The sequence below is a fragment of the Solirubrobacter ginsenosidimutans genome (genome assembly GCF_027587205.1).
Genome location: NZ_JAPDOD010000032.1, coordinates 1 through 56741, shown reverse-complemented (window position 1 = coordinate 56741; position 56741 = coordinate 1). Strand labels below are relative to the sequence as shown.

At 70.4% G+C, this 56741-nt stretch carries 53 protein-coding genes, 1 tRNA gene and 2 pseudogenes (1 of these 56 running past the window's edge); 34 read left to right on the top strand and 22 right to left on the bottom strand.

The window, feature by feature from the left end; genetic code table 11:
• Positions 1 to 1055 carry the 5' end (the start) of an arylsulfatase gene (locus OM076_RS28585; RefSeq protein ID WP_270043531.1) on the bottom strand. 1312 nt of this gene lie to the left of the window's left edge, so only the first 1055 of its 2367 coding nucleotides appear in the window; the start codon lies at positions 1053 to 1055; its stop codon lies off the left edge, out of view.
• Between the two features lie 145 nt (positions 1056 to 1200).
• On the opposite strand from OM076_RS28585, the gene OM076_RS28580 reads away from it, so the two are divergent.
• Complete coding sequence (locus OM076_RS28580) at positions 1201 to 1539, top strand: hypothetical protein (RefSeq protein ID WP_270043530.1); 339 nt, start codon at positions 1201 to 1203, stop codon at positions 1537 to 1539.
• Here OM076_RS28580 and OM076_RS28575 read toward each other — a convergent pair.
• Positions 1529 to 1759 carry a hypothetical protein gene (locus OM076_RS28575; protein WP_270043529.1) on the bottom strand — a complete coding sequence of 77 codons (231 nt, stop codon included), beginning with the start codon at positions 1757 to 1759 and terminating at the stop codon, positions 1529 to 1531. The two genes, OM076_RS28580 and OM076_RS28575, sit on opposite strands and share 11 nt — an antisense overlap.
• On the opposite strand from OM076_RS28575, the gene OM076_RS46950 reads away from it, so the two are divergent.
• The 4 genes from OM076_RS46950 (at position 1679) to OM076_RS28560 (ending at position 3284) form a co-directional block, all read left to right on the top strand.
• Positions 1679 to 1891 (top strand): sigma factor, encoded by a 213-nt coding sequence (locus OM076_RS46950; protein WP_372518089.1) that lies wholly within the window; start codon positions 1679 to 1681, stop codon positions 1889 to 1891. The two genes, OM076_RS28575 and OM076_RS46950, sit on opposite strands and share 81 nt — an antisense overlap.
• Positions 1854 to 2117: a helix-turn-helix domain-containing protein gene (locus OM076_RS28570; RefSeq protein WP_270043528.1), complete on the top strand. Its 264-nt coding sequence runs from the start codon at positions 1854 to 1856 to the stop codon at positions 2115 to 2117. Before OM076_RS46950 ends, OM076_RS28570 begins: the two co-directional genes overlap by 38 nt.
• A 599-nt stretch (positions 2118 to 2716) precedes the next feature.
• Complete coding sequence (locus OM076_RS28565) at positions 2717 to 3028, top strand: hypothetical protein (protein ID WP_270043527.1); 312 nt, start codon at positions 2717 to 2719, stop codon at positions 3026 to 3028.
• Between the two features lie 115 nt (positions 3029 to 3143).
• Positions 3144 to 3284, top strand: a complete 141-nt coding sequence (locus OM076_RS28560) for a hypothetical protein (RefSeq protein ID WP_270043526.1) — start codon at positions 3144 to 3146, stop codon at positions 3282 to 3284.
• A 53-nt stretch (positions 3285 to 3337) separates the two neighbouring features.
• Here the strand turns inward: OM076_RS28560 and OM076_RS28555 are convergent.
• Positions 3338 to 3411, bottom strand: a tRNA-Asp gene (locus tag OM076_RS28555).
• A 127-nt stretch (positions 3412 to 3538) separates the two neighbouring features.
• On the opposite strand from OM076_RS28555, the gene OM076_RS28550 reads away from it, so the two are divergent.
• From OM076_RS28550 to OM076_RS46350, 6 genes and pseudogenes are all read left to right on the top strand, one after another.
• Complete coding sequence (locus OM076_RS28550; protein WP_270043525.1) at positions 3539 to 4273, top strand: calcium-binding protein; 735 nt, start codon at positions 3539 to 3541, stop codon at positions 4271 to 4273.
• Positions 4274 to 4487: 214 nt separating this feature from the next.
• Entirely contained in the window at positions 4488 to 6674 is a 2187-nt protein-coding gene (locus OM076_RS28545; RefSeq protein WP_270043524.1) for an MMPL family transporter, read from the top strand.
• A gap of 12 nt (positions 6675 to 6686) precedes the next feature.
• A complete protein-coding gene (locus tag OM076_RS28540; protein WP_270043523.1) occupies positions 6687 to 7715 on the top strand; it encodes a 6-phosphofructokinase in 1029 nt (342 codons plus the stop codon).
• Positions 7678 to 8859, top strand: coding sequence for an MFS transporter (locus OM076_RS28535; protein ID WP_270043585.1), 1182 nt, complete (start codon positions 7678 to 7680; stop codon positions 8857 to 8859). The genes OM076_RS28540 and OM076_RS28535 overlap by 38 nt, the downstream gene beginning before the upstream one ends.
• Positions 8754 to 9104 (top strand): annotated as a pseudogene (locus OM076_RS46945) (type IV toxin-antitoxin system AbiEi family antitoxin domain-containing protein); the annotation flags it as partial. The gene OM076_RS28535 and the pseudogene OM076_RS46945, both read left to right, overlap by 106 nt.
• A 186-nt stretch (positions 9105 to 9290) precedes the next feature.
• Positions 9291 to 9857: an endonuclease domain-containing protein gene (locus OM076_RS46350; RefSeq protein WP_270043522.1), complete on the top strand. Its 567-nt coding sequence runs from the start codon at positions 9291 to 9293 to the stop codon at positions 9855 to 9857.
• Here OM076_RS46350 and OM076_RS28525 read toward each other — a convergent pair.
• Positions 9835 to 11757 carry a hypothetical protein gene (locus OM076_RS28525; protein WP_270043521.1) on the bottom strand — a complete coding sequence of 641 codons (1923 nt, stop codon included), beginning with the start codon at positions 11755 to 11757 and terminating at the stop codon, positions 9835 to 9837. The genes OM076_RS46350 and OM076_RS28525 overlap by 23 nt on opposite strands.
• A 330-nt stretch (positions 11758 to 12087) precedes the next feature.
• Here OM076_RS28525 and OM076_RS28520 point away from each other — a divergent pair, with 330 nt between their 5' ends.
• Positions 12088 to 12669, top strand: coding sequence for an FHA domain-containing protein (locus OM076_RS28520; protein ID WP_270043520.1), 582 nt, complete (start codon positions 12088 to 12090; stop codon positions 12667 to 12669).
• On the opposite strand, the gene OM076_RS28515 is transcribed toward OM076_RS28520, so the two are convergent.
• Entirely contained in the window at positions 12670 to 14589 is a 1920-nt protein-coding gene (locus OM076_RS28515; protein WP_270043519.1) for a serine/threonine-protein kinase, read from the bottom strand.
• Between the two features lie 41 nt (positions 14590 to 14630).
• Positions 14631 to 15785: a 4-hydroxybenzoate 3-monooxygenase gene (locus OM076_RS28510; protein ID WP_270043518.1), complete on the bottom strand. Its 1155-nt coding sequence runs from the start codon at positions 15783 to 15785 to the stop codon at positions 14631 to 14633.
• A gap of 49 nt (positions 15786 to 15834) precedes the next feature.
• Here OM076_RS28510 and OM076_RS28505 point away from each other — a divergent pair, with 49 nt between their 5' ends.
• The 11 genes from OM076_RS28505 to OM076_RS28455 all read left to right on the top strand — a co-directional run bounded on the left by OM076_RS28505 (position 15835) and on the right by OM076_RS28455 (position 27074).
• Positions 15835 to 16632: a CoA transferase subunit A gene (locus OM076_RS28505; protein WP_270043517.1), complete on the top strand. Its 798-nt coding sequence runs from the start codon at positions 15835 to 15837 to the stop codon at positions 16630 to 16632.
• Between the two features lie 68 nt (positions 16633 to 16700).
• Positions 16701 to 17447 (top strand): CoA-transferase subunit beta, encoded by a 747-nt coding sequence (locus OM076_RS28500; RefSeq protein ID WP_270043516.1) that lies wholly within the window; start codon positions 16701 to 16703, stop codon positions 17445 to 17447.
• The gene (locus tag OM076_RS28495) at positions 17444 to 18622 is read left to right on the top strand and encodes a thiolase family protein (RefSeq protein ID WP_270043515.1); all 1179 of its coding nucleotides are present in this window, start codon (positions 17444 to 17446) and stop codon (positions 18620 to 18622) included. The genes OM076_RS28500 and OM076_RS28495 overlap by 4 nt, the downstream gene beginning before the upstream one ends.
• A complete protein-coding gene (pcaH, locus tag OM076_RS28490; protein WP_270043514.1) occupies positions 18619 to 19326 on the top strand; it encodes a protocatechuate 3,4-dioxygenase subunit beta in 708 nt (235 codons plus the stop codon). Before OM076_RS28495 ends, pcaH begins: the two co-directional genes overlap by 4 nt.
• Positions 19323 to 19835, top strand: a complete 513-nt coding sequence (gene pcaG, locus OM076_RS28485; RefSeq protein WP_270043513.1) for a protocatechuate 3,4-dioxygenase subunit alpha — start codon at positions 19323 to 19325, stop codon at positions 19833 to 19835. Before pcaH ends, pcaG begins: the two co-directional genes overlap by 4 nt.
• Positions 19810 to 20940: a lyase family protein gene (locus OM076_RS28480; RefSeq protein ID WP_270043512.1), complete on the top strand. Its 1131-nt coding sequence runs from the start codon at positions 19810 to 19812 to the stop codon at positions 20938 to 20940. The genes pcaG and OM076_RS28480 overlap by 26 nt, the downstream gene beginning before the upstream one ends.
• A complete protein-coding gene (gene pcaD, locus OM076_RS28475) occupies positions 20937 to 21692 on the top strand; it encodes a 3-oxoadipate enol-lactonase (protein ID WP_270043511.1) in 756 nt (251 codons plus the stop codon). Before OM076_RS28480 ends, pcaD begins: the two co-directional genes overlap by 4 nt.
• Positions 21692 to 22060: a 4-carboxymuconolactone decarboxylase gene (pcaC, locus tag OM076_RS28470; protein ID WP_270043510.1), complete on the top strand. Its 369-nt coding sequence runs from the start codon at positions 21692 to 21694 to the stop codon at positions 22058 to 22060. The genes pcaD and pcaC overlap by 1 nt, the downstream gene beginning before the upstream one ends.
• A complete protein-coding gene (locus OM076_RS28465; RefSeq protein WP_270043509.1) occupies positions 22053 to 22835 on the top strand; it encodes an IclR family transcriptional regulator in 783 nt (260 codons plus the stop codon). Before pcaC ends, OM076_RS28465 begins: the two co-directional genes overlap by 8 nt.
• Positions 22835 to 23290 carry a Fur family transcriptional regulator gene (locus OM076_RS28460; RefSeq protein ID WP_270043508.1) on the top strand — a complete coding sequence of 152 codons (456 nt, stop codon included), beginning with the start codon at positions 22835 to 22837 and terminating at the stop codon, positions 23288 to 23290. Before OM076_RS28465 ends, OM076_RS28460 begins: the two co-directional genes overlap by 1 nt.
• A 115-nt stretch (positions 23291 to 23405) precedes the next feature.
• The gene (locus OM076_RS28455; RefSeq protein WP_270043507.1) at positions 23406 to 27074 is read left to right on the top strand and encodes a M14 family zinc carboxypeptidase; all 3669 of its coding nucleotides are present in this window, start codon (positions 23406 to 23408) and stop codon (positions 27072 to 27074) included.
• 62 nt (positions 27075 to 27136) lie between these two features.
• Here OM076_RS28455 and OM076_RS28450 read toward each other — a convergent pair whose 3' ends face one another.
• Together OM076_RS28450 and OM076_RS28445 are read right to left on the bottom strand one after the other, a co-directional pair.
• Positions 27137 to 27739 (bottom strand): ArsR/SmtB family transcription factor, encoded by a 603-nt coding sequence (locus OM076_RS28450; RefSeq protein WP_270043506.1) that lies wholly within the window; start codon positions 27737 to 27739, stop codon positions 27137 to 27139.
• Positions 27740 to 28038: 299 nt separating this feature from the next.
• The gene (locus OM076_RS28445) at positions 28039 to 29427 is read right to left on the bottom strand and encodes a pyridoxal phosphate-dependent decarboxylase family protein (RefSeq protein WP_270043505.1); all 1389 of its coding nucleotides are present in this window, start codon (positions 29425 to 29427) and stop codon (positions 28039 to 28041) included.
• On the opposite strand from OM076_RS28445, the gene OM076_RS28440 reads away from it, so the two are divergent.
• Positions 29426 to 30454, top strand: coding sequence for an alcohol dehydrogenase catalytic domain-containing protein (locus OM076_RS28440; protein WP_270043504.1), 1029 nt, complete (start codon positions 29426 to 29428; stop codon positions 30452 to 30454). The genes OM076_RS28445 and OM076_RS28440 overlap by 2 nt on opposite strands.
• Here OM076_RS28440 and OM076_RS28435 read toward each other — a convergent pair.
• The 3 genes from OM076_RS28435 to OM076_RS28425 are packed head-to-tail and all read right to left on the bottom strand — an operon-like array spanning position 30441 to position 32488.
• Positions 30441 to 30845 (bottom strand): VOC family protein, encoded by a 405-nt coding sequence (locus tag OM076_RS28435; RefSeq protein WP_270043503.1) that lies wholly within the window; start codon positions 30843 to 30845, stop codon positions 30441 to 30443. The two genes, OM076_RS28440 and OM076_RS28435, sit on opposite strands and share 14 nt — an antisense overlap.
• Before the next feature lie 10 nt (positions 30846 to 30855).
• Entirely contained in the window at positions 30856 to 31251 is a 396-nt protein-coding gene (locus tag OM076_RS28430) for a helix-turn-helix transcriptional regulator (RefSeq protein ID WP_272598519.1), read from the bottom strand.
• Positions 31252 to 31306: 55 nt separating this feature from the next.
• Positions 31307 to 32488, bottom strand: coding sequence for an ArgE/DapE family deacylase (locus tag OM076_RS28425; RefSeq protein ID WP_270043501.1), 1182 nt, complete (start codon positions 32486 to 32488; stop codon positions 31307 to 31309).
• Positions 32489 to 32514: 26 nt separating this feature from the next.
• Between OM076_RS28425 and OM076_RS28420 the strand changes: the two genes are divergently transcribed.
• Positions 32515 to 33672 (top strand): acyl-CoA dehydrogenase family protein, encoded by a 1158-nt coding sequence (locus OM076_RS28420; RefSeq protein WP_270043500.1) that lies wholly within the window; start codon positions 32515 to 32517, stop codon positions 33670 to 33672.
• Here the strand turns inward: OM076_RS28420 and OM076_RS28415 are convergent.
• Complete coding sequence (locus tag OM076_RS28415; RefSeq protein ID WP_270043499.1) at positions 33665 to 34858, bottom strand: acyl-CoA dehydrogenase family protein; 1194 nt, start codon at positions 34856 to 34858, stop codon at positions 33665 to 33667. The genes OM076_RS28420 and OM076_RS28415 overlap by 8 nt on opposite strands.
• A 67-nt stretch (positions 34859 to 34925) precedes the next feature.
• On the opposite strand from OM076_RS28415, the gene OM076_RS28410 reads away from it, so the two are divergent.
• Positions 34926 to 36389, top strand: a complete 1464-nt coding sequence (locus OM076_RS28410; protein WP_270043498.1) for an MFS transporter — start codon at positions 34926 to 34928, stop codon at positions 36387 to 36389.
• On the opposite strand, the gene OM076_RS28405 is transcribed toward OM076_RS28410, so the two are convergent.
• Positions 36364 to 38811: a Xaa-Pro dipeptidyl-peptidase gene (locus OM076_RS28405; RefSeq protein WP_270043496.1), complete on the bottom strand. Its 2448-nt coding sequence runs from the start codon at positions 38809 to 38811 to the stop codon at positions 36364 to 36366. The genes OM076_RS28410 and OM076_RS28405 overlap by 26 nt on opposite strands.
• A 168-nt stretch (positions 38812 to 38979) precedes the next feature.
• Positions 38980 to 41538 (bottom strand): Xaa-Pro dipeptidyl-peptidase, encoded by a 2559-nt coding sequence (locus tag OM076_RS28400; RefSeq protein ID WP_270043495.1) that lies wholly within the window; start codon positions 41536 to 41538, stop codon positions 38980 to 38982.
• A 122-nt stretch (positions 41539 to 41660) separates the two neighbouring features.
• Here OM076_RS28400 and OM076_RS46345 point away from each other — a divergent pair, with 122 nt between their 5' ends.
• The 5 genes from OM076_RS46345 (at position 41661) to OM076_RS28375 (ending at position 45729) form a co-directional block, all read left to right on the top strand.
• Positions 41661 to 42944 carry an NAD-binding protein gene (locus OM076_RS46345; RefSeq protein ID WP_270043494.1) on the top strand — a complete coding sequence of 428 codons (1284 nt, stop codon included), beginning with the start codon at positions 41661 to 41663 and terminating at the stop codon, positions 42942 to 42944.
• Positions 42911 to 43774: an alpha/beta fold hydrolase gene (locus tag OM076_RS28390; RefSeq protein ID WP_270043493.1), complete on the top strand. Its 864-nt coding sequence runs from the start codon at positions 42911 to 42913 to the stop codon at positions 43772 to 43774. Before OM076_RS46345 ends, OM076_RS28390 begins: the two co-directional genes overlap by 34 nt.
• 9 nt (positions 43775 to 43783) lie before the next feature.
• Positions 43784 to 43957, top strand: coding sequence for a hypothetical protein (locus OM076_RS28385; RefSeq protein WP_270043492.1), 174 nt, complete (start codon positions 43784 to 43786; stop codon positions 43955 to 43957).
• A 107-nt stretch (positions 43958 to 44064) separates the two neighbouring features.
• On the top strand, positions 44065 to 44190 hold the full coding sequence (locus OM076_RS28380) for a hypothetical protein (protein ID WP_270043491.1): 126 nt from the start codon (positions 44065 to 44067) through the stop codon (positions 44188 to 44190).
• 66 nt (positions 44191 to 44256) lie between these two features.
• Complete coding sequence (locus OM076_RS28375; protein ID WP_270043490.1) at positions 44257 to 45729, top strand: PAS domain S-box protein; 1473 nt, start codon at positions 44257 to 44259, stop codon at positions 45727 to 45729.
• A 78-nt stretch (positions 45730 to 45807) separates the two neighbouring features.
• Here OM076_RS28375 and OM076_RS28370 read toward each other — a convergent pair whose 3' ends face one another.
• The 8 genes and pseudogenes from OM076_RS28370 to OM076_RS28335 form a co-directional block, all read right to left on the bottom strand.
• Positions 45808 to 46788, bottom strand: coding sequence for a site-specific integrase (locus OM076_RS28370; RefSeq protein ID WP_505017723.1), 981 nt, complete (start codon positions 46786 to 46788; stop codon positions 45808 to 45810).
• A 371-nt stretch (positions 46789 to 47159) separates the two neighbouring features.
• Positions 47160 to 47498: a helix-turn-helix domain-containing protein gene (locus tag OM076_RS28365; RefSeq protein ID WP_270043488.1), complete on the bottom strand. Its 339-nt coding sequence runs from the start codon at positions 47496 to 47498 to the stop codon at positions 47160 to 47162.
• Positions 47495 to 48013, bottom strand: coding sequence for a replication initiator (locus OM076_RS46940; RefSeq protein WP_372518088.1), 519 nt, complete (start codon positions 48011 to 48013; stop codon positions 47495 to 47497). Before OM076_RS46940 ends, OM076_RS28365 begins: the two co-directional genes overlap by 4 nt.
• Positions 48014 to 48256: 243 nt before the next feature.
• Positions 48257 to 49191: pseudogene (locus OM076_RS28355) on the bottom strand (replication initiator); the annotation flags it as partial.
• Complete coding sequence (locus OM076_RS28350) at positions 49188 to 49415, bottom strand: hypothetical protein (protein WP_270043485.1); 228 nt, start codon at positions 49413 to 49415, stop codon at positions 49188 to 49190. The pseudogene OM076_RS28355 and the gene OM076_RS28350, both read right to left, overlap by 4 nt.
• The gene (locus tag OM076_RS28345) at positions 49412 to 49762 is read right to left on the bottom strand and encodes a helix-turn-helix domain-containing protein (protein ID WP_270043484.1); all 351 of its coding nucleotides are present in this window, start codon (positions 49760 to 49762) and stop codon (positions 49412 to 49414) included. Before OM076_RS28345 ends, OM076_RS28350 begins: the two co-directional genes overlap by 4 nt.
• Positions 49763 to 49783: 21 nt before the next feature.
• A complete protein-coding gene (locus OM076_RS28340; RefSeq protein ID WP_270043483.1) occupies positions 49784 to 50971 on the bottom strand; it encodes an FtsK/SpoIIIE domain-containing protein in 1188 nt (395 codons plus the stop codon).
• Between the two features lie 122 nt (positions 50972 to 51093).
• A complete protein-coding gene (locus OM076_RS28335; protein WP_270043482.1) occupies positions 51094 to 51432 on the bottom strand; it encodes a hypothetical protein in 339 nt (112 codons plus the stop codon).
• A 102-nt stretch (positions 51433 to 51534) separates the two neighbouring features.
• On the opposite strand from OM076_RS28335, the gene OM076_RS28330 reads away from it, so the two are divergent.
• The 3 genes from OM076_RS28330 (at position 51535) to OM076_RS28320 (ending at position 56168) form a co-directional block, all read left to right on the top strand.
• Positions 51535 to 52170, top strand: coding sequence for a helix-turn-helix domain-containing protein (locus OM076_RS28330; RefSeq protein ID WP_270043481.1), 636 nt, complete (start codon positions 51535 to 51537; stop codon positions 52168 to 52170).
• Positions 52167 to 52508, top strand: coding sequence for a divalent-cation tolerance protein CutA (cutA, locus tag OM076_RS28325; protein WP_270043480.1), 342 nt, complete (start codon positions 52167 to 52169; stop codon positions 52506 to 52508). The genes OM076_RS28330 and cutA overlap by 4 nt, the downstream gene beginning before the upstream one ends.
• A gap of 870 nt (positions 52509 to 53378) precedes the next feature.
• Positions 53379 to 56168: a helix-turn-helix transcriptional regulator gene (locus tag OM076_RS28320; RefSeq protein WP_308214356.1), complete on the top strand. Its 2790-nt coding sequence runs from the start codon at positions 53379 to 53381 to the stop codon at positions 56166 to 56168.
• Positions 56169 to 56741 lie beyond the last annotated feature (573 nt).

Sequence of the window (56741 nt, the reverse complement as noted above, 5' to 3'; positions counted from 1 at the left end):
CCGATGATGTAGTAGACGATCGTGTTGTCGAGCACGCCGAGGTCCTCGATGGCATCGATCACCCGGCCGACGTGATGGTCGGTGTGCTCCAGGAACCCGGCGTAGACCTCCATCTCCCGAGCCAGCACCGGCTTGAGCTCGTCGGGCATGTCTTCCCAGGCCGGGATCTCGTCGTGGCGCACCGTCAGATCGGCGTCGTCCGGGATCACACCGAGTTCCTTCTGGCGGGCGAAGGTCCGCTCGCGCTGCGCGTCCCAGCCATCATCGAACCCGCCCTTGTACTTGTCAGCCCATTCCTGGGGAACGTGGTGCGGGGCATGCGTCGCACCGGGCGCGAAGTACACGAAGAAGGGCTTCTCCGGCATCAACGCCTTCTGCTGGCGCACCCAGCTGACAGCGTGGTCGGCCAGGTCCTCGGTCAGGTGATAGCCCTCCTCCGGCGTGGCCGGAGGCTCGACCGGCGTCGTGCCCTCATACAGCGCCGGATCCCACTGGTTGTTCTCGCCCCCGATGAACCCATAGAAGTACTCGAACCCGCCACCCGCCGACGGCCACGCGTCGAACGGACCCATCGGCGACGACTGCCACACCGGCACCTCGTGGCACTTGCCGAACTGCGCCGTCGAGTACCCGTTCAACTTCAACGTCATCGCCAACGGCGCCTTCGTGTTCGGACGCAGCGAACTGTTGCCCGGCGCCGACGTCGCCGTCTCCGTGATCGAGCCCATACCCACCGAGTGATGGTTGCGGCCCGACAGCAACGCGGCCCTGGTCGGGGCGCACAGCGCCGTGGTATGGAAGCGATTGAACCGCAGCCCGCCCGCAGCCAGCCGCTCGGCGGTCGGCGTCGCGCACGGTCCGCCAAACACGCTCGAAGCGCCAAAGCCCACGTCGTCGAGCAACACCACGAGGACGTTCGGCGCGCCCGCCGGCGGCAACAACGGCTCAATCGGCGGATAAGCGGTCTCCGGGTCCTTCGCGTCATAGGTCGTCAGGCCCGGCGCCGGCCGGTCCGGGATGGGCAACATCGTGCGGGCGTGCCGGTCGGCGCTCATACGCGACTCCAAGCTCTCGACTACAGAAGGGAACCCAGTGTCGAGCCGGTTCCGCGAGGCCGCCTCATCCGAGACGGACGATTTGCTCAGGCCTCCCACCCGCCGGACACGCAGTGAGCCAACTCCGGCGACATCGCGCAGACGGATGCGCCGTGAAACGGAATGCGTCGACGCCGCCCGCGCACCCCGGCTCAACCATCGCCAAGGTCAAGCCATCGGACGGCTGATCCCGATCGCCACCGCGGCGCTGGCCGCTGGGGAGGGCGAGCGGGTCGGTGAGAACGTCGGCCGGCTGCTCGGTGGCTGGGCCAGGAGCCTGTATGTCGGCGTCCCCGCGCTGGTGGCGCTGATGTTCCTGCTCAACCGCTGCTTCGCCGACCTGGCCGTCTTCCTGCTGGCGGCGACGCTGGTGGGCGGGTTCGTGCTCGCGTCTGCTGAGGTGGCCGGCGCGATCCGTGGGATCTGGCAGACGATCACGGGATGACGGCACCGTGCTGCTTGGGTCTCTCAGCGATGCCGTGCTCGTGGCGCGTGTGGTTGATGGCGACGGTGTCGCGTTCGCCGAGCTCGCCCGCCGCTACCGCTCGATGATCCATGGTGCGTTCGCGTGGGCTCAGCATGGGCTGACGCGCGAGGACCTGCGTCAGGAGGCGTTGATCGGGCTGCTGGAGGCCTGCCGCGACTTCGACAGTGGCCGCGGGCACGCGTTCGACAAGTTCGCCTCCACGTGCGTCTACTACGCCGTGCACCGGCGCGTCGGAGCGCGATGCGACGCAAGCACCGGCTGCTCAGCAGGCGGTGCTGGCCGAGCAGGTCGCCGCCTCGATCGAATCTGACCCGGCGCCCATCGTCGAGCTGCGCGAGGAACTCCGCGAACGCGTCGCCGAACAGCGCTGGCGTGTGCGACAGGCCCGCCGGCCGCGCCGCCGCGAGCTCTACAGCGAACAGCAGATCGCGCACGCCCTGGCGCTCGTGGACTCGGGCAAGAGCCTGCACGAGGCGGCCGCGGCGATCGGCACGACCCACACGACGGTGATGCGGTGGCGCCGGCGAGCCGCCTGACGCACGGTGGCAACGCACCGGCCGTGTGCCCTTGGCGTTCGGCCGGTGCGGCGTGGTCGCTACCAGGCGCCGGCGGCCGCGAACTGGGCGGCCCGCGGGGCGAGCTCGCGCACGACCGGGACCCTGAACGCGTGCGAGGCGGGGCGGCGGCGAGCGGGGGTGGCGATCAGGGTCATGGTCAGGCTCTCTACTTGGCGGCGGACTTGCGGAGACGGCGGCGGGCGGTGCGCTCTGCCTGCTGTGCGTTGGCGTGGTGCAGCTGGATCAGCGAGGGGTTCATGACACTGGTAATTCTCCCGTCGCGCGGCCCTTGTGTTGAGGCGGGTGGCTGGCGTCTGCGCGGTGTCGATCCCGCCTGTGCGGGTACGGGTCACGCCTACGTGTTGGGTGCTGCCCGCACCCCCGCGCAGCTCCGCGGCTTGGGCGTTGTTGTGGTGGTCTCGGGGTTCTCGAGGCACTTCCGGCGCAGCCGGCTTACCTGGCTCATCTGCGGAGCTACGCCGTTGCGTCGTGGGCGGTATGGGTCCGGGTTGACGAGGTTGCTTGCGACGCGGATACTCGGATGACCGCCGTACGCGCGATTGAAGGAGGTTGGATCGATGCACGCGCGCGTCGCGTTTTACATGCTGCGGTCCGGCACGTTCGGGCAGGTCGTCCGGATGGTCGAGGCTCCCGGGGGTTTGCTGGAGATCTTCCGCGGGCGTCCTGGGTTTCGGTCCTACGAGCTGATCGAGGCTCCGAGGGGGCTTGTCTCGGTGTCGCATTGGGAGTCCTCGGCGCAGGCCGACGAGGCGACGGATGCGGCCGCCGTGTGGGTCGCCGAGAATGTCGACGATCGCATCAGGCTGTTGCAGAGCGATATTGGCGAGGTCGTGTTGTCGTCGTCGCTGACGGCCGCCGCAGCGCATTGACGGTGGAGGGTCGGCGCGTGCGCGGCGCGTCGGCCTTCATCGCGCACTCTCAGGCAGGAGCTGCATGAGTCGCTCGCCGCGATCGGCACGACACACACCCCGCATAGGCACCTCCGTGAAGATGATCGACCGCACGTATGGCCACCTGGTCGCCGGCGCGGACGCGTATGAACGCGAACTCCTGGACGCGCACGACAACAACCCGCGAGCGCTTGGAAGCTATGTGGACGCGGAGGGCGTCCGAGATGCCGCGTAGCCAGCTGTCCCTTAACGACAAAAGCCCCGCATTTGCGAGGCTTCTGCGTCCTACGGGAGCGACGGGACTCGAACCCGCGACCTCCGGCGTGACAGGCCGGCGCTCTAACCAACTGAGCTACGCCCCCCGGGCGCGTGAGAAGAATAGCGCCCTACCACCGGGCCCGAGCCGCGGGGCCAGGCTCAAGACCGCAACTTGGCGGTTCGAGCCGGTTTCACGGAGGCGTCAACCGATTTGAGCCCGGAGGTAGGGCAATGTCAAATGTAACCGCAAAGCGCACCGTTCTTCCGCTCGCGCTCGCGCTGGCCATTGGGCTGACAGCGACGGCGCAGGCGAAGCAGATCGACGGCACGCCGGGGAACGACCGGATCCGCGGTTCGAGACAGGCCGACACGATCAATGGCCTGGCCGGGAATGACCAGATCGGGGCGGGCCGTGGTGCAGACATCGTCAACGGGAACGAGGGCAACGACCGCATCTGGGGCGGGCGTGGGCCGGACGAGCTGCACGGCGGGATCGGCGACGACCGGATCTGGGGCCACGACGGCAACGACACGTCGTATGGCGAGGACGGCAACGACCTGATGGGCGGCGGGCCCGGCGGCGATAAGCAATACGGCGGACCGGGCAACGACACGATCTACGCGGGGCGTGGGCGTGACGAGAGCTGGGGCGAGGCCGGGGACGACACGCTGTGGGCGCTCGCGCGCAAGGACGTGCACGGGCGCAACGACACGCTGGCCGACGTGCTGCACGGCGGCGAGGGCAATGACACGTTCAAGACCCGCGACGGCGAGGCGGACGTGATCGACTGCGGGCCGGGCGTGGACACCGCGCTGTTGGACTTCAAGGACGTCATCGCGGACGCGACGGCGCAGAACCCGAACGGCAGCTGCGAGGTCGTCAACCGGCAGCCGCGGGCCAAGAAGGGCGAGAACGGCACCGAGGACTCGACGCCGAGCACGCCGTCGGACGTCAGCGGGACTTGACGTTGACTAGTCCCTGATAGCCGGGGGTATGGCCGTTGCCATGTACATCGGTGTAGGGACGCTGCTTCTGATCATCATCATCCTGCTCCTGATCTTCGTGCTCTGAGCAGGCCGCCTATGGCTAGCCCCACCGACGTCTCGGTGGGGCGCCTCAGGCCCATCGACCGGTGAGCGCGAGTGACGCGCGACCGGCCACGCGAGAGCCTTCGGCACTATGCCGCCGAAGAAGAGAAACCTCGCCGCCCGCGCCGGCTACTGGAGCGCGACGCACCGCAAGATCGCCATCGGAGGCTGGTTGGCCTTCGTCGTCATCGCGTTCGTCCTCGGTGGGGCGATCGGCACCAACACGCTGTCCGACGACGACTCCGGCAACGGCTCCTCGCGCGTCGCCGACAAGGCGATCACCGCCGCCGACTTCCCGGACAAGGCCGATGAGCAGGTCCTCGTTCAAGGCCGCGACGGCCAGCTCACCGCGAAGGATCCGAAGTTCCAGATCGCGGTCAAGGACGTCGTAGCCAAGCTGAAGGACTCGCGCGACGTCATCGACGTCGCCTCGCCGTACGCGAAGGGCAACGAAGGCCAGATCTCCAAGGACGGTCGCTCTGCGCTGGTGACGTTTTCGATTCCCGGCGACAAGCAGCTCGACGACAAAGTCGTCCCCTCGCTGAACGCGACCGCCGCGGTCCAGAAGGCGCATCCCGACCTGCGGATCGAGCAGTTCGGTGACGCGTCCGCCGACAAGGCGCTCGGCGCCTCCTTGGACGATGACTTCAAGCGCGCGGAGTTCCTCAGCCTCCCGATCACGCTGATCATCCTGATCGTCGCGTTCGGGGCACTGGTCGCCGCCGGTGTGCCGCTCCTGCTGGCGATCACGGCCGTCGTCGGCACGCTCGGCCTGGTCGGTCCGATCAGCCAGATCTTCCCGATGGAGGAATCCGCGAACAGCGTGATCCTGCTCGTCGGCCTCGCGGTCGGCGTCGACTACTCGATGTTCTACTTGCGGCGCAAAATGGAGGAGAGAGACGCGGGACGGTCCTCGGAAGCGGCACTCGAGTTCGCCGCCGCCACCTCAGGGCAAGCGGTGCTCGTCTCCGGCGTCACCGTCATGATCGCCATGGCCGGCATGTTCCTCGCGGGCAACGCGGTCTTCACGAGCTTCGCGGTCGGCACGATGCTCGTCGTCGCGGTCGCGATCATCGGCTCCGTCACCGTCCTCCCTGCGGTGCTGTCCAAGCTCGGCGACAAGGTCGAGAAGGGCCGCGTGCCGTACTTCGGCCGCCTGCGTCATCGCAATCACGGCGAGTCGCGCGTGTGGGGCTGGGTCATCGACCGCGCGCTCGCGAAGCCCGTCGTCTCGGTGATCGCCGCCGGCGGCATCCTGGTCGTGCTCGCGCTCCCCGCGCTGAACATGAAGACGATCAACCCCGGCACCGCGGGCCTCCCGCACGACCTGCCGATCATGCAGACCTACGAGCGCATCCAGTCCGCGTTCCCGGGCGGCCCGCTGCCCGCGCTCGCCGTGGTTCAGGCGAAGGACGTGACGAGCCCGGACGTGACGAAGGGGATCGAGCAGCTCAAGGCCACCGCCTCTGGCCCGACGAGCGTGCTGATCAGCCCGAACAAGCAGGTGGCGATCGTCTCGATCCCGCTGCCCGGCAACGGCACCGACGACCGCTCCGACGCGGCGCTGGTGAAGCTGCGCGACACCACGATCCCGGCCACCATCGGCCGCGTCTCCGGCACCGAGACCAACGTGACCGGCATGACCGCCGGCTCGAAGGACTTCAACGACAAGATGAACAGCCGCCTGCCGATCGTCTTCGCGTTCGTGCTCGGGCTCGCGTTCCTGCTGCTGCTCGTCACCTTCCGCAGCATCGTCGTGCCGCTGAAGGCGATCGTGCTCAATCTGCTTTCAGTGGGCGCCGCCTACGGCATCCTCACCTACGTCTTCCAGTACGGCCACTTCGAGGGGCTGCTGAACTTCCGCTCGGTGGGCGGGATCACGTCCTGGCTGCCGCTCTTCCTGTTCGTGATCCTGTTCGGTCTGAGCATGGACTACCACGTGTTCATCATCAGCCGCATCCGCGAGGCGGTCGACGGCGGGATGAGCACCGACAAGGCCGTCGCGCACGGCATCAAGGCCACGGCGGGCGTCGTCACCAGCGCGGCCGTCGTGATGGTCGCGGTGTTCGCGATCTTCGCGTCGCTCTCGATGATCGAGTTCAAGCAGATGGGCGTCGGCCTTGCCGTGGCCATCCTGCTGGACGCCACGTTGGTGCGCGCGGTCCTGCTTCCGGCGGCCATGAAGCTGCTCGGCGAGCGCAATTGGTACCTCCCGCGCTCGCTGCACTGGTTGCCGAAATGGGAACACGACAAGGCGCCCGAGCCCGTCCATGCCTAACCTCATGCGCCTATGCGAATTGGCGTGCTCACCGGGGGCGGAGACTGCCCCGGGCTCAATGCGGTCATCCGGGCCATCGTGCGCAAGGGGGTCGACACCCACGGACATGAGTTCGTAGGGTTCAAATACGGCTGGGCCGGCGTCCTCAACAACGACACGATGCCGCTCACCCGCGACTCGACGCGCGGCATCCTGCACCGCGGCGGGACGATCCTCGGGTCGTCCCGCACCAACGTGTACAAGGTCGAAGACGGCCTGAACAAGGTCAAGGCGGCGATGGAGACCCAGGGCCTCGACGCCCTGATCCCGATCGGCGGCGAGGACACGCTCGGCGTCGCAGGCAAGCTGCACGAGGACGGCATCCCGGTCGTCGGCGTACCCAAGACGATCGACAACGACCTCAACGCGACCGACTTCACGTTCGGCTTCCAGACCGCGGTGCAGATCGCCACGGACGCGATCGATCGCCTGCACACCACGGCGGAGTCGCACAACCGCGTGCTGGTGTGCGAGGTCATGGGTCGCCACGCCGGCTGGCTGGCCGTCTACTCCGGGATGGCGGGCGGCGCCGACGTGGTCCTCATCCCGGAGCGGCCATTCGACATCGACGAGGTGTGCGACCACCTCAAGCGCCGGCACGCGAACGGGGCGACGTTCTCGATCGTCGTCGTGGCCGAGGGCGCCACGCCCAAGGACGGCGGCCTGCTCACGCAGCACCAGACGACGGACTCCTTCGGGCACGTGCGGCTCGGCGGCATCGGGATCATCCTCGAGAAGGAGATCGAGGAGAAGACGGGCTTCGAGTCGCGCACGACGATCCTCGGCCACATCCAACGCGGCGGCACCCCGCTCGCGTTCGACCGCGTGCTCGGCAGCCGCTTCGGCGTGGCCGCCGTGGACGCGATCAGCGAGGGCGACTACGGCAAGATGGTCGCGTTGCGCGGAACCCGGATCGAGCGCGTGCCGCTCGCCGAGGCCATCGCCGAGCCCAAGCTGGTGGACGCTGACCTTTACGAGACGGCCGAAGTCTTCTTCGGCTGAGCTAGCGTTCGCGGTCGTTCTGACCGGCCTCAACCTGAGGCCGCTCTTCGGCAGCCTGCCGCCGCTGTTGTCGGACATCCGGGCGGATCTCGGACTGTCCGCCGCGGCGGCGGGCCTCCTGACGACCGGGCCGCTTTTGTGCTTGGGCGCCCTGGCGCAGCTCGGGCCGCGGATCGCGCGGCGGTACCCGGTCGAGCGGTTGCTCGTGGTCGCGGCGCTGGTGACAGCGTTCGGCACCGCGCTGCGCGGGCTCGGCGGGATCGCGCCGCTGTATCTCGGCACGCTGATCGCGGGGGCGGCGATCGCCTTGTCGCAGGTCGTGGTGCCCGCGCTGGTGCGCGCGCGGGCGCCCTCGCGCGCGGGCGTATTGACCGGCGCGTACTCGATGTCGCTCGTGGCCGGCGCGACGGTGGCGACGTTCACCGCGATCCCGCTCTCGAACTGGTTCGGCGGGTGGGAGCCGGTGCTGGCGATCTGGGCCGTGCCGGCGCTGGCCGCCGCCGTCGTCTGGCTGCCGCTGGCGGTGCGCGCCCACGACCCGGTTCCGGCGCCGGTGGGCGCGCCGCTGTGGCGCTCGCCGATGGCGTGGTCGATCGCCGTGTTCATGGGTCTGCAGTCGATGGCGTTCTTCTCGATCATCACGTGGCTGCCGGAGATCCTTGAGAGCCACGGCTTCTCCGAGGGTTCCGCGGGCTTCCTGACCGGCTTGACCCAGCTCGTCCAGATCGCGCCGGCGTTCGCGATCCCGGTGCTCGCCGCGCGGCGCCCGACGCAGACGCACCTCCTTGCGGTGATCGTCGGGACGTCGCTCGCCGGCCTGCTCGGGGTGTTGCTCGCGCCGGACGCGGCGCTCTTGTGGATGGTCTTCCTGGGGATCGGGCAGGGCGGCGCGCTGGGGCTGGGTTTGATCCTGCCGGTCCTGCGCGGGCGCGACGCGGGCCAGGTGGCGGGCATGACCGCGATGGCGATGGGGGTCGGCTACCTGATCGCCTCCACCGGTCCCGCGCTTGTGGGCGCGGTGCGGGATGCGAGCGGCGGGTGGACGTGGCCGATCATCGTCTTGTTGGTCATGACGGCGCTGCAGGTGCCGGCGGCGTGGCGCGCGGTCGGAGGGTGGGGGTGGGGTCAAAAGGCGTCCGCATAGGAAGCTTTTTGACCCCACCCCCTGGACCTGCGCAAAGTCGATACAGACTTGGCACAGATTTGGAACACACGCGTGTTGTTCCGTACACCGGCCCGCGGAACAGTGCGGGTGTGGGAACGGACGCGGAACTGGCACGGATAGCGGCGAGGCAACACGGGCTCGTCCGGACGCGAGACCTACAGGCGCTCGGTGTGAGCAGCAGCGCCGCGAGCAAGCGCCGGGCGAAGGGCTCGCTGCACAGAGTGCACCACGGAGTCCACGCGGTCGGACACATGGCGCTGTCGTGGGAGGCGCAATGCCTTGCGGCGGTTTTCGCCGCCGGCGATGGCGCGGCGTTGAGCGAATTCTGCGCGGCGAGGCTCTGTCGCATCAGCCGCTTTCCGGCGCCGGTGATCTCAGTTGTAGCGCCGCGAAAGGTGCGGATCGCGGGTGTGCGGGTGCACCGTTGCGCCCGGCTCCAGCCACGGGACCTCACCCGCCGCAATGGCATTCCGGTCACCACGGTTCCCCGCACCCTTGTCGACCTGACGGACCATCTGAGCGCCGAGCAACTCGCGAACGTCATCTACGAGGCCGCGTTCCGTGGGTGGTTCAGCATCGGTGAGACGCGCGCGGCGATGGCGCGGGCGAACGGTCGCCATCACCTGGATCGTCTGGACGAGGCCATTCACATGCATCTCGCCGGCAGCGCGGGTACGAAGAGCGGGAAGGAGGACGCGTTTCAGGCGCTCATCCGGGACCGCTTCCCCAAGCCGGCCATCAACGTCAGGCTGCTCGGCTTCGAGGTCGACTGTGTCTGGACGGACCACCGGCTCGTCGTCGAGGTCGACGGCGGCGGCCACGACCGCCCGCGGGCGCGACGCAAGGACGCGCGGCTCGACCGGGCGATGAAGGCCGGCGGCTACGACGTCCTGCGGTTCACCGACTTCGAGATCGAGCGAGAGCCGGAGACGGTGCGCGCCGCGCTTCACGCGGTCATGCAGGCGGGGCGTCGATGATGATGCGCGCCGCGAAGGACGCGGTCCGGCCGGTGGCGAGCACGATCTCGACCGTCGGGCCCGGGTGCGGGTCGGCGGGCTGGGGAGCCGGTGTCACGAGGCGGATGAGCGCGCCGGCAGGCCGAGCGAGCGGGAGCACCTGATAGCCGCTGTGCTCACTCACGATGTGCAGCGAACGGACGCTCGCGAGCGGACGCGTACCCGCCCCGAGGGTGACGATGCGGCCGTCCCGCAAGGTCGCGACGACGTGCGCGCGGGACCCCCAACTCGGGAACGTGGTCACGGGGTCGACGTCCGTCGCGGCGCGCAGCGTCCAACGGGCCTCGATCCACCCCGGCGTGAAGCGGTAGTGCGTGGTCGCGCGGATCCCGTGGTCGTGCACCTCACCGCTCGCCCGCAGATCGGTGAACGGCCCGGCGTACGCGCGGCGGCTGGTGTCGGTCCCGCTCACGCCGGCGCCGCGTGGCGCGCGGGTCAGTCGCAACGGCGTCGCACCCGCGTTGAACCCGCGATCGCCGTACTGGGTCCGCAACGCGACCCGCCCACCCACGCGAGCGGTGAGGCCGAACGACGCCGCGCCCGACCCGCCGATGTTCGCGGCCACGTCCTGCCGCGCATCGAACAGGCGGGCGATGTCGATGCCGCCGTACGGGATCGCGCGCTGGTTGACCGGCACGATCGCGGTGTTGTAGGCGGCTGTGGTGACGGCGAGCCGCCCGGTGTCGGGGTCGAACGAGTACAGCGCCGGCGGGCGGATCGCGGACCGGCGCCCGATGCCGGCCTCGAGGGCTCGCGCGGCGTTGGACTCGTATCGAGCGGCCGCGAGGTACGCGTTGGCGCGGCTCTGCGGAACGACGTTCACGCCGTAGGCGAGTGCCGCGGGGATCCCGTGTTCCCGCTCCACCTGCGCGACGTACCCGGTCAGGCCGCGGTCGAGCATCCACTTCGCCCACGCGCCCCACGCCGCGGTCGGCTGCAACTCGGGGGAAGACGCCACGCCGATCAGTGCGAGCTGCGACAGCGCGGACTTCTTGCGCTGATGCCAGCGTGAGAAACCCAAGCCGGTGTCCCAGTTCAGGTATCCGCTGTGGGTCCAGTAGCCGGCGAGCACCCGCCGGACCCACTCGTGCAGCAGGTCGAGTTGCGCGGGGGCGGCCATGCCGGAGTCACGCGCCAGCCCGTAGTAGCGCGAGAAGCCGAGGACGATGTTCGCGTACTCGGCCGAGTCGACGTTCGAGCGCGTGCGCAGTCCGCGGTCGGGCAGATAGTGAAACCGCAGCCCGGGCCCGAGGTTGCCCGCCTTGGCGCCCTGGGGGGCGGCACCCGCCAGGAACCGGGCGACGTATCGGCCCATCCCACCCGCGAGCGCGGACGTGTTCGCGTTGACGACCGCGTCGGCGGCCAGCACGGCGCAGTACCAGTTGATCTGGTTCAGCCGCAGGGCCGGCCAGCGCCAATCGCTGCTCGTGGCGACGCGATGGATCTCGTCACGGATCCGGGCGACGGTCCGCCCGTCGAGCCGGAGCACGTCGCGCGCGAGGTACGCGTGGACGAGGCCGTCGATCGCCTCGACGTCGAACACGAGGTGCCGGTTCGGCCTCCCCGGCATCGCGACCCACCCAGGCCCGGTGACCTGCGGATCGGCGCCCAACGGCGGGCGGTCCGTCCAGACCGCCGGGGAGACGAGGAACCGCGCGATCGAGCGCGCCCGAGCATCGGCGCGGGTGGGTCCATCATGCCCCTGCAGCGCGGCCACCGAATGGACGAGCAGGAGATCGGCGTTGACCTCGGTGTCGGTCGCTCCCGGCCCAGGCTCATAGCGACCAAGGCGCGCGTCCCAGAGCGGCTCGAGCCGCCGCTGCAGACGGTCGGCGACCGCGAGGTACCCCGCGGCGTCCAACCCGGCGACGGCATGAAGGGGTGCCCGCTGTGAAACGCGCTGCACGGGCGCTCGCGAGGGCAGGCAAACGAGGACAGCGACGGCACAGGCCAGCAGCGCGGACGCAGCCGCGAGCCGGCGACCCGCGGACGGGACGCAGCGCATGGGGAACCTCCTCCAAGGGGGCGCCCCGCCGGGGTGTGGCGGGCGGGGCGAGTAGCTCCCTCAGCCTCCCGCCACCGACCGCCCGGGCCCACACCGCGCAGGTGGTGATCGCGCGCCCCCAGGGTGAGCCGGGCCACCACCTTTGGGGGCCCCGCGCGCCTCCCCCGATGCGGCTAAGGTCGCAAGATGCCGTTCCTGCTCTATCGCGACGGCGCGGGCGACCAGGTCGTGCTGGAGCTGGAATCCGGCCGCTTGACGATCGGTCGCCGGGCGGCGAACGACGTCGCGTTGCCCTGGGACCCCGAGGTCTCGCGGGTCCACGCCGAGCTCAGCTACATGGGCGGGGAGTGGATCCTCTGCGACGAGGGCGTCTCGCACAACGGGACGTTCGTGAACGCTGAACGCGTCCGCGGGCGGCGGCGGCTACGCGGAGGCGACGTCATCGCCGTCGGTGACACGCAGATCGCGTTCTGCGCTCCCGCGAGCGGTTCGACGGTCGCGACGGCCGCGAAGGAGCGTGTGCCGACCGTGACGGTGACGCCTGCGCAGCGGCGTGTCCTGGCGGCCCTGTGCCGCCCACTCGACGACCCCGGCCGCGCCGCGCCCGCCTCCAACCAGGAGATCGCCGACGAGCTCGTCCTGTCCGTCGAGACCGTGAAGGGCACGCTCAGGGCACTGTTCGAGCGCTTCGAGCTCGAGGCGCTGCCGCAGAACCAGAAGCGCGCGGCGCTCGCGGCCCGCGGGCGAACGCTCCTCGAGGGCGACTGATCAGCGAAGCGCGATCCGCGTGACCGTGTTGTCGCCCGCACCGGTCACCCATACGGACTGACCGTCGGCGACGAGCGCGAACGGGTTTTCCGCGACATCCAGCGGAGCGCCGATGGATCGCGAGGTCCTCGGATCAAGCACGCGGACCGTGTGATCGGCGTAGCTGGCCACGAACAGACGACCGCCGGCCGCGACGATCTGCTGCGGCCGGCGGCCGGTGGCCGTCGGGACGAGGACGCGCGGGTGACGCGAGTCGATGCGCACGATCAGATCGTCCGTGTTGAGCGTCGCCCACAGGTAGCGACCATCGAAGTACAGCGCCGAGGACGGTGCCGCCAGCGTTCCCCAGGGGACGCTCTTCCCGGTTCGCGGATCGAAGCGGACGACGTTCGGCGCGGTGCGCTCGACGAGCCACACCGCCCCGGCTCCCGTCGCGATGGCGGCGACGCCGCGCCGTCTCGTCCAGCGGTGGAGCTCGGACCCGGTCTCGGAGTAGCGGACGAGAGCGTTCTCGGCGGGAGTGGCCCCGAGCGTCCCAACCCACACCGATCCGAACCCGACGGCGAGCCGCCAGGGCGCTCCCCCGGGATGCAGCCGACGCGTCACCTGTCCGCTGGCGGCGTCGATCTGCGCCACCTGGCGCGCGCCCCTCGCGGCGACCCAGACGGTGTTTCCGCGGCTGACGATGTCCGACGCCCCGAGTCCGACCTCAGGATGGTCGGCACGCTCGCGGCGTGTGGCGATGTCGATCCGATCGAGGCGGGGCTGATGGTTGCTCGTCACCCAGAGGTCACCGCCGGCAACCGCGATGCCGTTGGGCCGGTCGCCCACGTTGCGGATCGTCTCAGCCACGTGCGCGGCCGCTGCGCGCGGCGGGTTCCCATCGGACGGGAAGAGCACGACGGCGGCGACGACGCCCGCCAGCGCCAACGCACCGAGGGCTGCCGCGACACGTCGCCTTCGGCGCCCTCGCGGCGGCGCCGCTCCCGCGCTGACGGTCGACGCCTCCGGGTCCAGGACCACCGTGCTGGGCTGACCACCCGGGGCGGCCGCACCGCGCGCGACCATCCGCTCCGGCCGCTGCGGCGCCGCTCCCGTGGCGGCGGCGTGCGCGGCGCGTCCCAGATCACCCGCGGACGGGTAACGGTCTTCCGCGCGCTTGGCCATCGCGCGTGCGACCACCGCATCCAGTGCGCGCGGCAGCTCCGGCCGCAGCTGCGAAGGAACGGGCGGCGGGTCGGAGAGCTGCGCCCAAAGCTTGGCCTCGTCGGCGTCGCGCTCGAACGGGACATGACCGGTGAGCACGAACGCCAGGACGCCGCCGAGCGCGTATACGTCGGCGCGCGCATCGACGGCGCCGCCGCGGACCTGCTCCGGCGCGATGTAGTCCAGCGTCCCCACCCAGCGGCCCGTGCCGGTGGCCCCATCCGTCGACAGCACCTGCTTCGCGAGCCCGAAGTCCGTCACGTAGACGTGCCCGTCACGATCGACGAGCACGTTCGACGGCTTGACGTCGCGATGCACGTAGCCGGCGCGATGGATCGCGTCGAGGCCGGCGGCGGCGCGCGCGATCAGGTCGGTGGCGCGTCCGGCGGGCAGCGGACCGTCGTTGCGGACCAGCTCCTTGAGATCGTCACCGTCGATCAACCGCATCGCCAGATACGCGACGCCGCCGCGCTCGCCCGCGGCGTAGACCGGGATGACGTTGGGATGCTCGATCGAGGCCGCCGCTCGCACCTCCTTCAGGAACCGCGCGCGCACGGCGAGATCGTCGAGGAGCTCCGGCGCGATCACCTTCAGCGCGACGATCCGCTCCAGCTCGAGGTCGGCGGCGCGGTAGACGACGCCCATGCCTCCACGGCCGAGGACGGACTCGATCCGATACCCGGCGACCACCGCCCCGGGGGCAAGCAGACCCACCGACCGATCCTCTTCGATCGAGACTTCCTATACAAGGCCGGCTACTCGGCGATGAAGGGCATCCCCACGTAGTTCTCCGCCAGCGCGGTGGCCTGGGCGGCCGACGAGACCGTGTAGCGCAGCTGGGACTGCTGGAGCTTGAGCTGGAAGTCGTCGTCGCCCGCGAAGCGGTGGAGCATCGAGGTCATCCACCACGAGAAGTGCTGGACGCGCCAGACGCGTTCCAGGGCGCGAGACGAGTAGGCCGCCAGGCGCGAGTCGTCACCCCCGTAGAAGGCGTCGATGCCGTGGGCGAGCAGGTAGACGTCCGCCATCGCGGTGTTCAGGCCCTTGGCGCCGGTGGGCGGGACGATGTGGGCCGCGTCGCCGGCCAGGTACAGCCGCTCGTGCTGCATCGGCTCGACGACGAACGAGCGCATCGGGGTGACGCCCTTCTCGAAGACGTCGCCGCGGTTGACGGACATCCCGAAGCGGCGGTCGAGCTCGTTCCAGATCGCCTGGTCGGACCAGTTCGCGACGTCCTCGTCCGGCTCGCACTGCAGGTACATGCGGGTGACGGTGGGGGAGCGCATCGAGGCCAGCGCGAACCCGCGCTCGTGGTGGGCGTAGATCAGCTCGTCCGAGGACGGCTCGCACTCGGCGAGGATCCCGAGCCAGCCGAACGGGTACTCGCGCTCGTAGACCGTCAGGACGTCCGCGATCGTCGGGCGGCAGACGCCGTGGAAACCGTCGCAGCCCGCGATCACGTCGCACTCCAGCACGTGGTCGACGCCCTCGTGGGTGAAGCGCACCGAGGGAGCGGCCGGGTCGACCGACACGTCGGAGACCTCGAAGTACAGCGGCAGATCGGAGGCGACCCGCGCCTCGATCAGGTCCTTGACGACCTCCTGCTGGCCATAGATCGTGATCGCCCGCCCGCCGGTCAGGTCGCTCAAAGCGATCCGATGGCCCTCGCCGTCGAAGCGCAGCTCGACGCCCCCGTGGACGAGCCCTTCCGCATGCATGCGCGCGCCGAGACCCACCTCGTCCATCAGGTCCATCGTCGCCTGCTCGAGCACACCCGCGCGCACCCGCTGCTGCACGTACTCACGATCGCGCCGCTCGATGACCACGGATTCGATGCCTCGCAACTCCAACAGGCGGCCGAGCATCAGCCCCGCGGGTCCGCCTCCGACGATCGCAACCTGGGTACGCATATTCGGGGAGCATACCTGATACCGTTCGCCCTCCGAACCAACGTTCTCTATGCGAACACAACCTGCCGAGATCACTTCCCTCGCCGACGCCGTCAAAGACCTGGTCCACGACGGGGATACCGTCGCGCTGGAGGGCTTCACCCACCTGATCCCGGTCGCCGCCGGGCAGGAGATCATCCGCCAGCGCAAGCGCGACCTGACGCTGGTGCGGATGACCCCGGACATCGTCTACGACCAGCTGATCGGCGCCGGCTGCGCACGCAAGCTGATCTTCTCCTGGGGCGGCAACCCGGGCGTGGGGAGCCTGCACCGCTTCCGCGAGGCGGTACAGACCCACGAGCTCGAGATCGAGGAGCACAGCCACGCGGGCATGGCGAACCGCTACGTCGCGGCGGCCAGCCACCTGCCGTTCGCGATCCTGCGCGGCTACAACGGCACGTCGCTGCCCGAGCACACGGACACGATCAAGCCGATCACGTGCCCGTTCACCGGCGAGCAGCTCACGGCGGTGCCCGCGCTCGACCTCGACGTCGGGATCATCCACGCGCAGCAGGCCGACCGGAAGGGCAACGTCCAGCTCTGGGGCCAAACCGGCGTACAGAAGGAGACGGTGCTCGGCGCCAAGCGCAGCCTCGTCACGGTCGAGGAAATCGTCGACGAGCTCGAGCCCAAGCCGAACGCGGTCGTGCTCCCGCGCTGGGTCGTCACCCGCGTCGCCCACGTCCCGGGCGGCGCGAAGCCCTCCTACGCCCAGGACTACTACGAGCGCGACAACCAGGCCTACAAGGCCTGGGACGCCATCAGCAAGGACCGCGAGCGCTTCGCCGCGTGGATGGAGACGCTATGAACGACCCTGGCAACCCGCAGACGAGGGCCCACACCCGTGGCCCAGGGACCCACGACCCGGGTCAGGGTATGAGCTACGAAGCCGACGAGATGATGAGCGTCACCGCCGCACGAGCGCTCAAGGACGTCAACGCGTGCTTCGTGGGCATCGGCCTGCCGAGCACCGGCGCCAACCTCGCCCGCCGCACCCACGCCCCGGACCTCGTCCTGGTCTACGAAGCGGGTGCGATCGGCGCCAAGCCGCCGAGCCTCCCGCTCTCCATCGGCGACGGCATGCTCGGCGAGACCGCCGACGCGATCGTCGGCGTGCCCGAGATGTTCAACTACTGGGTCCAGTCGGGCCGGATCGACGTCGGCTTCCTCGGCGCGGCCCAGATCGACCGCTACGCCAACATCAACACGACCGTGATCGGCGGCGACTACGACAACCCGAAGGTCCGCCTCCCCGGCGCCGGCGGGGCGCCGGAGATCGCCGCCTCCTGCGGGGAGGTGATCGTGATCGTGCGCCAGAGCACCCGCGCGTTCGTGCAGACCGTCGACTTCGTGACCTCGGTCGGCCACGGCAGCGGGCCGGGCGATCGCGAGAAGCTCGGCCTCAGAGGCAAGGGGCCGACGAAGGTGATCACCGACCTCGGCATCCTCGAGCCCGATGCGGAGACGCGCGAGCTGGTCCTCACCCACGTGCACCCGGGCATCTCCGCGGAGCAGGCCCAAGAGGCCACCGGCTGGGACCTCAAGATCGCCGCCGACCTCAAGACCACGGAACCGCCGACCGAAGCAGAACTCCGAGCCCTACGAGAGCTGGTAGCCGCATGAGCGCCTACATCCTCGACGCCGTCCGCACCCCCTTCGGCCGCTTCGCCGGCGGCCTGGCGAAGGTCCGCCCTGACGACCTCGGCGCCCACGTCGTCGAGGCGCTGCTGTCGCGCGCCCCCGACCTCGACCCCGCGCAGATCGACGACGTCAGCTTCGGCAACGCCAACGGGGCGGGCGAGGACAACCGCAACGTCGGCCGCATGGCCGTCCTGCTCGCGGGCCTCCCGACCTCCGTCCCGGCCAACACCGTCAACCGCCTCTGCGGCTCCAGCCTCGACGCGGCGATGCAGGCAAGCCGCCAGATCGAGACGGGCGACGCCGACGTCGTCCTCGTCGGCGGCGTGGAGTCGATGAGCCGCGCGCCGTGGGTCGTTCTCAAGCCCGAGAAGCCGTTCCAGGCCGGCCCGTCGACGATGCATTCGACGACGCTCGGCTGGCGGATGGTCAACCCCGACATGCCCGACCAGTGGACGATCTCGCTCGGCGAGAGCACCGAGAAGCTCGCGGGGATCTACAAGGTCGGCCGCGAGGCGCAGGACGCGTTCGCGCTGCGCAGCCACCAGCGCGCGGACGCCGCGTGGAAGGCCGGCTTCTACGACGACTGGGTGATCTCCGTGGCGGAGACCGAGCTCTTCCGCGACGAGGGCATCCGCGCCGACTCGAGCCTCGAGAAGCTGGCGAAGCTCAAGCCGGCGTTCGTCAAGGACGGCACGGTGACCGCGGGTAACGCGTCGCCGCTCAACGACGGGGCGTCCGCCGTCCTGGTCGCGTCCGAGGCGGGCGCGAAGAAGGCGGGCAAGGACCCGATCGCCCGCATCGCCGGCCGCGGGACGTTCGCCGTCGACCCCGACATCTTCGGCATCGGCCCCGTCGAGGCCGCGAACCGCGCTCTCAAGCGCGCCGGCATCACGTGGAACGACGTCGACGCCGTCGAGCTCAACGAGGCCTTCGCCGCACAGTCGCTCGCGTGTGTGGGCGAGTGGAAGGACCTCGACCCGGAGCGGGTGAACATCAACGGCGGCGCGATCGCCATCGGCCACCCGCTCGGCGCCTCCGGCGGGCGGATCCTGGGCACGCTCGCCTACACGCTCAAGGCCAACGGCTGGAAGTACGGTGTCGCCGCCATCTGCATCGGCGTCGGCCAGGGCCTCGCGATCGTGCTGGAGGCCGTGTGACCACCTTCCGCGACGACACCGACACGCACCCGCTGCTCGACTACCCCGGCTACAAGTCGACGCGGCTCAGGCACCCCAAGCAGCCGCTGATCGCCCTCCCCCAGCGCCTGACGGAGACCACGGCGCCGATCCTCGGCGAAGACCGCCTCGGTGCGCTCGACCACGACCTCACCCGCCAGCACGAGGGCGAGCCCCAAGGCCAGCGGATCATCGTCCACGGCCACGTCAAAGAGGACGACGGGCGCCCGGTGCCCGAGACGCTGGTCGAGATCTGGCAGGCCAACGCCGGCGGCCGCTACCGCCACCGCTGGGACAACTGGCCGAGCCCGGTCGACCCCAACTTCAGCGGCGTCGGCCGCTGCCTCACCGACAAGGCGGGCTACTTCCGCTTCGTCACGATCCGGCCGGGCGCCTACCCGTGGGGCAACCACGCCAACGCCTGGCGCCCCGCCCACATCCACTTCAGCCTGTTCGGGCGCGCCTTCACGCAGCGCCTCGTCACGCAGATGTACTTCCCGGACGACCCGCTGTTCTTCCAGGACCCGATGTACAACGCGGTCGCCGACCGCGACCCGAAGGCCGCGCAGCGGATGATCAGCGCCTTCGACTACGAGTCGACCGAGGAGCAGTGGGCGCTCGCCTTCCGCTGGGACATCGTCCTGCGCGGCGAGGAAGCCACGCCGACGGAGGAGCCGCACGCATGAGGCTCCAGACCACGCCCTCGCAGACCGTCGGCCCGTACCTCTCGATCGGGCTCCCGTGGCCGGATGGCCCCGAGGTGGTGCCGGACGGGACGCCGGGCCGGATCCGCCTGTACGGCAAGGTCTTCGACGGCGAGGGCGAGATCATCCCCGACGCGCTGGTCGAGACCTGGCAGGCCGACGCCACCGGCCACTTCGGCTCGCACTTCCGCGGCTTCGGCCGCTCCCCCAGCAACGACGACGGCGACTGGGAGATCTTCACGGTCAAGCCGGGCGCGCTGGGCGACGGGCAGGCCAGGCACATCGACGTGAGCGTCTTCGCCCGCGGCATGCTCAACCGTTGCGTGACGAGGATCTACTTCGCCGATGAGGACAACTCGGGCGACCCGGTCCTGCAAACCGTGCCGGAGGACCGGCGCGACACGCTGCTCGCCGAGCCGGCCGGCGACGGCGAATACCGCTTCGACGTACACGTCCAGGGCGAGAATGAGACCGTCTTCTTCAAGCTCTGACGACGTCTTCGCCGGCGTCCTGTCGCGCGGCGGCGTGGCCGAGCAGGTCAGCGGCACCGCGTGGCTGCTGGCGCTGCTGGAATTCGAAGCGGCGCTCGCGCGCGCCCAAGCGCACGCGGGAGCGATCACGGTCGAGCAGGCGAACGAGATCGCGACCGTCTGCCGCCTCGAGCACTTCGACGTCGGCCAGATCGCGGCCGGCTCCGCCGAGATCGGCAACCCGGCCGGGCCCGTGGTGGCCAGGCTCAAGACGCTGACCGACGCGCCGGTGCACAAGGGCGCGACGAGCCAGGACGCGGTCGACACCGCGGCGATGATCGTCACCAAGCGGGCGCTCGTCCCGCTCCTGCACGACCTCCGCCAGGCGGCCGCGGCGGCCGCCGCGCTCGCGCAGACGCACCGCGACACGCCGATCATGGGCCGGACGCTGCTCCAGCACGCCGTGCCGACCACCTTCGGCCTGAAGGCCGCCGGGTGGATGAGCTCGCTCGACGAGGCGGCGGACGCGCTCGTCCGGCTCCCGCTCGCGGTGCAGCTCGGCGGCCCGGTCGGCACGCTCGCCGGTGTCGCCGACACACCTCAGGACGCGCTCGCCGTCCTCACCCACCTCGCCCGCGACCTCGGCCTCGACGCGCCCCACTTGCCCTGGCACACGCTCCGCGGCCGGATCGGCGAGCTCGCCGGCGCGCTCGGCGTCGCGGCGGGGGCAATCGGGAAGGTCGCGCGCGACATCACGCTGCTCGCGCAGACCGAGGTCGCCGAGGTGCGCGAAGCGCGCGGCGGCGGCTCGACCAGCATGCCCCACAAGCACAACCCGGTCGCCGCCATCTCCGCCCTCGGCTGCGCCCAGCAGGCCCCCGCCCTCGTCGCCACGCTGCTCGCCGCGATGGTGCAGGAGCACGAGCGCGCCGCCGGCGCCTGGCACAGCGAATGGCGCCCCTTCACCACCCTCCTGACCACGACCGGCTCCGCCGCGTCCTGGCTGCGCGAATCGCTCGAAGGGCTCGAGGTCGACGCCGACCGGATGCGCACCAACCTCGGCGACGCCGAGCCCGACACCGGCGCCGCCGCCCTGCTGACAGACCGGGCTTTGGAGAATCGATGATCCCGCACCACATCGTCACCGGCCCGGACGACGCGCCCGTGCTCGTCCTCTCGAACTCGCTCGGGACCACCCACGAGATGTGGGACCCGCAGGCGGAAGCCTTGGCCGAGCGCTTCCGGCTCGTCCGCTACGACACCCGCGGTCACGGCGGCTCCCGCACGCCGCACGGCCCGTACGACATCGAGGAGGTCGGCGGCGACGTCATCGACCTGCTCGATCACCTCGGCGTCGAGAAGGCGCACGTCGCCGGGCTGAGCCTCGGCGGCATGACCGCGATGTGGCTCGGGATCGCCACGCCGCGGCGCATCGACCGCCTCGTGCTGCTCTGCACCTCGCCGCTGATGGGGCCGCCGGAGACGTGGCGGGACCGCTCGGCGCTCGTCCGTGCGGAAGGGACGCAGGCGATCGTCGACGCCACGCTGGAGCGCTGGCTCACCGCGGACTACCGCGCGAGCCACGACATCTCCTGGCTGCGGGACATGTTCGTCGGCATCGACGACGAGGGCTACGCGAACTGCTGCTCGATCATCCAGCACATGGATCTGACCGCCAACCTCGCGCAGATCGTCGCGCCGACGCTCGTCATCGGCGGCGCGCAGGACCCCGCGACACCGCCTGCGCAACACGCGGAGAAGATCCACCAGACGATCCTCGGCTCGCGGTTGGAGATCCTCGATCCCGGCGCCCACCTGATCAGCGTCGAGCGCCCCGACGCAGTGACGAACCTGATCCTCGAGCACCTGGAGGCCTGATGGACCGCTACGACGCCGGCATGAAGGTCCGCCGCGAGGTGCTCGGCGACGAGCACGTGGACCGCGCGACCGCCAACGCGACCGAGTTCAGCCGCCCCTTCCAGGAGATGATCACCCGCACCGCCTGGGGCGAGGTGTGGACGCGTGACGGCCTGGACCGCAAGACCCGGTCCTGCATCACGCTCGCGGTGCTGACCGCGCTGCGCGCCGAGAACGAGATCCCGATGCACGTGCGTGCGGCGCTCCGCAACGGCCTGTCCCCCGAGGAGATCCGCGAGGTCCTGATGCACACGGCGGTCTACGCCGGTGTGCCCGCGGCCAATAGCGCCTTCGCGATCGCGCAGAAGACGCTCGACGACCTTGAGTGAAGACCGCGGCGAGCACTTCGTCCAGTCGCTGGAGCGCGGCCTGGCGGTGATTCGCGCGTTCGGCGCCGAGGACCCCGAGCTCACGCTCTCCGACGTCGCCCGCCGCACCGGCCTGACCCGCGCCGCCGCCCGCCGGTTCCTGCTCACGCTCACCGACCTCGGCTACGTCCGCACCGACGGCAAGCAGTTCGCGCTCACGCCGCGCATCCTCGAGCTCGGCTACGCGTACCTGTCGAGCCTGACGCTGCCCGAGGTCGCCGAGCCGCACCTCGAGCGCCTGGCGGCGGAGCTGCGGGAATCGAGCTCCGTCTCCGTCCTCGACGGAGACGACATCGTCTACGTCGGCCGAGTCCCGACCAGCCGCATCATGCGGGTCTCGATCAACGTCGGCACGCGCTTCCCCGCCTACGCGACCTCGATGGGCCGCGTCCTGCTCGCGGCGCTGCCGCCGGCCGAGCTCGACGCGTATCTCGCCCGGGCGACGATCAGCCCCCTCACCCCGCGCGCGATCGACAACACCGACGATCTGCGACACGAGCTGGAGCGCATCCGCACCCAGGGCTGGGCGCTCGTCGACCAGGAGCTCGAGGAGGGCCTGCGCTCGATCGCGGCCCCGATCCGCGACGCGAGCGGGCGCACGATCGCCGCCGTGAACGTCTCCGCCCACGCGAGCCGCGTGACGGCGCAGGACATCAAGGACACGCTGCTCCCGCCGCTCCTGCAGGCCGCGCAACGCATCGAGGCGGACCTCACCCGCGCCTACAATCAACGGTGATGGCCCAAACCCGGCAAGCGTGGTCCGAGCACGCACTCGAGCGGCTCAGCGACGCCGGCTTCAGGCGCGGCGGCGCCCGCCAAGTCGTGATCGAGTTGCTCGACGAGCAGCCCTGCGCGCTGTCGGCGCTGGACATCGAGGACGAGCTGCGCTCGCGCGAGGGGCGGCGGGTCGGCCGGGCGTCGATCTACCGCGTGCTCGACGAGCTCGTGACGCTCGATCTGCTCTCCAGGGTCGAGGTGGGTGACGGCGTCGCCCGCTATGAGCCGCAGCGTCCGCAGCACGAGCACGAGCACCACCATCATCTGGTGTGTGACGGCTGCGGCCGGCTCGAGCCCTTCCAGGACGACGCGCTCGAGCGCGCCATCCGCGGCCTCGCCGCCCGCGTCGCGTTCGACGTCTCAGATCACGACGTGACGCTGCACGGCTGCTGCGAACGCTGCCGCACCACCTAGACCAACGTTGAGGGACCTCCACGGCTCATGTGTTGCCCCTGGCAACGCGTGAGTGGTTAATGGACAACGGCTCATTAGAGCTCGGGGAGGATTCATTCCAACAGGGGGGTTGTGAATGCGCTCACGCGCATCCGCGCTGATGCTCGCGCCGCTGGTCGCGCTGGCACTGGCGCCCGCAGCGGCTCATGCTGCTGACACGCTTTCGCCATACAAGGCACAGGTATCCGCGGCGCAGGCCGCGGACCTCAAGACGCAAGGGTTCGACATCCAGGAGGCCAACGTCTCCACCGACGACGGCCCGCTGCAGGACGTCGAGCTGATCGCTTCGGACTCGCAGGTCAAGGACCTCGCCGCCGACGGCATCGATCTCGCCCCGCTGGCGGTCGACAAGCCCGTCGCCAAGAGCGCGGCGCTGGGCGACAGCCCGAACCCGTTCTTCAACGTCTACCGCTCCTACATGGAGCCGGGCGGCATCGCCGACGAGATGAAGGCGCTCGCGGCCGCCAACCCCGACGTCATGAAGCTCGAGCAGTACGGCACGTCGACGCTCGGCAAGCCGCTCTACACGATCAAGATGACCGCGAACGCGCGCAACGTCGCCGACGGCACGCGCCCGGCCATCCTCTTCTCGGCCGTCAACCACGCGCGTGAGTGGATCGCCGCGGAGATGGGCCGTCGTCTGCCCGTCTGGTTCGCCGAGCACAAGAACGATCCGGAGATTCAGCGCATGATCTCCGATCGTGAGCTGTGGTTCGTGCCGATCCAGAACCCGGACGGCTACGACTTCACCTTCACCTGCGGCACCGGCGCCGCGCAGGTCCCGTGCGACTACCGCGTCCGCACGGCCGACGACAACCGCTTCTGGCGCAAGACGCTGCGCGACAACAACGCGAACGGGATCTACGGCGACGGCCAGGACGGCGTCGACCCGAACCGCAACTACCCGTCCAAGCGCGGCATCGACGAGGAGGGCGCGTCCAACTCGTTCAACTCGGAGACCTACCGCGGCCCGTACGCGCTGTCTGAGCCGGAGGATCTCGGCATCGACCGCCTCCAGCGCCGGATCGGCTTCGAGGCCAACATCAACTACCACTCCGCGGGCCAGCTGCTGCTGACGCCGGTCTCCTACACGACCGACTACTACCCGCCCGACTCGACGCTGTTCGACGCCGTCACCGGCACCGACGGCGACGAGGCCGTGTTCCCGTACCGCTCGCAGCACTCGTCGGACCTCTACGAGTCCAACGGCGACACCATCGACAACGCGTACATGAACTACGGCATCATCGGCTGGACGCCGGAGATGGACACGTGCGCCACGCTCGGCGAGCCCTCGGGCTGCAACCAGTTCGCGTCCCCGGACAACGAGTCCAAGGTCGCGGCGGTCTTCCAGAAGAACCTCGCGTTCGCGCTCAACGTCGCGAACTCGATCAAGAACCTCGGTCGCCCGAAGAACTTCGACAACGACCCGAGCCACTACCAGGTCAAGCCCACGCAGGACATCCAGCCCAACCGCTTCGATGTCTCCTACGGCGGCTCGCAGATCGTCGAAGCGACGATCCGCAAGGAGCTCGGCGACGCCGACATCACCGTCAACGTCGTCGGCCAGAACACCACGCTGACCATCCCGATGACGCCGTCCCCCGCGGGCGAGCGCTACGGCGAGGTCAAGGGCTACTACTTCGAGCGCCGTCAGGCGACGATTCCCGCGACGATCGGCACCCGTGCCATCGCGGCCGGTGACGTCGTCAACGTCGTCGTCAAGGCCGGCGGTCTCCAGCGCGAGTTCCGCTACCGCGTCGAGGCGCTGCCGGATCCGGTCGTGGCAGGCCAGCCGGTCAAGAAGCGCGTCCTGGTCGTCGCGGCCGAGGACTACACCGGCGTCTCGCCGAACGTCAAGCCCGGTTACGCCACCGCGCCGCGCTACCTCGCGCAGCACGTCGCCGCCCTCCAGGCCGCCGGCTACGAGGTCGAGACGTTCAACATCGACGCCCCGCCGCAGAACGGCGGGCAGGTGTACGCCACGGATACGCCGATCAAGTACCCGACGTACCTGGGCGTGATGTCGCACTTCGACGCCGTGAACTACTACACGGGCGACGACTTCATCCCGCAGGACACGACGGAGACCAACCCGCGCCGCATCGCCACCGCCACGACCCAGACGGGCTCGATGGAGATGGCGCCGTGGTCGCACAAGGTCATGCTCGAGCTGCGTGAGTACGCCAACAACGGCGGCAAGCTGCTCGTCGACGGTCGCAACGTCCACCAGACGTTCACGGCCTCCGGCTCCAGCCTGACGGCCACCGGCCCCTACAACTGGACGCCGGACAAGCTCTACGGGTTCTTCTACCCGCCGAACAACTCGGGTGACGACGACCTGCCCGGCACCGCCTGGCAGCGTTCGCGCGGCATCTCCAACGACACCTGGCAGAACTACCTGGGCGTCGTCGGCCGCCAGTCCGGCGTCGGCGTGGCGCTCTCCAACACGGCCAACTCGGGCAACCCGCTCATCACCGGGTTCCCCGTGGCGCCCACGGCCACCGGGCTGTTCGCCGGCATGGCGCCGATCGCGCTCGACGAGAGCTCGACCGACGACCCGAACCAGAACGCGGACGGCACGCCGTTCCCGCAGCCGCGCATCCCGCTGCGTCTGCGCAATTGGGGCCCGACCAACGAGCCGCTGCGCGCGGAGACGGTTCAGGCCGACTTCGCCACCCCGGTCACCTACACGACCTCGGGCGGCTCGATCATCTCGACGCGTGACGCCGTCACGTTCTCGTTCGGCCTCGAGCAGGCCAACGAGGCATCGCGCAACGAGCTCGTCAAGCGCGCCATGAGCTACCTGCTCCCGGCGACGCCCGACACCACGCCGCCGACGATCGTCGGCTTCAAGTACCCGTCGAACCTCTCGAACGCGACCATCAACGACCCGGTCGAGATCGAGCTGACGGCGTACGACGAGCGTGGCGACATGGACTACGTCGACCTCAAGGGCCCGGACGGCGCGCTCGTCCAGCGCACCGAGGTCTACCCGTTCCAGTTCCGCTACACCCCGCCGGCCTCGGCCATCGGCAGCGTCGTGAAGCTGACCGCGGAAGCCGTCGACAAGGCGGGCAACAAGTCCAGCCGTGACCTGCTCCTCAACGTCCTGGACTCCAACTCGCGGCCGCTGACGCCGGTGGCGGTCAACCCGCCGTCGCTCGTGGGCACGCCCACGGTCGGCTCGCAGCTGAGCTGCATCAACGGCGGGTTCATCAACTCGCCGAAGACGCTCACCTACGCCTGGCTGCGTAGCGGCGTCGCGATCGCCGGCGCGGTTTCGCCGACGTACACGCTCGCCACGGCCGATCTCGGCCGCACGATCGCGTGCCGCATCACGGCCACCAACGACGCGGGCAGCGGCGACGCCACGTCCGAGTCGCTGACGGTCACCAACCCGGCGGCGTCGACGCCGGCCCCCGGCGCGGCTCCCGCCCCGACGACGACCACGGTCGCCGCGGCGCCGATCGTCGTGACCAAGGCCGGTCTGGCCTTCGCCGCGGCCTGCAAGCTGTCGGCGACCCGCAAGGCCGTCACCTGCGCCGTGTCGTCGAACTCGACGGCGAAGTTCAGCGGCTCGATCCGCCTGGCGGGCCACAAGTCCGCCGCCGCGAGCAAGACCGGCAAGAAGAAGGTCACGTTCACGGTCCGCACCACGAAGGCGCTCAAGAAGGGCACGAAGGTCGTGCTGAAGCTCAAGAGCGGCAAGACCAGCAAGACGATCACGGTCACGGCCTCCTAGGCCAGACCGTCCGTGGATGACAGGGACCCCGCCGCTTCAGCGCGGCGGGGTCCCTCCCACGCTCAGCCTCCCTGCGCCCGCTTGAAGTGCAGGATCGCCACTTCGGTCGGGAAGACCGCGTCCGCCTGGCGGGCGGCGCTCTCGGCGGCGATCGCCAAAGCCTGCTCGTGGGTCTTGGCGAGCAGCTTGTTGAGCTTCTTGAATCCGCGCTCGTCGAGCTCCAGCGGCGTGCGGGTCAGCACGACGTCCGGATCCTCGAGCGTGCCGGCATCCGCCGCGTGCGCGAGGTCGGTGACGAGTTCCTGGATCGTCTCGCCGGTCAGCTCACGCCGCAGCCCTGACGGCAGCGTGCGCCACTGGTCCTCGTCCAGGTTCGGCCGCGCGGTGGCCTTATAGAAGTGCTGCAGGGCGCCGCGACGCGGCTCCGTGCGTACGAGCTCGACGCAGTCGTAATCGCGCAGCATCCGTACGTGGTAAGAGACGACGCCGAGTGGAGCGCCCAGCTCCACGGCGAGGTCCCCGGGGCTCGCAACCCGCTCGCCCAGCCGCTGCAGAATGCGCGCGCGCAGCGGATGAGCCAGGGCTTTTGCGATCCGGGCCTCCGAGGTTTCCCCCGCAGGTCTGGTCCGGCTGTTACCGGATGGGGTTGATGAACTGGTGGGCATGGTCGCAAGCAAGCGTACCCGTCAGCAGCGTGACAACCTCATTCAAGAGCGCCTACGCGCCAAATACGGGTGGCATGTTGAGCTTTGATGTGAAGCTTGCAGGTCCGTCTCAGACCCCCTTGCGCAAGGGCCCGTGACCGGTTTAGGATGGTCATGCCCAAGCGGTCGGCACCCCTCACGGACCCCCCGAAGAGCGACCCCTGCCGACCTCCCGCTCTGTCCTGACCAGACCAGCTACGGCTGCACGAGCGGCAATGGAGCAATGGGGGGGCCGGCGGTGCGCCGGCCCCCCCGGACCCCTAGGAGAAGCGCCCCATGCGCTCGATCGTGCCCTCGATGTCGCGCTCGGTCGACCGCGGGTTGATCGTGCACAGGCGGGCGACCGAGCGGTCGTGCAGGAGGGTCGTGCTCGGTGCGGTGTAGCCGTCCTCGATCGTGCGCCGGACCATCGCGTCGGTCTGCTCGTCGCTGTGGCCGCGGCGGCGGAAGCAGATCACGGCGAGGGTGGCGGGTGAGACGACCTCCCACTCCGGGTCCTGCTCGAGCAGGGCCTCCGCGTGCTCGGCGAGCGCGATGCCGTGCGCGATCGCGGCCTTGAAGGCGTCCAGGCCGAAGGTCCGCAGCGAGAGGTGGAGCTTCAGCGCCCGCGATCCGCGGGTGAGCTGCGGCCCGCGCTCGCGGAACTCGACCACGCCACCGCGCGTGTCGCGCAGGTAGGCGCCGTCGAGCGTGAACGCCTGTTGCAGCAGGCCGGCGTGGGGCGTCAGCACGGCGCCGATCTCGTAGGGCTGGAAGAGCCACTTGTGCGGGTCGAGCACGAGCGAGTCGGCGCGCTCGATACCGGCCAGCAGTTCCGCGCCCTGGGGCGTCAGGCGGGCCGGCGCGCCGTAGGCGCCGTCGACGTGGAACCACAGCCCCTCGCGCTGGGCGAGGTCCGCCAGGTCGTTGAGCGGGTCGACGGAGCCGGTGCTCGTCGTCCCGGCGCTGCCGATGACCGCGAACGGCTCCAGGCCGGCGTCCCGGTCGATCCCGAGCGCGGCCTCGATCGCCGCGGGCTGGAGCCGGAAGCTGGGGTCGGCGCGCAGGACGCGCAGGTTGGAGGGGTTGAAGCCGAGGATGCGCCAGGCCTTGGCGACGGCCGAGTGAGTGTGCTCCTGCACGTAGGCCGTGGCCTGGTCGCGGCTGTCGACCCGCGCCTGCGCCGCCGCCGCAAGCGCGGTGAGCGTGCCGACGCTGCCGCCGGAGACGAGCACGCCCTCGGTGCTCGCGGGCATCCCCATCCAGTCGCGCAGCCAGTCGAGCGTGGCGAGCTCGACCGCCGACGCGCCGGCCCCGCCCGTCCAGCTGCCCGCGAAGGTGTTGTGGCCGGCGCCGATCAGGTCGGCGAGGACCGAGATCGGGTTGCTCGGGCTGCCGATGCGGGCGAAGAAGCGCGGGTGATCGGCGCGCTGCCCGCGGGGGAGGATCTCGTCGAAGAGCTCGTCGATCGCGGCTTGCGGGTCGGTCGGACCGTCAGGGCAGGCGGCGAGGCTGTGCGGGCCGAAGTCCGGGTCGACCGGCGCGATCGGCGGCTGCTCGTCCAGGTGTTCCCAGCGGTCCACCAGCCGGTCCCACACGTAGTGGCCGAGACGGCGCAGTTCGTCGGGCGGGAGGCTGAGCGGGTCCACGGACGGCGACAATAGGGCCATGCGCGCCACGATGCTGCGCTCCTTCGCGGAGCCACTGACGCTGGAAACCGTCGACGATCCCGTGTGCGGGGACGACGGCGTCGTCGTCCAGGTGCGGGCGACCGGCGTCTGCCGCAGCGACTGGCACGCGTGGATGGGTCACGACCCGTCGATCGTGCTGCCGCACGTGCCCGGCCACGAGCTGTGCGGCGTCGTCGCGGAGGTGGGTCCTTCGGTGCGCGGGTGGACGGTGGGCGACCGGGTCACGGTGCCGTTCTGCTGCGGGTGCGGCGTGTGCGAGCCCTGCCGGCTCGGCGAGACCCAGATCTGCGACCAGGACTTCCAACCGGGCTTCACGGCGTGGGGCTCGTTCGCCGAGTTCGTCGCGCTGCCGCGGGCGGACCTGAACCTCGTCGCCGTACCCGAAGGGTTGAGCGACGTCGAGGCGGCCTCGCTGGGCTGTCGCTTCATGACGGCGTGGGCGGCGCTGCACGTGCACGCCGGTGTGCGGGCGGGTGAGTGGGTGGCCGTGCACGGCTGCGGCGGCGTCGGCTTGGCGGCGCTGATGATCGCCGCCGCCGCGGGCGCGCGGGTCGTCGCGGTCGACATCGACGCGGCGAAGCTCGAGCGCGCCCGCGCGCTGGGCGCCGAGGCGGTCGCGTCAGACGACGTGGTCGGCTCGATCCGCGACGTGACGGGCGGCGGGGCGCACGTGTCGCTGGACGCCCTGGGTCACCCGGTCACGTGCGTGAACTCGATCGACTGCCTGCGCAAGCGCGGCCGGCATGCGCAGGTGGGGCTGTTGCTGGGCGACTCGCGGGTCGTGCCGATCCCGATGGCGACGGTCATCGCGCGTGAGCTGCGCGTGTTCGGCGTGCATGGGATGGCCGTGCGCCACTACCCGGCGATGCTGAGCGCGATCGCGGGCGGATCGGTACGACCCGGAGCCTTGGTGGCGAAGACGATCGGTTTGGAGGCGGCGAGCGACGAGCTGGCGTCGATGGGCTCGTTCGCTCAGGAGGGCGTCACGGTCATCACGCCTGGCTGATGCGGACCATGTTGCCGGCGGGATCGCGGAAGGCGGCGTCCCGGACGCCCCAGAACTGATCCACCGGCTCCTGCAGGACCTCGGCGTTGCCGGCAGCGCGCACCCGCTCGAAGGTCCCGTCGAGATCGTCGGTACGGAACAGGAGCCCGGGCAGCTCGCCCTTCGCGAGCATCGCGGCGAGCGCGTCGCCGTCCTCCTCGGAGCGGCCCGCGTGGGGCTCGGAGAGCACGATCTCGATCTCGGGCTGGTCCTTCGTCGAGAGCGTGATCCAGCGGAACCCGTCGTTGGCGACCTCGTTGCGGACCTCGAGGCCAAGGGTGTCGCGGTAGAAGGCGAGTGCGGCGTCGGGATCGTCGGTGAGCACGTGCACGGCGCTGAGTGAAACGGTCATGGACACGAAGCTAGGGGGTGGCGGCGGGAGATGCTTCTTCGTTCCTGCTCGATCCCGCACGGGTCCGGCGCGGGCGGCCGAGGACCATCGCCGCGCAGCTCGGCACCGCGAGGCTGTCGCTGTGGTCGCGGGCGCGATACGCGCTCGGCGTCTCTCCGACGATCTCGGTGAAGCGCGAGCTGAACGAGCCGACGCTCGTACAGCCGACGGCGAAGCAGGCCTCGGTCACGCTGATGTCGCCGCGGCGCAACAGGGCCTTGGCGCGTTCGATGCGCCGCGTCATCAGATAGGAGTACGGCGTCTCCCCGTACGCGTCGCGGAAGCGGCGGCTGAAGTGCGCGGTCGACATGAACGCGGAGCGGGCCAGGGTGGGGACGTCGAGCGGGCGGTCGTACTCGCGGTCCATGAGCGAGCGAGCGCGGCGAAGGCGACGCAGTTCCTCGAGGTCGACGCTCACCCTTTCAAGGTATCGCGCACCACTCCGCGGCCGCCAGGGCCAGCACGAGCGTCGTCGCCCGCACGCTCTCCAGGTCCACCCACTCGTCAGGCGCGTGCAGGTTGCCGCCGATCGGGCCGTAACAGGTCGCCGGCGTCGCGTCGTGGACCACGAAGGCGCGGGCGTCGGTCGTGCCGGTGAAGGCGAGGAACTCGAGCGGTGCGCCGTGTACCGCCGTGTGCGCGCGGCCGAGGACGTCGAAGAGCGGCTCCTCGCGCGCCAGCGTGAACCCGTCGGCCTGGAAGCCGCGCCACTCGACGCGCGCATCGACCGCGGCCTCGAAGCGGGCGCGCACCGCCGCCAGGTCCTCGCCCGGCAGCGCCGCCAGGCGCACTTCGAGGACGCACTGCTCGGGAACGGACGACGCCCAATCGCCGGCGCGGGCGACGCCGACGTTGTAGTTGAGCGGGTGCGGATGGCCGTAGAACGCGGCGTCGGCGTTGACCTCGCGCTCCAGCGCACGGATCGCCTCGATCACGGGCAACGCCTTGACGAGCGCGTTGTCGGCCTGATCGGCGCGCTCGGCGTGGGCGGCGCGGCCCTCGACCGTCACGGTCGCCCACAGCACCCCGACCTGCGCCTCTAGCGCCAGGTGGTTGAACGGCTCCGGGATCAACGCCGCGTCGGTCCGCGGTCCGCGTGCCCGGCAGGCGGCGGCGCCGTTGCCCGTGCACTCCTCCTCGATCACGGTCTCCACGCACAGGGTTCCGCCCAGCTCGACGTTCCGCAGCGCCCGCAGCGCGCCGAGCATCGCCACCACGCCCGCCTTCATGTCCGCCGCGCCGCGCCCGTACATCCGGCCGCCCTCGATCGCGGCGCCCCACGGGTCATAGGACCAGTTGGCCTCGACGCCGACGGGGACGACGTCGATGTGGCCGTTGAACGTCAGCGAGCGCCCACGGCCGGCGCCGCGGCGGATCGCGGTGACGTTCGGGCGCCGCGTGTAGTCGAGCAGCGGCGGCGACGAACCCGGGCCGTGCGACCCGACGTCCCACATCTGCGGCGAGAGGCCGATGTCGGCGAGCTCGGCGGCGACGAGCTCCTGCGCGTCACGCTCGCTCCCCAGCAGGCTCGGGGAGCGCACCAGCGCGCGCAGCAGTTCCAGCTGGTGCTCCCATCCGGACTCGACCGCACTGCGCAGGTCCATGCCCGAACGGTGGCACACTGCGGCGGGTGACCGACTTCTACCTGCTCGACGAGAAGCTGACGGACGACGAGCGCGGGATCCGGGACCGCCTGCGCGACTTCTGCGCCAAGGAGGTCACGCCGGTCATCAACCACTACTGGGAGCGGGCGGAGTTCCCGTTCGAGCTCGTGCCCAAGATCGCCGCGCTGCAGCTGGCGGGCGGGACGGTCGACGGCTACGGCTGCCCGGGCATGAGCGCGACCGCCGCCGGGCTCGTGAGCATGGAGTGGGCGCGCGCGGACGGCAGCATCGGCACGTTCTTCGGCGTGCACTCCAACCTCGCGATGCAGTCGATCGCGATGCTGGGCTCGGAGGAGCAGAAGCAGCACTGGCTCCCGCGGATGGCGGACCTGGACGCCATCGGCGCGTTCGCGCTGACCGAGCCCGACCACGGCTCCGACGCGGTCAAGCTCGAGAGCAGCGCGCGGCGTGACGGCGACGCGTGGGTGCTCGACGGCCGCAAGCGCTGGATCGGCAACGCCACGATCGCCGACGTCGTGATCGTGTGGGCGCGCGACGAGGACGGGCACGTCGGCGGGTACCTGGTCGAGAAGGGCACGCCGGGCTTCAACGCGACGGTCATGACCGGAAAGACCGCGCTGCGGGCGGTGTGGCAGGCCGACATCCACCTCGACGGCGTGCGCGTGCCGCACGAGAGCAAGCTCCCCGGCTGCCGCAACTTCCGCGACGTCGCGGGCGTGCTGTCGCGGACCCGCTACACGGTGGCGTGGCGTGCTCTGGGCATGGCGCTCGGCGCCTACGAGGCCGCACTCGCCTACGCCAAGCAGCGCGAGCAGTTCGGCAAGCCGATCGCGAGCTACCAGCTCGTGCAGGACAAGCTCAGCCGCATGCTGGCGGAGATCACCGCCATGCAGCTGCTCTGCCTCCGGCTGTCCGAACTGGCGCAGGACGGGCGCCTGACCGCCGGGATGGCGTCGCTGGCGAAGATGAATCACGCCGCGAAGGCGCGCGAGATCGTCGGTTTGGCGCGCGACATCCTGGGAGGCAACGGGATCCTCCTGGAGAACCACGTCGCCCGCCAGCACGCCGACATGGAGGCCATCTTCACCTTCGAGGGCACCGACAGCATCCAGTCTTTGATCGTCGCCCGCGAGATCACGGGCCTCAACGCGATAACTACGTGAACGCCGCCAGGCCCGTGATGGCCTGGCCGAGGATGAGGGTGTGCATCTCGTGCGTGCCCTCGTAGGTGTAGACCGACTCGAGGTTGTTGGCGTGGCGCAGCACCGGGTACTCGAGCGTGATGCCGTTGGCGCCGAGGACCGAGCGCGCGCTGTGGGCGACCTCGAGCGCGGCGTGGACGTTGTGGTACTTGCCGAAGGAGACCTGCTCGGTCCGCAGCGTGCCCGCGTCCTTCAGGCGCCCGAGGTGCATGGCGAGCATCGTGCTCTGCCCGACCTTGACCGCCATCTCGACGAGCTTGGCCTGCGTGAGCTGGTAGCCGGCGATCGGCTTGTCGAACTGCACACGGGTCTTCGCGTAGTCCAGCGCCGCCTCGTAGCACGCGCGCGCGGCGCCCGCGGCGCCCCACACGATGCCGTAGCGCGCCTCGTTCAGGCACGACAGCGGCGCGCGCAGTGACGTCGCCTCCGTCAGGCGGTTGGCCTCCGGCACCTCGACGCCGTCGAGCACGAGCTCGGAGGTCACGCTCGCCCGCAGCGAGAGCTTGCCGTGCATGACGGGCGCGGTGAAGCCCGGCATGCCCTTCTCGACCAGGAAGCCGTTGACCTTGCCCTCTTCGGTGCGCGCCCACACGATCGCCACGTCGGCCAGCGAGCCGTTGGTGATCCACATCTTGGTGCCGTTGAGCACCCACTTGTCGCCGACCTTCTTCGCGCGGGTGCGCATGCCGGCCGGGTTGGAGCCGGCGTCGGGCTCGGTCAGGCCGAAGCAGCCGATCGTCGTCCCCGCGGCCATGCCCGGCAGCCAGCGCTGCTTCTGCTCCTCGCTGCCCCAGCGATAGATCGCGAACATCGCCAGCGAGCCCTGCACCGAGCAGTACGAGCGCAGGCCGGAATCGCCCGCTTCAAGCTCCAGGCAGGTGAGCCCGTACGCCGTCGCCGACGCGCCCGCGCAGCCGTAGCCCTCCAGGTGCATGCCGAGCAGACCGAGCTGCCCGAGCTCCGGCCCCGTGGTCTCCGGCAGCGACCCGTTCTCGAAGTATCCGGCGACGTGCGGCAGGAACTTCTCGCGCACGTACTGGCGGACGGTGTCGCGGATCAGACGTTCCTCGTCATCGAGCAGACCGTCGAGGGAGAGAGGATCGCGCGGGTCGAACGCGGGGAGAGTGGCGGGGGCGGCGGCGGACATGCCTTCCAGCCTAGACCCCGACTAAATGTCTGGTGTTTGGAAACGGCGGTCGGGTAGACCGGTCCGCATGCGCACCTGGCCCGCCTACCGGACGCTGTGGGTGTTCCTCCTGCTCGGATGGACCGTCAGCGCCGCCGACCGCGCCCTCACCGGCCCGGTCGTCACCTGGATGATCGACAACAACGTCGGGTTCCTCGCGGATTCGGACAAGCCCTACGCCCTCGGGGGGTTGATCGGCGGCCTGTTCTTCGCGGGCTACATGCTCACGCAGTTCCCGGGCGGCTACCTGGGCGACAAGTACGGCCACCGGACGATCATCACGATCAGCCTGGTCTGGGCGGGCATCGCGACGATGGTCAGCGGGATCATCAGCGGCCTGGTCGCGTTCATCGCCGTGCGCGTCATCACCGGTCTCGGCGAGGGCACGTTCTACTCCAACGACCGCTCGCTGATCGCCGAGCAGACGCCGCAGGAGAAACGCAGCCTCGGGATGGGCGTCGTGATCACCGGTCTGGCGCTCGGCATCACGATCGCCACGGTCTTCACGCCGGACCTGATCGACCTCGGCGGGAAGGTGTTCGCCGCCGACCAGGCCTGGCGGATGCCGTTCCTCGTCCTGGGCGCGGCGACGCTCGTCGTCGGCGTCTCGATCGCGGTCTACTTCCGCCGCCAACAGCACGGTCTGCCCTACGCCCGCGCGACGCTGCACATGCTCGGCTTCGCCGCCATCGGGCTCGCCGCGATCATGGCGGTCTATTTCGTGGGCGACGCCGCGGGGTTGAGCGACCTCTGGATCGCGATCCTCGAGGTCGCGCTCGCGCTGATGCTCGTCGGCTTCGTCTTCACGCGGCGCAACACCGACGTCGGCGTCGTCCTGAAGTCGCGCGACCTCGTGCTGATCAACCTCGCGTTCATCGCCGTGCTGTGGAACCTGTGGTTCTTCGGCTTCTGGTCGGTCTCGATCGTCGCCGACGCCGCGGGCTCGTCGTTCGGCCGCAGCGCGTTGATCGCCGCGTTCAACGCCGGGGCCGGCATCCTCGGCTTCCCGGTCGGCGGCTGGCTGTCGGACGTCGCCGTCCGGCACGGCGGCGGGCGCAAGCCGCTGCTGATCGCCTTCACCAGCGCGCAGTTCGTGCTCACGCTGATCTTCGGGTTCGTGATCGCAGCCGGCGGGGCGAGCATCTGGCTGATGGCGGCGCTGCTGTTCAGCGCGTCGACGTTCTTCAACGCCATGCAGCCGATCGCCCACGCCATGATCGCCGACATCGCAGCGCCGGAGCATCACGGCGCGGCGTTCGGGATGAACAACCTGATCGGCGAGATCGGCGCGGTGCTCTCCCCCGCGGTCAGCGGCGCGCTGCGCGACGCGACCGGCGGCTGGTCGGCCGCGATCTTCGTCGACGCGGGGCTGATCCTCGGCGCGATCGTGCTCTTCCTGTTCGTGCGCGAAGCCGCGCGCTCGGAAGTGGGGCCCACCGGACGGTTCCGGCGAGCCCCCTCCCCAGCTACGGTGTCGTCGTCGACAGGGTGAACGTCAGCGTCTTGCTGTAAGCGCCCGTCCGCAGCGCGTCGGTCGCCTTCACGAGCTGCTTGAACGTGATCGCGACCGGGGCGTTGGCCACCGGGTTCGACCAGGTCGCCGGGGCGATCTCGACCCGCAGCGGCTCGGGCAGCGCGAACGTCCCGTTCATCAGGCGGCCGGGATCGCTCACCGTCAGCGTCGCGTCACCCGCGCTGGAGATCACGTTGGCCGTGGTGGCCGCCGTGTACTCCTTCGCCACGCCGGGCGTGAACGCGCCGAACGTCGCCGAGCCGCCCAGCGTCAGGGCGAGGGTCGCCGGCACCGCGCCACCCACCGGCGCGTCGACGACCGCGTCGCCGTTGGCGAGCGACAGCGCCCGCTCCCCACCCACGATCGGCAGCGTGAACGAGCTGCCCGCGAGGTCCAGCGACAGCTGCGTGCCCGGTGCGGGCCGCACCGTGAACTCGCGGTCCGACGCGAGCACCATCAGCCCGATCCGCCGTCCGGCGGGGATGATCGTGTCCTTGGGCTGCAGGTCGATGCCCAGCTTGTAGGCCGTGCCCGGGACGATCGGCTCGGTGGTGAAGTCGCTCGTCCGGTTCTCCGGGTCGCGCCAGCCGCGGGTCAGGATCGTGCCGGCGCCGGTCTCGGGCAGGCTGACCAGGATCGCGGTGATGTTGGCCTTGGTCTTGCTGAACGCCGCGTTGAGCGTCACCCGCGGCGTACCGCTGATCCGCACCGGTGCCTTGAGCACGTTGGTGGTGTAGAGCAGGCGGGAGTCCTCGCTCGCCGCGTTCATCAGCGTCGCCGCGGTCACGCCGGCGTCGTCGATCAGCGTCTCCGTGCCGGTGCCGCCGGGAGCGAGCGTCAGGCCGCCGCGGCTGAGGCCGCCCGGCGTGAGCTTGAGCACCGCGTCGCTCGTGGCCGGATCGGGCCACTCGGCGTACGGCGTCGGGTTGGCGTTGCCGCACGCGAGGCTGACGAGGGCACCGCTGACGACCTTCTGACCGGCCGCCGTGGCGACCGGGGTCGCCAGCGTGAGCGTGGTGCCGGCGATGTTGGTGATCACGCGCGTGGTCGACGTGATCGTCCCGTTGGCGTTGGTCTGCGGGACGGTCAGCGTCTCCCCCACGCGGAACGGCGCGGCGCTCGCGACGGTCAGCGTGGCCGTGTTGGCCGCCTCGGCGGTGACGGCGCTCTCCCGCGGCGGGCACGCGCCCGTCTCGGTGCGCACGACCCACGACTTCGGCAGGTTCTCGACGCCGTTGTCGACGCCCCACAGGTACTTCGTGAACCACAGGTTGATCAGGTAGTCCGGCGGCGCGCCGCCGTGCCCGCCCTGGTGGAAGTAGAACGCGTGCGGGACGTTCTGGGCCTTGAGCGCGTTGTAGAACTGCGCGGCGTTCTTGGTCATGACGTTGAAGTCGTTGTTGCCGTGGGCGACGAGCGCGGCCGCCTTGACCTTGGCGACGTCCTTCATGTAGTTGCGGTCCTGCCAGAAGGCGCTGCGGTTGCCGGTGGCGCGGTCCTGGTTGGCGGCGACGTCGTTGATCGTCGGCCAGCACTTCGTGCGGTGCGCGCCTTCGTCGTTGCGCGAGTAGACGTACTCCGTGAGGACGTCGAGATCCTCGCCCTGGAAGCCGCCCGGCGCGCGGGTCATGCCGTTGGCGCGGTAGTAGTCGTACCAGTCGCTGATGGCCGAGATCGGCACGATCGCCTTCAGGCCCTCGACGCCGGTCGTGGCGGCCGCGATCGGCAGCGTGCCGTTGTAGGACGTGCCCATCATGCCCACGTTGCCGGTTGTCCAGTAGGCGTTGACCTCGGTCGTCCCGGCGCGGGTCGTGTAGCCCTTGGCGCGGCCGTTGAGCCAGTCGATGACCGCGGTGGCGCCGGTCGTCTCGATCGGCGCGCCGGAGTTCGGGCAGCCGTCGGAGTTGCCGGACCCGGGCGACTCGGAGTGCACGACGGCGAACCCGCGCGGCACCCAGGTCGACTCGTAGATCGTGCTGATCGTCGGGCTGGTGTTGTCGCTGTTGAAGTCCGGCGCGCGGAGACGACTCGCCGGCGGCGCGCCGATCTCGTGGTCGACGGCCCAGTTCAGGACGTCCGCGCCGCCCGCGTAGTACGGGCTGTCCTCGAAGATCACCGGGACCTTGAGACCGTCGCTGTCGGTCTCCTTCGGCCGCGAGACGTCAACGTGGACGCGATCCCTCTTGCCGTCGAAGTCCGTGTCGGCGTTCGTCTCCACCCACAGCTCGTGGTTGACGTAGTTCGCCGTGCCGCTGGCGAAGACGGCCTGGGCCATGCCGTTGACGAACGTCGGCACCGCGGGCGCCGGGGCCGGCGCCGCGGCGGCGATTCCCGGGAACGTCGCGCCCTTGGGCGGCACCGGGGCCGCTGAGGCTCCGCTCGTCCCCACGACGGCCGCCATGGCCGTGATCGCGCCCGCTACCGCAAGGCGCCTGCCTCTCTGCATCCCTGACCCACCCCTCTCGTGGAACTCCTACTTCCGAAGGAGTGTGTGGGTGAACGCTGCGTGAGGCAAATGTGAGAGCCCCTGCCGGGTGCGGAGATGTCTCCACACCCGGCAGGAAGTGCTCTACGGCGTCGTCGTGCTCAGGGTGAACGTCAGCGTCTTGCTGTACGTGCCCGTGCGCAGGGCGTCGTTGGCCCCGATCGCCTGCTTGAACGTGATCGCGGCCGCGTCATTGGAGACCGGCGCGCTGTACGTCTTGACCACGCCCAGCCCCTGGATCGGCTGCGGGAGCGAGAACGTCCCGTTGACCAGGTAGCCCGGGTGGTTCGTGCTCGGATCGGAGACCGTGAGGGTCGCGTCACCGGCCGTCGAGACGACGTTCGCCGTCGTCGTCGCGGTGTACTCCTTCGCCACGCCCGGCGTGAACGCGCCGAACGTCGCCGGCGTGCCCATCGTCAGCGCCAGCGTCGCCGGAACCGTGCCGCCGGCGTCGCCGAAGGCGGTGCCCGTGGCCGCGGCGAGCGCGGCCTGGCCGCCCACGACCGGGATCGTGAACGAGCTCTTGCCGAGGTCGAGCGTCAGCTGCGTCCCCGCCGCGGGGTGGATCGTGTACTGGCGATCGCTCGAGAACACCATCAGCGCGAGACGACGGCCGGCCGGGACGATCGCGTCCTTGGCCTGCATGTCGAAGTCGAGCTGGTAGCCGGTGCCGGGGACGATCGGGTCGGACACGTAGTCCGACGTGCGGTTCTCCGGGTCCTTCCAGCCGCGCGTCAGGATCACGCCGCCGGTCGTGCCCGTCGCCGGGTAGCTGACCAGTGCGGCCGAGAGGTTCGCCTTCGTCTTGGAGAACGCGACGTTGAGCGAGACGGTCGGCGTGCCCGAGATCCGCAGGTCGGAGTTCAGGACACCGGTCTGGTAGATCAGGCGGTTCGGCGAGGCCGCCGCGTCACGCAGCGCCGTGTCGGCGATGGTGGCGTCGTCGGTCAGCGTCTCCGTCGTGCCGGCCGCGGCACCGTTGAAGCCGAGGCCGCCGCGGCTCGCGCCGCCGGTGCCGAGCTTCTGGACGACTGTCGCGGTGGCCGGGTCGGGCCATTCGGCGTAGGGCGTCGGGTTCGCCGTGCTGCAGGCGAGGAAGACGACCGCGCCGCCGGCGATCTTCGCGCCCGCGGCCGTGGCCTGGGCGGCCGTGACCGTGACGTGCGTCGCGTCGGGGATGTTGGTGATGACCGACGTCGGGTTGGTGATCGTGCCGTTGGCGGCCGTGACCGGGATGGTCAGCGTCTGGCCGACCATGAACGGCGCGCTGCTCGCGACCGTGATCGTGGCGGTGTTGGACTGGTCGCCCGTCACCGTCGTCTGACGCGCCGGGCAGGTCGCCGCCTCACGCACGACCCAGGACTTCGGCAGGTTCTGCACGCCGTTGTCCTGGCCCCACAGGTACTTCGTGAACCAGCGATTGATCATCGCGTCCGGCGGCGAGCCGCCGTGGCCGCCCTGGTGGAAGTAGAACTCGTGCGGGACGTTCTGCGCCTTGATGGCGTTGTAGAACTGCGCCGCGTTCTTGGTCATGACGTTGAAGTCGTTGTTGCCGTGGGCGAGCAGCACCGCCGCGTGGACGTTCTTGACGTCCTTCATGTAGTTGCGCTCGTCCCAGAACGCGTTGCGGTTGCCCGACAGGCGGTCTTCCTTGACGCCGGCGTCGGTGATCGCCGGGCGGCAGATCGTGCGGACGCCCGCGGCGTTCTCGTCACGACGCGAGTAGACGTCGTCGATGAGGACGTCGAGGTCCTCGCCGAGGTAGGAGTTGTTGCCGGTGCCGCCGGCCGCCGAGTGCGGCGCGCGGACCATGCCGTTGGCGCGGTAGTAGTCGTACCAGTCGCTGATCGCCGAGATCGGCACGATCGCGTCCAGGCCGATGACGCCCGTGGTGGCCGCGGCCTCCGGGATCGTGCCGTTGTAGGACGTGCCCATCATCGCGGTGTGGCCGTTGTGCCAGTTGACCGGAGGCGCCTCGACGGTGCCGGTGCGGGTCGTGTACGCCTTGCGACGGCCGTTGAGCCAGTCGATGACGTTGGTCGCGCCAAGCGTCTCGTTGACGCCGCCGCTGGACGGGCAGCCGTCGGAGTAGCCGGAGCCGGGCGACTCGGAGTGCACGACGGCGAAGCCGCGCGGGAGCCAGGTCGACTCGTAGATCGTGCTGATCGTCGGGCTGGTGTTGGTGCCGTTGAAGAAGCCCGCGAACGGGCGAGTCGGCGGCTGGGCACCCAGTTCGTGGTCGACGACCCAGTTCTTGTAGTTGCTTGCGGTGCCGCCGTAGTACGGGCTGTCCTCGTAGATGACCGGGACCTTCAGGCCGTCGGTCGCGGTCTCCTTGGGCAGCGTGTAGTCGGCGTGCAGGCGGTCGAGCTTGCCGTCGCCGTCGGAGTCGAAGCTCGACTCGACCCACACCTCGCCGCTGATCCAGTCCGCGCTCGAGCTCGAGAACACGTTCTGCGCGAGGCCGTTGACGAACGTCGGGACGGCCGGAGCCGGCTCGGGGGCGGGCGCGGCCATGGCTCCGGGCGCGGCCGCAACCGACTTCGGCGGCAGCGGATTTGCCTGGGCGTTGCCGACGATCGCCGCCATAGCGAGCGTCGCCGTCAGCGCGCTCGCCTGCGCGAAGCGCTTACCAATCTCCATCAGACCCCTCTCTTCAGACCCTCTACTGGCGAAGAGAGTCTGTTGGTGCAGGCGCTTTCAGGCAACGGTCAGTGGACGCGTCGCGCGCGGAGATCTCTCCACACCTGTATATCGTCCGCCCGGTGCGCGTGCTCCTGATGGGTGCCGGCGACCTCGCGGAAGAGGTGAGCGAGGCGCTCGAGGCGGGTGGGGCGTCAGTGCGGTTCTTGAGCGACGCCGACGACGAATCGGTGCAGGGCGCGTTGCTGGGGGGCGACATCGACGTGGCCGTCGTGGCCGCGCGCGAGGACGCGTTCCCGCTGCGTATGGCGCTGCTCGTCCGCCACTACTCCGACGTGCGGCTCGTCGTGACGATCTTCGATCCGGCGATGGCGCGGCAGGTGCGGGAGACCATTCCGGACTGCGCCGTGACCTCGGTGGCCGACATCGTGGCGCCGACGCTGGCGGGTCCGTGTCTCGATCCGGACCTCGTCGCGGTGCGGCGCGGCTCCGGGGGGCGGTTGATCGGTCTGGATGCGTCCTTGCACGAAGTGCCGCTCCCCGCGTCGCAGGCCCGGCGTCTGCGAAGCCTGGTCGAAGCGGTTCTGGCGCCCTACGACCGCAGTGCGGCGCTGCTCTTCTACGGGGCGATCGGCCTGGTTGTGATGCTCGCGTTCGAGTGGGTGGGGTCGATGGTCGTGCTCGACCAGGACGCCGCCGACGCGCTGTACGGGTCGGCGAAATCGCTGGCGACGGTCGGGCCCAATCCGGCGGTCGATGACGGGCCGGAGTGGTTCAAGGTGACGATCGTGGTGTCGATGCTGCTGACGCTCTTGTCGGCCGCGTCGTTCACCGGCGGCTTGATCAACCGGCTCGTCGACACCCGCCTCACCGGTTTGCTGGGGCGGCGGGCGGTGCCGCGCCGCTCGCACGTGGTGGTCATCGGGTTGGGTCAGGTGGGGTTGAGGCTCTGCCTGCTGCTGCGCGAGTGCGGCGTGCCCGTGGTGGCCGTCGACACCGAGGCCGAGGGCGAGAACGTCGGCTTCGCGCGGCGGGAGAAGCTGCCGGTCGTCATCGGGCGCGGGGCGAACCCCGACGTCCTGCACCGGCTGTCTTTGTCGCGCGCGCGGGCGCTGGCCGCGGTCACACCCGACGACCTGCGCAACATCGAGGCCGCCGTGGCGGCACGCGCGTCGGACGCGTCGCTGCGCGTCGTGCTGCGGGCGGGCGATGGCGAGATCACCGACGAGACCCGCTCGCTGGAGCGGATCGGCCACGTGCTCGACGTCCACCGTCTCGCGGCCGCGTTTATCGCGGGGGTGGCGCTGGGCAAGGCGGTGGAAGCGGTCGCGGTCCGGAACGGCCGCCCGCAGCTACTGCTCGAGGAGGGGTCGTGGGAGGAGTTTCCGCTGGAGGTCGCGCGCTGACGTTCTTCGAGGGGTTCGAGCTGTCGCTGGTGGACGGGATGCGCGTTCGCGTCGGCGGCTCAGGGCCCGTCGTGGTGCTCCTCCATGGCCACCCGCGCACGCACACCACGTGGTGGCGCGTCGCGCCGCTGCTGGTCGACGCCGGCTTCACCGTCGTCTGCCCGGACATCCCGGGCTACGGCGAGTCGCGGCGCACCCCGGGGCAGTCCAAGCGCGAGATGGCGGGAGCGGTGGCGTCGCTGCTCGCGACGCTCGCGGTCGGGGAGTTCGCCGTCGTCGGGCACGACCGCGGCTCCCCGCTCGCCCACCGGCTGGTGGTCGACCACGGCGCCCGCGCGCTGGTCGTCATGGACGGGATTCCGATCGTCGAGCACCTCGAGCGCTGCGACGAGCGCTTCGCCGCGAGCTGGTGGCACTGGTTCTTCTTCGCCCAGACGGCCAAGCCGGCGGAGGACATCATCAACCGCGATCCGCTCGCCTGGTATCGCGTCGAGGAGTCGGCGATGGGCGCCGAGAATCACGCGGACTGGCTGCGCGCGGTGCAGAACCCGGACGTCGTGCGGGCGATGGTCCAGGAGTACCGCGCCGGGCTGCGGATCGACCGCTTCGACGAGGCGGCGGATCGCGCCGCGGGGCGCTTCGTGCAGTGCCCGGTGCTCTGCGCGTGGTCGATCCACGACGATCTCGAGGAGCTCTACGGCGACCCGCTCGAGGTTTGGCGGCCGTGGGTCGAGGGCCCGCTGTCCGGTGTGCGGATCGACTCCGGCCACCACATGGCCGAGGAGGCGCCGGAGGAGCTCACGCGCGCGCTCACCGCCTTCCTGTCGTAATTCTGCGTAGTGACCGCCGGGCCGCCCACGCCGCGGCGATCAAGGACGGCTACTACATCCGAGGAGACCCCCGACGCCGACGTCCCGCACGACGCCGAGGCCCCGCCCGCCGATCCGAACGAGGAAGAGACCACGGTCGACCTCGTCGCCACCACGATCAACTTCGCCCCGACCCGGGGCTGAACATGTAAAACGACATGTTCGGCGGCCGCCGCATGCCGTATGCATCCGCCCATGACGCGCCCCGCCTCACGGTCGGCCCGGTAGATCACGCCATGTACCGTCGCCGCTTGCCGCGCCGTCGTGGGTCCGCCGCCCTGCCCACGCTCCGCCGCCACGCGACCCGCCGGCCGCACCCGCGCGAGGAAGCGGTGCGGGCGATGGCCCGCCGCGCCGCACCGCGGCGCTGGTGCTGAGGCGCTCGGACGTCGGCCAGGATGCTCTGAAAGTCCGTGTCGACCGCGGAGCGTCATACTTCGCGTATGCCGGTGCCCGCGCCGGATTACGAGTTTGGCCAGTTCTTCGATTTCTCGCCCGACTTGCTCTGCATCACCGGCTTCGACGGCTACTTCAAGCGGTTGAACGCATCGTTCGAGCGCGTGCTGGGCTACTCGAGCAAGGAGCTCACGTCGCGGCCGGTGTGGGAGTTCGTACATCCCGATGACCTGCAGCGCTCGCACGACGCGTTCATCAACCTGGGCATCGTCGAGGACGTCATCGGATTCGACTGCCGCCTCGTCTGCGTCGACGGTTCCGTGCGCCGGTTTGAGTGGAACACGCGCCCGGTGCCGCACCTGGGCGTCCTGTACGGCATCGCGAGGGACGTGACCGACCGCAGCACGCTGGCCGAGGAGCACGCTGCGCTGCGCCGCGTGGCGACGTTGGTGGCGCGCGAGTCCTCGCCCGACGTCGTCTTCGCGGCGGTCGCCGGGGAGGTGGAGCGGCTGTTCTCGGTCGACTTGGCCACCGTCTGCCGCTACGAGTCCGACGAGACGATCACATTCGTCGCCGGCGCGGGGCGAGGCTTTCCCATCGGCAGCCGGTGGCCCCTCAGTGAGACGACCCTCGCCGCGCGCGTGTGGAAGACGGGCCGTCCAGCCCGGAGCAACATCGACGCTCGCACAACCGGCACGCTCGCCATGATGGCCCGCGAGGGGGGCATCCGCTCGGCGGTCGGGGCGCCGATCATCGTCGAGGGCCGTCTCTGGGGCATGATCGCCGCCCTCTGCAGCCGTGAGCAGCCCCTGCCGCCGGATACCGAGGCGCGCCTCGCCTCGTTCACCGAGCTGGTGGCGACCGCCATCGCGAACACCGAAGCGCGCACAGAGGTTGCGGCGTCGCGAGCGCGGATCGTGGCCGCCGCCGACGAGGAACGCCGGCGGGTCGTACGCGACCTGCACGACGGGGCGCAGCAGCGCCTCGTCCACACGGTGATCACGCTCAAGCTGGCCCAACGCGCGCTCCCACCCGACCCCGGAGACGCCGGGTCGCTCGTGGCCGAGGCGCTCGAGCACGCGGAGCGCGCCACCGGCGAGCTGCGCGAGCTCGCCCACGGCATCCTGCCGGCGGCGCTGACGACGGGCGGCCTGCAGGCGGGCTGCGGGGCACTGGCGTCGCGGATGCCCGTGCCGGTGGACGTCGAGATCTTGGCTGGCCGGCTACCCGCCGCGATCGAGGCAACCGCGTATTTCGTCGTCGCCGAGGCGCTCACCAACGTCGCCAAACACGCCCGCGCCGCGAGGGCCACGGTCGCCGCGCGGGTCGAGGACGGGAGGCTCCGCGTCGAGATCCGTGACGACGGCGTCGGCGGCGCCCGCCCCGACGGGAGCGGCCTTCAGGGCCTGCGTGACCGGCTCGCCGCGCTCGGAGGGCGGCTCCAGGTCGAGTGCCCTCCCGACGGCGGGACGCTCGTTGCCGCGGCGATCCCGATCCCGGCAGGCGCTACCGCTCTGTAGCGGGGCTTCTGGGTGATGGGCGGTCCCGGGCTCGAACCGGGGACCTCCTGCTTGTAAGCTCCGCCCGGCGCCTCGCGGCTACTGCCTAGTCTCGCGAATTCGCTGCAAATCAGGCACTTCTCCGCGAGACTTAGACGTCGTTTCCTCGCGCGATCCGCGCGTGCTTGTTTCCATCCTCGTTTCCATCCGCGCGCGGAGCAGCTCGCGCCGGCGATCGTCGAAGTGCGCCCGGTAGATCGCCCGCGTCACGTTGCTGTTGCGGTGCCGCAGAAGATCGCGAGCCTCCTCGGCGTCGTCGCAGTCCATGGCGGCCCCGTGGCGGAGCGAGTGGAAGTCCGGCAGACGTAGCTCACGGCGCCCGACGTTGCGCGGCACGAACTCGCCGCCCGCGCCGACGACCAGGTGCCCGCGCTCGTCGGCCTCGAACAGCTCCGGGAACGTCGGCAGCCCGTCCGGAGTACGAGCGCGTTCCTGCGCGCGATAGAGCGCCCGCAAGACGTTGCGCTGCCCGAGCGGCCCGCCGTTGCGCGTCCCGAACACGAACGACCGCGGCGTCGTCGGCGCCGGCGTGCGCGCTCTGTGCTCCAGCAGCATCAACGCCGTGGACCGCGGCAGTGGTAGCCGTGCCTTGCTCTCCTCCGTCTTCAGCGGAACGCGCTCCCCGTCCCGGTCGACTTGGAACGCGAAGCGGATCGTCGCCGCGTCCAGGTCGCGCAGCTCGAGGTCCTCCCACCAGAGCCCGAGCAGCTCGCTTTCGCGACCGCCGACCACGCCGGCCAGGCGGAACAGGGTCGACCACGGCTCCGTCGACGCCGCGAGCGTCTGCGCGAGCTCGTCGCCCTTGAAGATCCGGCGCTCGCGGGTCGTGCCGACCTTCGGCCGCTCCCCCTTCTCCAGCAGCTCGACCGGGTTCTCACCGCGCCAGCGGCAGTGCCGACGCGCGAACTTGAACACGCGGCCGGCCGCCTTGAGGATGCCCGCGATCGTCCACTCGCTCAGGCCATCAGCACGCAGGTCGCGCACCAGCCGCGCGGCGTCCGTGACGTCGATCGCGTCCATGCGCCGACGACCCCACCGTGGCGCCAGGTGGTTGCGGACCGCGTTGCGATAGATCGCCCGAGTCGCCGGCCGCAGCTGTGCCACCTGCTCAGTCAGCCAGCGCTCGGCCGCCTCGCCGAACCTCAGCCGCGGATTCGCTGACTCCCGCTCTCCAGCCCGTGCTCGGGTCCGTGCGTCGCCTCGCTCTGCGCGCGCGGCCGTGATCGTCTCGAACGGACCGCGCCAGCGCAGCCGGCCGTCCGCGTCGCGGTAGCCCACCTCGAACAACCCATCAGCCCGCCACTAGACGCCCTTTTCACCCGGCACAGCGACGCGCCGCTTGGGCTGGCCGGCGTTGTCGAGCGGCCACGGCCGCGGCGGTTTCACGGGGCTCATGCCGCCCGCCTCACCCGCGATCCCGGCCGCTCGCCACGTCGCCAGGCGTCGACGTCCGCGCGCTTGAACCACGCGCGACCGCCCGGAACGTCCTGCTCGAAGTGAATCTCACGCGCGGCCATCGCCTTGTGCAGCGAGTTCGCCGACGTCCCCGCGTATTCGGCCGCCTCCTTGGTCGTCAGCCACCGATCTGGCTCCAGTGGCTCCTGCGCCGGCATATACGGCGCCAGCAGCTCGGCCAGCTCGCGCAGACCGCTGTCGTCGCCCGCGATGATCGCCGCGATGGCGCGGCCCGACGCCCGAGCAGCGCCGTTTGCCGTGAACGTATCGCTCACCTCATCCCTCCCGTCCCGAACTCGACATCTCGTGCCAGTCGCGCCGCTCGGCGTCCCTCGCGGGCTCGTGCGGCGGCAGATGCAGCAAGCAGCGCGTCGGCGGCTGTTACGTGATCTGTGCCGACGCAGGCGAAGTTCGATTTGCGCGTTCCGCCGGCCGCGATCGCGAGCTGAGTCGCGTCGGTCGAGCGGGCGAGCAGCTGCGCATGCACGTACGCCTCGCGCGCGGCGCGGAGGGCTTTGAAGGTGCTGGAGTAGCGGCGGCTCTTGGTCAGGCAGTGGCCGCGGTACCCGAGCGCGTGAGCGCATTCGGCGAGCCGCGGTTCGCGCCGGCGAGCGCGCCGGGTGTCGCGGCCGATGGAGGCGACGTCGGCGAGGTGGATGCATACGCCGGAGTCCAGCTCGACGGCGAGCGCGGTGTGATGGCGCTCGGGCGCGTCGACGAGACGTGCGACTCGGCCGCGGAGCGCCGCGCCGACATGCGGGCGGACTCGCTGCGGCTCGTTGGTGGCCATCGCGCGGCGGGCGCGAATCGCGAGCGCGGCGGGATTCCAGTTGGTCTCGACGTCACGCGCGGCCGCACTGCGATGCTCGCGCCGGCGGTGCTCGGCGACGATGTCGTCGAGCTCGAACGCGGCGCGCATGTAGCTGCGCACGTGCTCGCGCACATTGACGTCCTCGACCTGGTCGCGCGCGACCCGGTGCAACAGCCCTCCCGTCTGCTCGGTGCTCTTGGTCGCATATTTGGCGAGGTAGCCAGCGATCTCACCGCGCTCGGCGCCGGTGTTGAGCTGGCGGACGTCAAGCTGCCGGCCCCAGCGAACGCGGCCGTCGCCCAGCTGTTTGGCGATCGGCGCGGAGACCTCGGCGACGACGTCGCGCAGCGCCAGCTCGAGCAGCTCGGCGTCGAAACGCGCTGAGGGTGGGCGGACCTCGTCGGCGCGGTAGTCGGACATCGCCTCGTCGAGTCGGGCGAGGACGTGGAGGTGCACGAGCCCGCGATGCTGGTACTCGGCGACCTTGACGTAGGCGGGGCGGACCTCGCGCCACAGCGCCGCGTTGGTCATCCCGATGCGGCGCGCCTCGCGCGCGGGATCGCGATCGTGGTGTACCGCCACAGCGCGCCGAGTGAGTTGTTCCACGTCGCCGCGGCGTGGTGGTCGAAGCACCCGGGGCACAGCGGGTCCCCGAGCACCGGATCGCCCTCGTCGTGGATCGCGCCGCACGACAGCCGCCGGCCGTGCGGGCAGATCGGGTCATCGCGGCGCGGCCGGCAGCGCCGCGACGTCCCGTCCGACCCCGGGACGCGGGTGTGCACCGGCCCGAAGCTCGGCACGGTCAGCGTGGCAAAGATCGCCGGGTGCTCGGCAACCGAGCCTGGCAGTCCCTTGCCGCCGCGCAGACCGGAGACGATCAGCTGGTAGGCGTCGCCGCGGTAGCGCTCCGCGCACGGCGGGCACACCGCCTCGCGCCGGTTCCCGCACGCCTTCAGAAGCACGCCGTCCGGCTGGCTGTCGGTCGACCAGACGCGCTTGTGGCCGTGTCCATCGCAGGTCTCGATCGTCCCGCGTAGCCGCACCCGTCGGGCGCACCCGCCCGTCGAACGCAGCTGCGCCTCAAACGCCGGGAAGTCGGCCCGGCCAGCGCGCTCGACCAGGCCGTGCAGCAGCTCGGGCGCGTAGGTGGCGCTCATCGTGCCCGGCGGGCAAGGCGGACGTGCTGGATCGGGACGCCGATCCGCGAAGAGACCTGGCGATCCTCGACGCTGCGCGGCCACGCGCGCACGCTGTCGACAATCCACGCCGCGACGTCTTCAGCCTCGACCGCAGCCAGCCCTTTGCTCGGCCGGCGCAGCGCGGCCGGTGTCCAGAGCCGGTAGGCGCGCCGGTCCTGGTTGACGTGGCGGTCGCGGTTCATCGCGTTCTCCCGCCGGCCATCGGCGCGAACGCCGCGGCCCGGTTGGCACGCTCGGCCCGGTCGGCGAGGGCGTCGAGCCAGCGCGCTGCGTATCGCAGTGCGTCGGCGTCGAGGTAGTAGCGGTGGCGGTGCGTGCCGATCATCGCGCGCACGAAGTCGTCTTCGAGGTCGACGACGCCGCCGGCGCGCAGGCCGATCAGATGCGCTCGTGCGCCCGCCCGGGTGATGGCGAACGCGTCGCTGATGTCCGCCGAGCTGCTCGGCCCGTGCTCGGCGAGGTGGTCGATGATCGCCCCGGCGCGGCCGCCGCGGGCGAGCGCCTTGATGATCTCCCGCGGACCGTTCACGACGCACGCTCCAGCCAGCCGTCAGCGCGCAGGGCGATCGCACGCGCTGCCAGCTCGTCGACAGCGCTGTCGGTGAGGTGGAACCCGCGCATCCGCACCGGCGTGCCGTCCTCGGCGAGCAGTAGGCCCACGCCGCGTTGCCCGGGCCCGATCGTCGCCGCATTGTGGCCGAGCGTCGCCCAGCCCTGACCGAGGATCGTGTCCGAGGCCTGCGGCGTGTTGCACCGCAGCGCCAACCGGAACCCGAACAGATCGCGCAAGGCACTCGGCACGACGTCCGAGGCCGGCTTCTGGGTCGGCCGCACACACGATCACGCCGGCCGCGCGGCCGCGAGCGACCAAGTCGCGCAGCAGCTCGGCGAACTCGCGCTGCTTCTTGCGATCCTCGGAGCCGAGGTAGAACGCCAGCTCGTCGCACGCCACGAGGTGCAGCGGCAGCCCGTCCTCGCGGGTGACCTTGCGCTTTCCGCGGGCCAGCAGCTCGCGATAGCGCGCCTCCATCTGGCCACGCAGGTCCCGCAGCAGCGCGATCGCTTCGTCGATGTCTGGGCCCGCGAGCCGCTCCGCGCACGGTGCCCACACCGAGAGCTCCACCAGCTTGCCGTCCAGCAGCCATAGCTTCACGCTCGGGTCCAGCGCCGCGGTCGCCACCAAGACCGACAACGCCGCGCTCTTGCCGGCCCCAGGCTCACCGCCCATCAGCACATTGCGCTCCGGCAGCGACACCGCGAGGGTCTCGCCGAGCTCGTCGATGCCGACCGGGATCGACTCCCACAGCGACAACGCCTCCGCGCCTCGGTTCGGCCACGCGACCGAGGCCATCCCCGCGAGCGGATCGCGCCGCACGAGCGTGACCGTCCCGGTGGCCGCGTTGTCGGTGTCGCGCGCCACACGGACCTCACGCGCCTGCAGGCACACCGCGAGCTCCTCTGCGCGGCGCTCGACGAAGTCCAAGGAGGACCCACGCGACGCACGCACCCGCATCAGCTCGCCAGCCGGGATCGCTGTCACCTTCCCGGCGCGCACGCGCGGCAGCTCGCAGTCCGTCCACGCCCGCCACCAGGCCCGCCGAATCCGCGCCGCCCACAGCGCTCGGAACAGCCAGTTCCGTGCTGCAGGCACCGCCAACAGCGCCGCCCCGACGACGACCACGAGTGCGCTGGCCACGACGTCACGGCAGGGACCGGCGAGTACACGCTGCAGGAGCACGACGGCCGCAATGAGAGCCAGCTCGAGGCGGCACCGCCACAGAGCTCCGACGACATCAGCGACGAGCGCGACCAGCTCCTCGTCTCGACGATCCCGTCGCACGGCGGACACTTGGCCGGTCACTACGCCGCCGCCTTCTCCCGCGCGTTCACCGGTCGAATCGACGCTGCGCGGAAGGACATGCCGTTGCGGCCTTCCATTTCCCACGCCTGCGCGGTCAGGCCCTCGACCCGCACCATCTCGGCCTGCTTGACGCCCGGATCGCCCGGCACGACCACGCGGATGATGTCCGCCTCACCGTCCCCGAGCGCGACCACCTGGACGCGCCACAGGATCTCGCCGTTCTCGTCGACCCGCGGCGCCCATGCCTCACGCGGCTTGCCGTCCTCGAACTTCTTCAACGGCTCCGCTTCGGCGACAACGAGGAACTGGAGCCGGCTCGTGTCGATCGGGAGTCGCATACGACCTCCTAGTCACTACCTAGACGACTGATCCGTCCAGCACGGTAGCGACTAATTCGTCATCTTGTCAACGACGAATCAGTCCGTAAGATGACGTGGACCATGGAAGGCAGCGACGAACAGACCGCGAGCTTCGGCGAAGTCATGCGCCGCCTACGGCAGGACGCCGGGCTCTCACAGGCCGGACTCGCGGCTGCCGCCGGCATCCACGCCCGCCAGATCAACCGCTACGAGAGCGGCGAGCAGCAACCCGCCCTAGACGTCGCCCAGCGTCTAGCCGGCGCCCTCAGCGTCACGCTCGACGAGCTCGCCGGCGGCTCCAGCGATCGCGTGAAGCTCAGCGGGACCTGGTGGGCGGCCTGGCAAACCTTCAACCAGGGCGAGCAGGTCATTGCCACCCAGCCGGTTGGCCTCAACCAGTACGGCTCAACGATTCAGATCGAAGCGCTCGAACGCAGCACCCAGAACGAACGTGGCGGCTACCTCTGGCGCGGAGAACTCCGGCTCTGGGACGGCCAGGTCCTCATGGGCTACTACGCCGCGGCAGACGGCAACGTCCGCAGCAAGGGCACCATGTACCTCGTGCTCCACGCCCAAGGCGACTACGCCCACGGCCGCTGGGTCGGGCTGTCCTACGACGGGCCCGTCGTCAGCGGCTACGCCACCCTCGCCCACACCCAAGACGCCGCTGAGGCCGTCATGGCCAAGCTGCTGGACGCGGCCCCGATGTCGTCATGACCGACAGCGACCTCGTCGAGGTGACGATCACCGCGCCTGACGCCGATTGGCTCACCGACCTGTGCCGCCAGCTCGTCGACGCGCGCCTCGCGTCCTCCGCTCACGTGATCCACCCAGTCACCAGCATCTACCGCTGGAAAGGCGATGTGCATCAGGCCGCCGAGGCCCGCGCATTCCTGCGATCGCGTTTGGACCTCCTCGACCGCCTAACCGCGTACGTCGTCGAACGTCACCCGTACGACGTTCCCAACGTCACAGCCGTCCCGCTCATCGGAGGCAACTCCGAATACCTGACCTGGGTTCGCACGGAGACCGCAGATCGCGAATCCGCACGCTGACCGCCCCCCGCGACAGGCGAGCTGTCCTTCCACCGCTCCTTGTGCCTCGATCCGATAGCGCAGTTGCCCAGCTGCGGCCCACGCGCCGCGCTGCTCCTAATCGTCCAACTCGATAGCGAGCGGCGCTTCGATCGAGCAGCGGCGCAACGCTGGTTTCGTCGCGAAGCAGCAGTCTTGACCAGTGCTCCTGCTCGTCGTCCGCCGCAGGCGCGCCGCGGACCCGGACTCGGGCGCTCGCATGTGGCCGAATGCGGGCGCGGGAACGCGGCGGCGTCTGCTCGCCGGCACCCGTGGATACCGGTCGGACCAGCGCCCTGCTTTTGGCGATTGGGAGGTCCCAGTCCAGCACGTGCAGGACACCTGCACCGTGCTGGCGGCGGTAATCCACGGAAGGTGAAGGAAGCCGTTAGTCTGTCGTCGACTCGAGGCATCGGGATCTGCTGCGCGCCCACGAGCAGGGTCTCGACTCACTCGCGGCGGACCGCCGCCGCCGTTCTCGCCCAGCACACTCCTCGGCGTAACGCCGGACAAGCCGTGACTTAGCGTCTCGACGAAGTCGAACGTCCCGCGCGCCCAGAGCTCGATCGCCTCGATCAGCTCGTGCGGGCTGCCGGGGAACCGCTTGCGGCGGGAGGGTTGCTGCAGGCTCTATGCACGAGCTGCGTCAGGACCCCCGCTGGCATGGACCTCAGCGTCTAGGCGCACAATCGCGATTGTGGCCGGCCCTCACCGGACACGGCTGATGGCCGGCGCAGGCACAGGTGCGGAGCGGTCAACCTTGCGTAGCGTTGCAGCCGTGAGCCCAGTTATCTCCCAAACGAAGACGGAGTGCTCGGGATCTGTGCTCGCGGAGGTCGAGCTGGGAATAGGATGGCCCTGACCATGGCTGGCGGTGATTCGGCTCCTCGGGTGCCACTGCTGCGCGGTCGGCGAGACGAATGCGCGGTGCTCGACGTGCTGCTCGATGGAGCGCGTAACGGCCAGAGCGGCGTGCTGGTGTTACGCGGAGAGGCGGGGGTTGGGAAGACGGCGCTCGTCGAATACGCGATCCAATCCGCGGCCGGTCTGACGGTGCTTCAGGCGGCAGGCCGCGAGGCGGAGATGGAGCTGGCATCTTCGGCCCTGCATCAGTTGTGTGCACCGTTGCTCGATCGCCTCGACGGCCTTCCTGGTCCCCAGCGGCGTGCGCTGGCGACAACATTTGGATTGGATGCCGGCGAGGTTCCGGACCGCTTCTTCGTCGGTCTGGCGGTGCTCGGTCTGTTGTCCAGTGCGGCGGAGGAGTGCCCGTTTTTGTGCGTGATCGATGATGCGCAGTGGTTGGACCGGGCGTCTGCGCAGGCGTTGGCGTTTGTGGCGCGGAGGATGCTGGCGGAACCGGTGGTGATGTTGTTCGCCGCGCGCGAGCCGAGCGACCTGCTCGCAGGTCTGCCCGAGCTGGTGGTCGGCGAGCTAGGGGATGCCGACGCGCGGGCGTTGTTGGCGTCGGTGATTCCCGGGCGGTTGGATGAACGGATCGCTGACCAGCTCCTGGCCGAAGCCCGCGGGAACCCATTGGCGTTGTTGGAACTTCCTCGGGGGCTCAGCGCGGCGCAGCTGGCGGGCGGCTTCGGATTATCCGGGGCCCTGTCCCTTCAAGGCAGGATCGAGGAGAGCTTCGTGACGCGCCTGGAGGCCTTGCCGCGGGATGCCCAGCGGCTGCTGATGGTGGCGGCGGCGGAGCCGACCGGCGATCCAGCCCTGCTCTGGCGTGCGGTCGAGCGGCTCGGGATCACCGACTCGGCGCTCCAGCCCGCGCGGTCTACGGGGCTTATCGAAATCGACGGCAGAGTACGGTTTCGCCATCCGCTCGTGCGCTCGGCGGCCTACCGGGCGGCGCCGCTGGGTGAACGGCGTCGCGTGCATCAAGCGCTCGCGGATGCGACCGACGCGCAGACTGACCCCGACCGGCGCGCTTGGCACTTGGCCGAGGCGGCGGCCGGCCCCGACGAGCATGTCGCGGCAGAGCTGGAGCGGGCCGCCGGACGGGCGCAGGCTCGGGGCGGTTTGGCCGCCGCTGCTGCCTTTCTGGAGCGTGCCGTCGCGCTCACACCGGCGCCTTCGCGTCGAGCGCAGCGCGCACTGGCGGCGGCGCAGACCAAGTTCGAAGCGGGTGCCCTCGACGACGCGCTCGCTCTGCTCGGCACCGCGGAGGCCGGCGCGGTGGACGACGCCCAACGCGCGCGCGTGGACTTGCTGCGCGCTCAGATCGCGTTTGCCTCCAAGCGCGGCGGCGATGCGCCCCAGCTCTTGCTGAGGGCCGCTCGCGAACTCGAAGCAGTCGACCCCAAGCTCGCGCGCGCGACTTACCTCGAAGCCCTCTCCGCAGCAATGTTCGCCGGCCGCCTGGCCCGCGGCGGCGGAGCAGTGGAGATCAGCGAGGCCGCGCTTGCCGGCCCCCCACCGCCAGCAGCGCCGTGTCCGTCAGATCTCCTGCTCCAAGGGTTGGCGGTTCAGTTCACCGCGGGTTACGCGGCGGGTGCGCCGATCCTGAGGGAGGCGCTTCGTGCTTTCGGTCGAGACGCGGTGCTTCCGCCTGAGGAGGCTCGTTGGCTTTGGTTCGCTAGCTGGATCGCGATTTATCTCTGGGACGACGAGGCGTGGTGGGTGTTCTCGACGCGGCACCTCAACCTAGTCCGGGAGGCCGGCGCGCTGAGCGCGCTGCCGTTTGTCCTCACGGATCGCAGCTGTGTGTACGCGTTTCATGGTGAGCTGGGCGAGGCCGCGTCGTGTGAGGAGGAGCTGAGAGCTGCGACCGAGGCGACCGGGATCGCGACCGTCCCTTACGGTGCGCTCGCGCTTGCCGCTCTGCGCGGTTGTGAGGCCGAGTTTTCGCAGCTGATCCAAACTCCGGTCAAGGAAGCCCAGGCGCGCGGCGAGGGCCTCGCGTTGACAATCACCGAGATTTTGAGTGGGACGCTGTACAACGGGCTCGGCCGCCATGACGCGGCTTTCGCCGCGGTGGGCCAACCCGAGCGCTACTACGAGGAGAGCGCGGTGTTGTGGGCGCTGATCGAGCTGATCGAGGCGGCGGTCCGGTCCGGGGAGCCGCAGGTCGCCGCCCACGCGCTTGAGTTGTTCGCACAGAAGACCCGCGTGGCCGGCACCGATTGGGCGCTGGGGATCGAGGCTCGCTGTCGCGCCCTGCTCAGTCACAGCGCCGCCGAAGCTGACAGCCTGTATCGCGAGGCGATCGAGCGGCTCGGGCGCACTCGCGTCCGCGTGGAGTTCGCCCGCTCCCACCTCCTTTACGGCGAGTGGCTGCGCCGGGAGCGAAGGCGCGTGGATGCGCGGGAGCAGTTGCGCACCGCGTTCGAGATGTTCAATGCGATGGGGATCGAGGGGTTCGCGGCTCGCGCCGAGCGCGAGCTGCTGGCCACCGGCGAGCGAGTCCGCAAACGCATCGTCGAGACCCGCGACGAGCTCACCGCCCGGGAGGCTCAGGTCGCACGCCTCGCCCGCGACGGACTCTCGAACGCCGAGATCGGCGCACGGCTGTTCATCAGCCAGCACACGGTCGCCTACCACCTGCGCAAGATATTCAACAAGCTCGGCATCACCTCACGCAGGGAACTTCGGCGAATGCTGCCCGAGAGCGCGCGTGTAGGCCAGGTGGCGTAGCCGGCGGCTTGCTCCACCGGGGTTAGCCAGCACCACGCCGGCGGGTCGCCGAGAGTTGCGGATGCCGTCCTTCTCGGCAGCGATGCCGCCGGCGTGGATGCGTCGATCTGCAGCCGGGCGAGCCAGCAGCCCGAGCGTTACAGCGCCGAACCACGCTAGCGCTCGCGGGAGCTGCGCCGCCGCTGGCGAAGCGCCGTGCCCCGCGGAGATCGCCGCGCGGAACTGGCTCTGAGAGGCACCGAACTCTCGACGCGGTAAAGACGGGACGGACCTGCTTTCGCGATCTCGCGTGCACATCGCGCGACTGGACTAGGGTCGCGAAATGCGCGGAAAGCGGCGCTCGCCCTCGCCGTAGATGCGAGCCCGCGCCTGCCGGTCCGCGGCGTGCCTGCTGCGGACGAGCAGCGAGCGTGGGGCGGCGCGCGAACAACTCCCACCTCGCTCGGTCACGTCCCGTAGCGTGGTGTAGGTCCGGGTCGGACGGAACGTGGTTCCGGCCGACGCGGCACCGATGATCGTCGGACTTCTCACGGTTCGACTTTCAAAGGAGGTGCCGCGTGGCCGGTGCCGACA

Excerpts from the sequence above, each read along its gene's own strand:
- OM076_RS28580 (WP_270043530.1), top strand. The coding sequence starts at position 1,201 with ATGCGCCGTGAAACGGAATGCGTCGACGCCGCCCGCGCACCCCGGCTC.
- OM076_RS28565 (WP_270043527.1), top strand. The coding sequence starts at position 2,717 with ATGCACGCGCGCGTCGCGTTTTACATGCTGCGGTCCGGCACGTTCGGG.
- OM076_RS28550 (WP_270043525.1), top strand. The coding sequence starts at position 3,539 with ATGTCAAATGTAACCGCAAAGCGCACCGTTCTTCCGCTCGCGCTCGCG.
- OM076_RS28545 (WP_270043524.1), top strand. The coding sequence starts at position 4,488 with ATGCCGCCGAAGAAGAGAAACCTCGCCGCCCGCGCCGGCTACTGGAGC.
- OM076_RS28540 (WP_270043523.1), top strand. The coding sequence starts at position 6,687 with ATGCGAATTGGCGTGCTCACCGGGGGCGGAGACTGCCCCGGGCTCAAT.
- OM076_RS28520 (WP_270043520.1), top strand. The coding sequence starts at position 12,088 with ATGCCGTTCCTGCTCTATCGCGACGGCGCGGGCGACCAGGTCGTGCTG.
- OM076_RS28510 (WP_270043518.1), bottom strand. The coding sequence starts at position 15,785 with ATGCGTACCCAGGTTGCGATCGTCGGAGGCGGACCCGCGGGGCTGATG.
- OM076_RS28505 (WP_270043517.1), top strand. The coding sequence starts at position 15,835 with ATGCGAACACAACCTGCCGAGATCACTTCCCTCGCCGACGCCGTCAAA.
- OM076_RS28500 (WP_270043516.1), top strand. The coding sequence starts at position 16,701 with ATGAGCTACGAAGCCGACGAGATGATGAGCGTCACCGCCGCACGAGCG.
- OM076_RS28495 (WP_270043515.1), top strand. The coding sequence starts at position 17,444 with ATGAGCGCCTACATCCTCGACGCCGTCCGCACCCCCTTCGGCCGCTTC.
- pcaG (WP_270043513.1), top strand. The coding sequence starts at position 19,323 with ATGAGGCTCCAGACCACGCCCTCGCAGACCGTCGGCCCGTACCTCTCG.
- OM076_RS28480 (WP_270043512.1), top strand. The coding sequence starts at position 19,810 with ATGAGACCGTCTTCTTCAAGCTCTGACGACGTCTTCGCCGGCGTCCTG.
- pcaD (WP_270043511.1), top strand. The coding sequence starts at position 20,937 with ATGATCCCGCACCACATCGTCACCGGCCCGGACGACGCGCCCGTGCTC.
- pcaC (WP_270043510.1), top strand. The coding sequence starts at position 21,692 with ATGGACCGCTACGACGCCGGCATGAAGGTCCGCCGCGAGGTGCTCGGC.
- OM076_RS28460 (WP_270043508.1), top strand. The coding sequence starts at position 22,835 with ATGGCCCAAACCCGGCAAGCGTGGTCCGAGCACGCACTCGAGCGGCTC.
- OM076_RS28455 (WP_270043507.1), top strand. The coding sequence starts at position 23,406 with ATGCGCTCACGCGCATCCGCGCTGATGCTCGCGCCGCTGGTCGCGCTG.
- OM076_RS28450 (WP_270043506.1), bottom strand. The coding sequence starts at position 27,739 with ATGCCCACCAGTTCATCAACCCCATCCGGTAACAGCCGGACCAGACCT.
- OM076_RS28440 (WP_270043504.1), top strand. The coding sequence starts at position 29,426 with ATGCGCGCCACGATGCTGCGCTCCTTCGCGGAGCCACTGACGCTGGAA.
- OM076_RS28445 (WP_270043505.1), bottom strand. The coding sequence starts at position 29,427 with ATGGCCCTATTGTCGCCGTCCGTGGACCCGCTCAGCCTCCCGCCCGAC.
- OM076_RS28435 (WP_270043503.1), bottom strand. The coding sequence starts at position 30,845 with ATGACCGTTTCACTCAGCGCCGTGCACGTGCTCACCGACGATCCCGAC.
- OM076_RS28430 (WP_272598519.1), bottom strand. The coding sequence starts at position 31,251 with ATGGACCGCGAGTACGACCGCCCGCTCGACGTCCCCACCCTGGCCCGC.
- OM076_RS28425 (WP_270043501.1), bottom strand. The coding sequence starts at position 32,488 with ATGGACCTGCGCAGTGCGGTCGAGTCCGGATGGGAGCACCAGCTGGAA.
- OM076_RS28415 (WP_270043499.1), bottom strand. The coding sequence starts at position 34,858 with ATGTCCGCCGCCGCCCCCGCCACTCTCCCCGCGTTCGACCCGCGCGAT.
- OM076_RS28410 (WP_270043498.1), top strand. The coding sequence starts at position 34,926 with ATGCGCACCTGGCCCGCCTACCGGACGCTGTGGGTGTTCCTCCTGCTC.
- OM076_RS28405 (WP_270043496.1), bottom strand. The coding sequence starts at position 38,811 with ATGGCGGCCGTCGTGGGGACGAGCGGAGCCTCAGCGGCCCCGGTGCCG.
- OM076_RS28400 (WP_270043495.1), bottom strand. The coding sequence starts at position 41,538 with ATGGAGATTGGTAAGCGCTTCGCGCAGGCGAGCGCGCTGACGGCGACG.
- OM076_RS28375 (WP_270043490.1), top strand. The coding sequence starts at position 44,257 with ATGCCGGTGCCCGCGCCGGATTACGAGTTTGGCCAGTTCTTCGATTTC.
- OM076_RS28370 (WP_505017723.1), bottom strand. The coding sequence starts at position 46,788 with ATGGACGCGATCGACGTCACGGACGCCGCGCGGCTGGTGCGCGACCTG.
- OM076_RS46940 (WP_372518088.1), bottom strand. The coding sequence starts at position 48,013 with ATGGCCACCAACGAGCCGCAGCGAGTCCGCCCGCATGTCGGCGCGGCG.
- OM076_RS28350 (WP_270043485.1), bottom strand. The coding sequence starts at position 49,415 with ATGAACCGCGACCGCCACGTCAACCAGGACCGGCGCGCCTACCGGCTC.
- OM076_RS28335 (WP_270043482.1), bottom strand. The coding sequence starts at position 51,432 with ATGCGACTCCCGATCGACACGAGCCGGCTCCAGTTCCTCGTTGTCGCC.
- OM076_RS28330 (WP_270043481.1), top strand. The coding sequence starts at position 51,535 with ATGGAAGGCAGCGACGAACAGACCGCGAGCTTCGGCGAAGTCATGCGC.
- cutA (WP_270043480.1), top strand. The coding sequence starts at position 52,167 with ATGACCGACAGCGACCTCGTCGAGGTGACGATCACCGCGCCTGACGCC.
- OM076_RS28320 (WP_308214356.1), top strand. The coding sequence starts at position 53,379 with ATGGCCCTGACCATGGCTGGCGGTGATTCGGCTCCTCGGGTGCCACTG.